Consider the following 53,096-nt stretch of genomic DNA (forward strand, 5'->3'; position numbering starts at 1 on the left):
AACCCGGCATGGATGCCGGGTTAGCCGCCCCCGGCCATGGATGGCCGATGGCGGCGGGCCCACGGAGCAGGACCGGAACGAGGGCACCCTGAGCCTAGGCGAAGGGCCGAACGACAGGGGCAAGAGCGCTTTGGTTACTTTCGCCTGGGCCGGCATTCCGGCTTTTCCAAAGTGACCCGCTGTAAGAGCGAAACCACCAGCCGCCGTTACCGCAGAAACGGATATGTACCCCAGACCCCGATCACCTCTGCGAATGTCCCTCCATTCAGCGTCTGCGCATATCCCCCCCGGTTAACAAAACATAACGTGGCGTCGATTGTCAGACCTTTCCAAACCCCGATAGGATAAGCCCAGCTTCCGAAGGGGCTCTGGATTGCGGGTTTCAGGACTATGCTCTGGAATAGGGCAGTCCCGGTGAGCACCCCCTTACGGCGCCCTGAAAGGTTGAATGACCTAACAATAATAATGGGGGAAGGTCTATGAGTGAGCCTGTCATGGGTGTGAGTATTTGCCGCCCGCCGGCGTTACGCAGGTTCGCGTTGCTGGCTACAGCGCTCTCGCTGTTGGGTTGTGCCGTGTTGTCGGCTCCTGTGCTGGCCGCTGCCGCACCGACCGCCGACGTGGTCTATTCCATTGAATCCGCCAAGGCCAGCAAAGGCCTGATGCTCGATGTCGTGCATGCCGGCAAACGCCTGGTGGCGGTCGGCGATCGCGGGCACATTCTTTATTCCGATGACCAGGGCGCGACCTGGACCCAAGCCAAGGTGCCGAGCCGGCAATTGCTGACAGCGGTATTTTTTGTCGATGACAAGCACGGTTGGGCCGTCGGCCATGACACGCAGATCCTCGCCAGTGAAGACGGCGGTGTCACCTGGAGCAAACAATTCGAAGACCTGCGACGCGAATCGCCGCTGCTCGACGTCTGGTTCAAGGACGTCAACAGCGGCTTTGCCGTGGGCGCCTACGGTGCCTTGCTGGAAACCACCGACGGTGGCAAAAACTGGGAAGACGTCAGCGATCGCCTGGCCAACGAAGATCAGTACCACCTCAACGCCATCGCCGCGGTCAAGGATTCCGGCATTTTCATCGTCGGCGAGCAGGGCAGCATGTTCCGTTCCGCCGATGAAGGGCAGACCTGGGAAAAGCTTGAAGGCCCCTACGAGGGCTCGCTGTTCGGTGTGATCGGCACCGCGCAACCGGCCACGCTGCTGGTCTACGGCTTGCGGGGCAATCTCTACCGCTCCACGGATTTCGGCACCACGTGGGAGCAGGTCGAACTCAAGGCTGCACGCGGTGCGCTGGAATTCGGCCTGTCCGGCGCCACGTTGCTCGACGACGGTTCCATCGTGATCGTCGGCAATGGCGGCAGTGTCATTCGCAGCAGCGACGACGGCGAGACCTTCAGCGTGTTCAACCGTCCCGATCGCATTTCCGTCTCGTCGGTCACGGCGGCGGGTAACGGCAATCTGATTCTGGCAGGCCAGGGCGGCGTTCGCGTCACCTCGCCAACGGGCGCAGAGAATGGAAAAAACGGGTCGTCCAAATGAGCCGGGCAAATAATAAGAAGGCGGGTCTATGACATCCTTAACCACTCCTCATCAGGACAAGGCGACGTTTCTTGAGCGCCTGATCTTCAACAACCGCCCGGCGGTGATTGTCATCTGCCTGCTGGTCAGTATTTTCCTGTTCTGGCAGGCGACGCTGATCCGGCCGTCCACCAGTTTCGAAAAAATGATCCCGCTCGAGCATCCGTTCATTGAAAAAATGATGGAGCACCGCAACGATCTGGCGAACCTGGGCAACACCGTACGGATTTCCGTTGAAGCCACCGACGGCGACATCTTCTCCAAGGAGTACATGGAGACCCTGCGCCAGATCAACGACGAGGTGTTCTACATCTCCGGTGTCGACCGTTCCGGCCTCAAGTCGCTGTGGAGCCCGAGCGTGCGCTGGACCGAGGTGACGGAGGAGGGCTTCGCCGGTGGTGAAGTGATTCCCCAGAGCTATAACGGCTCCCAGCAGAGCCTCGACCTGCTGCGCAACAACGTGCTCAAGTCCGGGCAAGTCGGGCGGCTGGTGGCCAACGACTTCAAGTCGAGCATCGTCGACATCCCGCTGCTGGAGTCCTACCCGGACCCGCAAGACCAGGGCAAGTTGCTGGCACTGGACTACCGCAAGTTCTCGCACGAACTTGAAGACAAGATCCGCAACAAGTTCGAAGTCCAGAACCCTAACGTGAAGATCCACATTGTCGGGTTCGCCAAGAAAGTCGGCGACCTGATCGATGGGCTGGTCATGGTAGTGATGTTCTTCGGCGTCGCCTTCGTCATCACCCTGATCCTGTTGTACTGGTTCACCAACTGCATGCGCAGCACCGTGGCGGTACTGAGCACGACGCTGGTGGCGGTGGTCTGGCAGCTCGGTTTGATGCACTTCTTCGGCTTCGGGCTTGATCCGTACTCGATGCTGGTGCCGTTCCTGATCTTCGCCATCGGGATTTCCCATGGCGTGCAGAAAATCAACGGTATCGCCTTGCAGTCCAGCGAGGCGGACAACGCGCTGACTGCGGCGCGGCGAACATTCCGTCAGTTGTTCCTGCCGGGGATGATCGCGATCCTCGCGGATGCGGTGGGCTTTATCACGCTGTTGATCATCGACATCGGCGTGATTCGTGAACTGGCCATCGGCGCGTCCATCGGCGTGGCGGTGATCGTGTTCACCAACCTGATCCTGCTGCCGGTAGCTATTTCCTACGTGGGTATCAGCAAACGCGCCGTCGACCGCAGCAAGAAAGACGCGCACCGCGAGCATCCCTTCTGGCGCCTGCTGGCGAACTTTGCCAGCCCTAAAGTCGCACCGGTCTCCATTCTCCTGGCGCTGATCGCCTTCGGCGGTGGCCTTTGGTACAGCCAGAACCTGAAAATCGGCGATCTCGACCAGGGCGCGCCGGAACTGCGTCCGGACTCGCGTTACAACAAGGACAACAGCTTCATCATCAACAACTATTCCACCAGTTCCGACGTGCTGGTTGTAATGGTCAAGACCAAGCCCGAAGGTTGCTCGCGCTATGAAGCCATGGCACCGATCGACGAGCTGATGTGGAAGATGCAGAACACCGAGGGCGTGCAGTCGGCGATCTCGCTGGTGACCGTGTCCAAGCAAATGATCAAGGGCATGAACGAGGGCAACCTGAAATGGGAAACCCTGTCGCGCAACCCGGACGTGTTGAACAACTCCATCGCCCGTGCTGATGGTCTGTACAACAACAATTGCTCCCTGGCGCCGGTGCTGGTGTTCCTCAACGATCACAAGGCCGAAACCCTGGATCGCGCGGTTCATGCGGTGCAGGACTTTGCCAAGGACAACAACAAGGAAGGCCTGGAGTTCCTCCTGGCCGCCGGTAACGCCGGGATCGAAGCGGCCACCAACGAGGTGATCAAGCGCTCCGAGCTGACGATTCTGGTGCTGGTGTACATCTGCGTCGCGACCATGTGCATGATCACCTTCCGTTCCTGGGCGGCGACCTTGTGCATCGTGCTGCCGCTGGTGCTGACCTCGGTGCTGGGCAACGCGCTGATGGCGTTCATGGGCATCGGTGTGAAAGTGGCGACCTTGCCGGTGGTGGCGCTCGGGGTGGGGATCGGCGTGGATTACGGGATCTACATCTACAGCCGTCTGGAAAGCTTCCTGCGTGCCGGTCTGCCGTTGCAAGAGGCGTACTACCAGACGCTGAAATCCACCGGCAAGGCTGTGCTGTTCACCGGTCTGTGCCTGGCGATCGGTGTGTGCACCTGGATTTTCTCGGCGATCAAGTTCCAGGCCGACATGGGCCTGATGCTGACCTTCATGCTGCTCTGGAACATGTTTGGCGCGTTGTGGCTGCTGCCAGCGCTGGCACGGTTCCTGATCAAGCCGGAAAAACTGGCAGGGCAGAAGGGCAACTCGCTGTTTGCTCACTAGGCGTCAGCCTGACCCAAAAAGCCGCAACTCAGGTTGCGGCTTTTTTTATGGGGGACCGAGCACTCAGCGTGGTTGTAGCGTCAGGAATGCACTGTTGGCCAGTTCCTTGCTGATGATCCCGCGGTGGATATCGATTTTCTGTCTCGGATCTGTAGCCTTGGCCATCGCCGATTCGTAGGTTTCGAAGCGTTGTTCCCTGGTTTTCAGATGGGCCTGGGTATAGTGCGTCTTGGCATCATCGAAGCGCTCATAGTGAAAATGCGCGTACCCCCAGGGTTGATCGTCTTTGTTCAACAGGACGTACTCCTGCATGAAGTCTTTACGTCCGGTTTTCAGTTGTACGCGATTACCGATCATGCGTGGGTAAACCTCCTTGCACCGTAACAGAAACTCCACACCCTCACTGCTGGGGGGCTGGGCCAGTGTCATGCGGATGCGCAGTTCCGATGCCTTGCTGTCGAGGGCTCGCGCGTGATCGCGTAAATCGCTGATTAACGAGGCATCTTGCTCCCGGTTTGGCGAGGGTGCCTCATGGTGTTCCAGACCCTCGGCATACCCGGTCAGCTTTTGTGCTTCGCGTTGCAATTGCTCTTCAATTTCCTTGGGTGAGCTTGCGCGTTGCGCGTAACCCTCGATTTTCCTTACCTGCTTGTCGACATTGGCGATGGCCTTGCGGGCATCCCCTTTGAGCTGTGCGTAGGAGTGCGCGGAGGCCTTGGGTGCGGGCTGCCTGACCTCGATCATTTCTACCCAGACATTCGGTTCATGTTCATGGAACGAAGCCAGTGGTGCATCTTCGAGTGGACCGCTGATATCAACAATGTCTGCGCCCTGGTTAGCCACGCGGGGGCGAATATCGCCGATCAGAGTGCCCTTGGCGGTTTTGATGACCCGCTTGCGACTGGCCCATGAAGAGGGGCGCTGGATCGGGGGCTTGCTGGTTCCGGGTGAAGACGGGCCGGGCTCGGAGACCGAAGGTTGCGGGAGATTTTGAAGGTCGTCGGCCAGACGTCGCTCGGCATCGAGGCGCAGTTCACCGATGATCTCTCGCAGGCGATTGAAGGCCGCTGGCTGTAATTCTTCGGCATTGAAGATGCCGATACTTTCAAGCCCGTCCAGTGCTTTGCGGTAGTGATCGACCAGGTTGTCCAGAACGGCGATCCGATCGCTGCTGTTATATGTGCGAGACGTTTGCAGTTCGGAATGAGAGCGAGACAGCAACATCAGGGGATCGAGCGCGCGTTCGAGTGGGGCCATGGTGGCGCTACCCAGTTCCTTCAGGCTGAGAATACGCAAGATGCTCAGTTGGTAGGACTTGACTCGCAAAGCGGTCAATTCATTCTCAGAGCGATTGTCGGTCAACCGTTTCCAGTCCTCCAAGCCCAAGCGAGACAAGTGTTTAAGCTCCGTAAGTCGGCTCTCTGTTTCTTCGTAGAACCTGATCATGGTTTCGTTGACTTCGGAGGTCCTGCGCATGAATTCGAAGTATCGATCCAGTACGACGTTGCCCTTGTCCTTGATTGCTTCGCGCAAGTGTTCGATACCGCGGGTCAAGTCCGCGTAAGTTCGATGGGTGGCTTCCCGTTCCCTGTCGGCGATGACAACACGTTTGCGCGCGTTGTTGATGAGATTCTCCAGCAGGCTACGCTGCAGGTTTGAATCGGGATCAGTTTTGCTCAGAGCGCTTTTTTCGCGGATTTCGGCAAGCGCCGTGACATAGGTTTCGCTCTGTTTGTCCAGCTCGTCTGCGAACCGTTGGCGAAAAGTGGCGCGATCGTGCTCGCTGCTGGCGGGGTCGTTTGTTTTCAGCTCCATCAGCTTTTCCGCGATATCAACGCGTTTTTGCACCTGCGTCTGTTGCTGCAAAAATTCCTGGTGGTTCAGTTCCAGCAGGCTGATGCGTTGCTGTTTGCTCTCGCGCAGGGCATCCCGCCTGGCGTTACGTCCTCCGCCGAGCAGTTTCAGCCCTTGATCCAGCGTCCACCGGCCATACCCATCGGTTTTGAGCTTGATTCCCGGATGGTCGGGATGCTCGGGATGCACCAGGTAGACCTCACCGAAACCGGGCACGATACTCACGCGAAACAGCAGGCCGGCGACCGTGACGTGCCATTTGTCGTCGATCCGGTACAGACCCTTGAACGGACCGGTTGCAGCAGGCTCTGGCAGGGACGCCGGCCATGCAACCTTGACCGCCAGCAGCCTGTTGAACAGCCGCGCCGAGGTCGAGTCCCGAGCGGTCGACAGGTTGAAATCCAGCAACGTATCGCCACTGCCTGGCGGTTCGGAGGGCAGTCCGGGTGTTTCTTGAGTGATGCTTGTCTCGGAATTCAGCAAGTCCAGTGGCAACAGACGGCGCAGCGGATCGAGGGGCACCGGAGCGTCTTCGCCCATGCGCTCTGGCGCCAGTGCAGGCCGTTCACCTTGAGTTCGTGCGACATGCAAAAGGAGCAGGCCGATGTTCAAGAGCACATCGACCCAGGCCAGATTCCGGGTAGTTGGGTCATCACTGTCCAGTGCGGGCAGGTCGTTGATCAGGCTATGGGTGATTTGCAGCATCCAGCCCACCAGCATTGCCGGGCCGCGCAACAGTGGCAGTACCAGGTTGTTAAAGACCAGCCAGCCACCCTCAAGGATGATCGCCCAACGGCTTTCGGCATTGGACACCGATTGCCTGTCAGCCAGATCGGCCAGCGCCCGGGCGTTGCTGGCGAACAGGCTGGCCGGCAATCGACCTTCCTCCATAGCACTGAGCCACCGGGCCGCAGCTTCGTCGCCTGCCAGAATCGCCGGTTTCGGCTTGTCGGGCGGCGAGAACTCGTCGCCGATGTGAAAGTGGTTGATATGCGGTTCGTTGAAACCGTTGTTGTCGTAAACCGGACGTGCGCGGTCCGGGAGCCAGGTCAGCACGCTGGTTTGCAGCGCGCCCTGTTGCGCGACCGCTTTGAGCAAGTCGCTGCGTGCGGCGTATTGCTGCAGTGACGGGGTGTACAAAGGGCGATAGAGGATATGCGGGCCAGTGGCCTGCAAGTCTTTGGGCTCGATGATGAACATGTTGGCGGCCACATCACAGTCGGCGCCGTCCTTGCGTTGGAACGCCAGGGGCCGGATGACCACGGCCTGTTCATCGACGACCCGTTCGGCAGCGGTGCGATTCATCAACGCATCGACATAGCGATACCCCAGATGGGTGAACCCGTGCTCACCCTTGATCGAATGCTCGAGGGCCAGCAGGGGGAGATGAACCGACAGTTCCAGCGTGAACAATCGTTCCCGCTCCCGTGCGTCGTCGGTCTCGCCGAGCAGCAAGGTTTCGATCAGTTCGGGATAGTGCTGGCCGACATTGACCCGGCTTACCAGGTCCAGCAGATAGGCGTCGGTAGTCCACTCCTGAATCAGTTGGTCTCCCGTGTGACGGACAGTCATGCGGCCCTTGGGTTTTGCGGCGAGATTGTTGATTGCCAGCTCGGTCAGGGTCATTTTGACGGTTTCGATGTAGCCGCTGCCGAGGTCACCGACGGGTACATGAAAGGTCAGTTCCAGCTCGTCGGAGTTGTAACCGGGCGCCAGCGGATAATCTTCCTGCATCTGCTTGTGCAAGGCTTTTCGGGCAAACGTACGAAGGTCGTCGATGCCATCGTTGAAGGTGCGCCCCTGAGTCTGTTGCTTGACGCTGGCCATGGCCAGGACGTGCTTGCGATAGGCCATGCGGTCAGTGGGTGTCGCTGCTTGCAACCACTCGGGAATCGATGCCTGTATCGGTTGAAAAACGGCATCGACCGGTTGGCTGTCGATGAACAGCGTGGCGACTTCGGTGATCGCATCAACGTGTTTCGCCAACTCGCCCAAGCCCCGGCTGGCGGGCAGTTTGAGTGCAGCCAGATCTTCCAGCTGCCGGTTCAGGAGCAGGGCAGCCTGAATGTCAAAGATGTTGCCGTCCGGCTCAAATCGCTTCCAGGTGATGACATCGGCTTTGTATGCCTGTTGAAACCGTGCGCCCCAAGCCAGGCCGAAAGCTTCCAGGGAAGAGAAGGGCTCGATTTTTCCGGTCACGCTGCACAACAAATGGGTTTCACCACAAGTCACCAGGAGCTCGGAGGCCAGCAGCGTAATCGACACGTCACCTTTGGTCAGGGTGGTTTGCAGGGTGCAGGCTTGTATTGGGCCTTTTGACCGGGGCTGCTGGAGACGCTGCAGGTTATCCGGGTAGCTGGCCAGTTCCGTGAGAACCCCGGCCTGCACCGGGTTGCTTTTCGACAGGCGGGTCGCGGATGTCTGCAGGACACCGGCCAGCAAGTCTCCCAGCCATTGCCAGCGGCTGACGCCGGTCTCGTTCTTCTGGTTCCAGTAAAGGGTCAGCGATTCCTGAAGCCCGATGTGCAGCAAGTCGGGCAGCTCAAGGATGACCCCCGCAATCACCTGGAGATCAGGCAGGCTCGATGTGGTTTTGCCGACAGTCAGTTGCGCGGGCGCACGGTTGGTCAGAAAGCAGGCACGACTGAACTGCTCGCTGAAATCGACAGGTGTGCCGCTGGCCAGATAATCCAGTACCAAGTCCAGCAGCAACGCGAGGCGCCAGGCCCCGTTGGGAATCGGCTGCGCGATTTTGGTTCGCTCAGGGTCGAAGTCCAGTTGCGGGTATTTTTCCAGTACGCCGTCCTTGAGCAGGCGAGCGGTTTCCGAGCGCAGGGTGGGGCGGGAGCTGAAGCGGGCGCTGACGGCGTGCGCGATGATATCGGTCATGTCCGCCGTGGCAGGGGGGGATGCAGGTATCGGCATGATGCAATCCTTTGCATGGGTTGAGTTACGCAAAGTAAGGCGAGGCCGGAATGGATGTGCGGTAACGGGATACCGCAGATCCGACAATTCGATGATCTAAGTGATGACTACGTGGTGGCAATGAGCCCAGGGGAATTGTGGTGGTTATGCGGGATCGGTGCCGAGCACCACATTCAGCGCATTACGCGCATCGTCCAGTTGCACCAACGTCGCATGCCGCGCACCCAGCGCATCGCGATTCTCGATCGCCGTGAGAATCGCCTTGTGCCGAGGCAGCGCCAGTTCATGCAGGTTCGGCCGTTGATTGGAGTGCTTCAGGGCTTCGGCAATCGCCACCGACAACATGTTGCACAGGTTCGCCAGCAAGTCGTTGTGGGTCGCGTCGGCGATGCGGCTGTGGAAATCCAGGTCCGGCTGCAACAAGGCTTCAGGCGTCGGCGCGGCTTCCATGCGCTGGTAGGCTTCACCGATTGAGGCAATGTCTTCGTCAGTGGCGAACTGCGCGGCCAGGGCTGCCGCGGCCGGTTCGATGATGCTGCGTACGCTGGTCAGCAGGCTGAAGAACTCATTCTGCGGGCTGCTTTGCATCAGCCAGTGCAACACGTCCGGGTCGAGCATGTGCCATTCCCGGCGCGGCTTGACCACGGTGCCGACCCGCGGACGGGAATACACCAGGCCCTTGGCAACCAGTACTCGGGTCGCTTCGCGCAGGACTGGCCGGCTGACCGCGTATTCCTCACACAGCAGGGCTTCGGCGGGCAGTTTGTCGTCCGGTTTGAAACGTCCCGAGACAATCTGCATGCCCAGTTCCTGAACGATGCGCGAGTGCATGCTTTTGCGGTCGGAGGGTTTGCGGTAATCCATGGGGAACGGCGCGATCCTGAGCAATGGGGTGCCGCGCATGATAGCAGGCGCCCTTGAAAAGATCGCAGCCTTCGGCAGCTCCTACATTGACCGAGTACATCCGCAATTTAACGGTGCATGCGATCCCTGTAGGAGCTGCCGAAGGCTGCGATTTTTTGACTTTAATGAGAGTGACGCGGCACCTCGGCCCCACGACAACCGACGAGGAAGTCGAAGTCGCAACCCTGATCCGCCTGCAACACATGGTCGATGTACAGCTGGCGATAGCCGCCCACCAGCAACTGTTGTGGCGGTTGCAGATCGGCCATGCGTGCGGCCAGTTCAGCATCCGGAATGTCCAGATGCAAACGTCCACTGGCGCAATCGAGCTCGATCCAGTCGCCTTCCTTCACTGCCGCCAAAGGCCCGCCGGCGGCGGCTTCCGGTGCCACATGCAAGACCACGGTACCGTACGCCGTGCCGCTCATGCGTGCGTCGGAAATCCGCACCATATCCGTTACACCCTGGGCCAGCAGCTTGGCCGGCAAGCCCATGTTGCCGACTTCGGCCATGCCCGGATAACCCTTAGGCCCGCAGTTTTTCATCACCAGAATGGAGTTGGCGTCCACTTCCAGTTCCGGATCGTTGATCCGCGCCTTGTACATGTCGAAGTTCTCGAACACCACCGCGCGCCCACGATGTTGCATCAGCTCGGCACTCGCTGCGGAGGGTTTGAGCACCGCACCCAGTGGCGCCAGGTTGCCGCGCAACACGCAGATGCCGCCGTCGGCGCGGATCGGGTTGTCGAGAGTACGGATTACTTCATCCTGGCCGTAGATCGGCGCGTCCTTGGTGTTCTCGCCGAGGGTTTTGCCGTTGACGGTGAGGGCGTTCGGGTTTGGAATCAGGTTCGCTTCGCCGAGGCGACGCAGCACCGCAGGCAAGCCGCCAGCATAGTAGAACTCTTCCATCAGGAAGCGACCGGACGGTTGCAGGTCGACAATGGTCGGCATGCCGCGACCGATGCGGGTCCAGTCATCCAGGTCCAGTTCGACACCGATGCGCCCGGCGATGGCTTTCAAATGGATCACCGCGTTGGTCGAGCCGCCGATGGCAGCGTTCACCCGGATGGCGTTTTCGAAGGCTTCCTTGGTGAGGATTTTCGACAGCTTCAAATCTTCGCGAACCATTTCCACCGCACGCATACCCGACATGTGCGCCAACACATAACGGCGCGCATCAACCGCCGGAATCGCCGCGTTGTGGGGCAGGGACGTGCCCAGTGCTTCGGCCATGCAGGCCATGGTCGAGGCGGTGCCCATGGTGTTGCAGGTACCGGCGGAACGGGACATGCCGCCCTCGGCCGCGAGGAAATCATCAAGGGTGATAGTGCCAGCCTTGACCTGTTCGCTGAGCTGCCACACCACCGTGCCCGAACCAATGTCCTGGCCCTTGTGCTTGCCGTTGAGCATCGGCCCGCCGGTGACGACGATCGCCGGCACGTCGCAACTGGCCGCGCCCATCAGCAGCGCCGGAGTGGTTTTGTCGCAACCGGTGAGCAGCACCACGCCATCGATCGGGTTGCCGCGAATGGCTTCCTCGACGTCCATGCTCGCCAGGTTACGGGTGAGCATGGCGGTGGGGCGCAGGTTCGACTCGCCGTTGGAGAACACCGGGAATTCCACAGGAAAGCCACCGGCTTCGATCACCCCGCGTTTGACGTGCTCCGCGATCTGGCGGAAATGCGCGTTGCACGGGGTCAGTTCCGACCAGGTGTTGCAAATGCCGATGATCGGCTTGCCGTGGAACTGATGGTCGGCGATGCCCTGATTCTTCATCCAGCTGCGGTACATGAAGCCGTTCTTGTCGGCAGTGCCAAACCATTGGGCGGAGCGCAGGGTGGGTTTCTTATCAGTCATGATCGGTTCTCTTATTGTATGACTATATTGTTCGAGCTGTGGCGTAACATAAGCGCAATTTCGGCTGTTTGGAAGTGTTGTTGGTTAAATAGTAATACTATATAGTCGTTTTCAACGGAGGGATGGCCCTGATGGTTTTCCGCGAGAGGCGTCCCCCGAGGTTCTATAACAACAACAATCGGAGACCGAACTCATGAGCCAGGAATTGCGGCTTATCCGTCGCATCACGTTGAAACTGATTCCCTTCCTGATCCTGCTGTACCTGATCGCCTATGTGGATCGCTCCGCCGTGGGGTTCGCCAAGCTGCACATGGGCGCTGACGTCGGCATCGGTGACGCGGCTTACGGATTTGGCGCCGGGCTTTTCTTCATTGGCTACTTTCTGCTGGAGATCCCCAGCAACCTGATGCTCGACCGCTTCGGCGCCCGACGCTGGTTCGCGCGGATCATGGTCACCTGGGGGGCCATCACCATCGGCATGGCGTTCGTCCAGGGACCGAACAGCTTCTATGTGATGCGCTTTCTGCTCGGCGCGGCCGAAGCCGGGTTCTTTCCGGGCGTGCTGTACTACATCACCCAATGGTTCCCGATTCGCCATCGCGGCAAGATCCTCGGGCTGTTCATCCTTTCCCAACCCATCGCAATGATGATCACCGGCTCGGTGTCCGGCGGCTTGCTCGGCATGGACGGCGTCCTTGGCTTGCACGGCTGGCAGTGGCTGTTCATCGTCATAGGTACGCCAGCGATCCTGCTGACCTGGCCGGTGCTGCGCTACTTGCCGGACGGCCCGGACCAAGTGAAATGGCTGGATCAATCCGAGAAAGACTGGCTGACCGGGGAACTGAAAAAAGACCTCGCCGAATATGGCCAGACCTGGCACGGCAATCCGCTGCATGCACTGAAGGACAAACGGGTGTTGCTGCTGGCGCTGTTCTATCTGCCGGTGACCCTGAGCATCTATGGCCTCGGTTTGTGGCTGCCGACGCTGATCAAGCAGTTCGGTGGCACGGACCTGGTGACCGGGTTCGTGTCATCGGTGCCGTACATCTTCGGGATCATCGGTTTGCTGATCATTCCGCGCAGTTCCGACCGTCTCAATGATCGCTACGGTCATCTGGCGGTGCTGTATGTGTTGGGTGCCATCGGCCTGTTCCTCAGCGCCTGGCTGTCGGTGCCGGTGCTGCAACTGGCGGCGCTGTGCCTGGTGGCGTTCGCGCTGTTTTCCTGCACCGCGGTGTTCTGGACCTTGCCGGGGCGATTCTTCGCCGGCGCCAGTGCGGCGGCGGGGATCGCCTTGATCAATTCAGTGGGCAACCTCGGCGGCTACATCGGTCCGTTCGTGATCGGTGCGCTGAAGGAATACACCGGCAACCTGGCGTCGGGGCTGTATTTCCTGTCCTGCGTGATGGTGCTCGGCCTGGTCCTGACCGGCGTGGTGTATCGCCTGCTGGAACGCAAGCACGTGCTGCCGGCCGACCAGTTCGCCGCCAGCGCTCGCGGTGCTACCCGCACCTGACGGGAAACTGGCCAACAAGTTCTGCATTAACAGGAGAAGGTTCATGCGTTTAGTTCAGTTCGAATTGAGTAATGGCGAACGCCGCGTCGGCGTGGTCGAAGACGATCTGGTGCGCGAAGTGCGGGATGCGCACACGGTGCGGGATCTGGCGCTGGCGGCGATCGAGGCGGGGGTCAATCTTGAGCAACAGGTTCAAACCCTGGGGCTGGGCATCAGCCACAACTATGCCGAGCTGCTGGCCAAGCTGCGCATCCTGCCGCCGCTGGATCACCCGGACCCTGCGCATATGCTGGTCAGCGGCACTGGCCTGACCCATTTGGGCAGCGCCTCGGCTCGGGACAAAATGCATCAGCAGGCCGGCGATGAAGCGGCGATGACCGATACCATGCGCATCTTCAAGTGGGGCGTGGAGGGCGGTAAACCTGCAGCCGGCTGGGCCGGTGTACAACCGGAATGGTTCTACAAGGGCGATGGCAGCATCGTCGTGCGACCGGGCAAGCCTTTCCCGCTACCGCCCTTTGCTGAAGATGCCGGGGAAGAGCCCGAGCTCAGCGGCCTCTATGTCATCGGCCACAACGGCAAACCGTATCGCCTCGGTTTTGCGGTGGGTAACGAGTTCTCCGATCACGTGATGGAACGCAAGAATTACCTTTACCTGGCCCATTCGAAACTGCGCAGTTGCAGCTATGGCCCAGAGCTTCGGGTCGGCGAATTGCCGCAACACCTGGCGGGCACCAGCCGGATCCTGCGTGACGGCGAAGTGCTCTGGCAGAACGAGTTCCTCAGTGGCGAAGCCAACATGTGCCACAGCCTGGAAAACCTCGAGTATCACCATTTCAAGTACAGCCAGTTCCTGCGCCCCGGCGATGTGCACATTCACTTCTTCGGCACCGCGACCCTGTCCTTCGCCGACGGCATCCGTACCCGGCCGGGCGATGTGTTCGAGATCAGCCAGGCCGAGTTCGGCGCCCCCTTGATCAACGGCATCGCACCGGTTGAAGCGGCATTCGAACCCGGCACCGTCGGCACACTTTAAGGAGACACCCATGACCCGGATTCTTGGTCACAACTACATTGGCGGTGAGCGCAGCGCTGCCGGCACCGTCAAACTGCAGAGCGTCGATGCCAGCACTGGCGAGGCCTTGCCCCACGATTTCTTCCAGGCCACTGCTGCAGAAGTCGACGCCGCCGCGAAGGCTGCCGCCGCCGCTTACCCGGCCTATCGCAGCCTGAGCGCCGAGCGCCGTGCGCAATTTCTGGACACGATTGCCGATGAACTGGACGCTCTGGGCGATGAGTTCGTGGCCGTGGTCTGTCGCGAAACCGCGTTGCCGGCGGCGCGGATTCAAGGCGAGCGTGGGCGCACCAGCGGCCAGATGCGTCTGTTCGCCAAGGTACTGCGGCGCGGTGATTTCTATGGCGCGCGGATCGATCTGGCGCTACCGGAACGCCAGCCACTGCCGCGTCCGGACCTGCGCCAATACCGCATTGGTCTGGGGCCGGTGGCGGTGTTTGGCGCGAGTAACTTTCCGTTGGCGTTTTCCACGGCGGGCGGCGACACCGCTTCAGCTTTGGCCGCTGGCTGCCCGGTGGTGTTCAAGGCCCACAGCGGTCACATGGCAACCGCTGAATGGGTGGCCGACGCGGTGATTCGCGCCGCTGAAAAAACCGCCATGCCGGCCGGCGTGTTCAACATGATCTACGGTGGTGGAGTAGGGGAAGCGCTGGTCAAGCACCCGGCGATTCAGGCGGTCGGTTTTACCGGTTCACTGAAAGGCGGTCGGGCGCTGTGCGACATGGCCGCGGCACGGGCGCAGCCGATTCCGGTGTTCGCCGAGATGTCGAGCATCAACCCGGTGATCGTGTTGCCGCAGGCGCTGGAAGTTCGTGCTGAAAGCATTGCCCGTGACCTTACGGCTTCGGTGGTGCAGGGCTGCGGGCAGTTCTGTACCAATCCGGGGCTGGTGATCGGCATTCGTTCGCCGCAGTTCAGTGCGTTCGTGCAACAGGTGGCCGGGCTGATCGGCGATCAGCCGGCGCAAACCATGCTCAACGCCGGCACCTTGAGCAGCTATGGCAAAGGCCTGCACAAGCTTCTTTCGCATCCGCAGATCGAGCACCTGGCCGGCAACCCGCAACAAGGCAATCAGGCGCAGCCGCAACTGTTCAAGGCAGATGTGAGCCTGTTGCTCGATGGCGATGAAGTTCTGCAAGAAGAAGTGTTCGGCCCGACCACGGTGTTTGTTGAAGTGGCGGATCAGGCGCAACTCAGTGCTGCGCTGAACGGCCTGCACGGGCAACTGACGGCAACGATTATCGGTGAGCCGGCGGACTTCGAACGCTTCGGCGAGCTGACGCCCTTGTTGGAGCAGAAGGTCGGGCGGATCTTGCTCAACGGTTATCCGACCGGTGTGGAAGTCTGCGATTCGATGGTCCATGGCGGACCGTATCCGGCGACTTCCGATGCGCGCGGCACTTCGGTGGGCACCCTGGCCATCGACCGTTTCCTGCGCCCGGTGTGCTTCCAGAACTACCCCGACAGCCTGCTGCCGGACGCGTTGAAGAATGGCAATCCGCTGCGGATTCAGCGGCTGGTTGATGGCAAGCCATCGCGCGACGCCCTCTAACCGCCAAGCACAACCCTTACTGTGGCGAGGGGGCTTGCCCCCGTTTGAGTGCGCAGCACTCACAGAGTCTTTGGTACATCAGAAATTTTGGGGCTGCTGCGCAGCCCAACGGGGGCAAGCCCCCTCGCCACAGTCCGCTCCCACATTGAGCTATCATTGCGTCTTTCCCATTCATAGATTGACTGCCATGACTGCCGTAAACGACACCTTGCTCAACGCCCTCGAACACTGCGACATGCTGGAGATCGACGGGCTGCACGCTTTCGACTTCTCTCTCGATGAAGACGATAACCTGCACATCGAATGCATGGACGGTCGGGCGCTCAAGCGCTGGGAGTTCAGCATGGCGCAGATCAAGGCGGCGACTTTCGATCCCGATTTGAAGAGCTGGATCATCACCGGTGATTCCGGTGAACACCGGCTGGTGCCTATGGAAGCGTTTGGTGGTCAGGATGACGAGGACGAAACGAATGAGGATGCGTAACTTCTGGCCACTGTTGATCGCCGGCAGCGTCGGCGCGATGGGCGTGCAGGCGGCGCCGGTCGACAGCTACGAGTTGCTGGTGGGGTCGTACACCGCCGGCCAGAGCCAGGGGATTTATCGCCTGAACTTCGACAGCCGCACCGGGCAGATCGACGCCAAGCCGCTGCAAGTGGTGAAGAGCGCCAACCCGTCCTGGCTGACCGTGTCCAAGGATCAACATCGCCTGTTCGCGGTCAACGAAAACGGCCCGGGGCAGGCCGATCCGGTAGGGCGCGTCAGCAGTTACGCAATCGATCCGAAAACCCATGAACTGAGCCTGATCAACCAGGTGCAAACCCTGGGCAACGAGCCGACGCATTCGAGCATCAGCGGTGATGCCAGTCACCTGTTTGTCAGCAACTACTCAGTGGCTGAAGATCCGGGCGGCACCCTGGCGGTGTTACCGGTGGGCAGCGATGGCACGCTAAAACCGGTGGTGCAGATGAGCAGTCATCCAGCCAGCCGGGTCAACCCCGAGCGGCAGATGTCAGCGCACGTGCATTCGGTGGTTTCTTCGCCGGACGGCCACTACGTGTTTTCCAACGACCTGGGCGCGGACAAGATCTTTGTCTATCGCTTCGATCCCAAGGCCAATCCGGAACGGCCGTTGACCGCTGCCAAACCGGCGTCCGTCCAGTTGCCACCCGGCAGCGGGCCGCGACATTTGCTGTTCAGCGCCGATGGCAAGCACGCCTGGCTGACCATGGAGATGAGCGCGCAGGTGGCGGTGTTCGACTACAAGGACGGCACGCTCGAGCAAACGCAGTTGGTCGATCTGGCGGCGGGGCTGCCCACATCGGGCAAGGCTGCGGCTGCGCTTCACGCCTCGGCCGATGGCAAGTTCCTTTACGTCAGCAACCGTGGCACCGCCAATCAGTTGCTGGTGTTCGCCATCGACCCGGCAACCGGCCACCTCAAGGAGCTTCAGCGTCGCTCGGTGGACGGCGATCACCCGCGCGAGTTCAGTCTCGACCCGAGCGGCAAATTCGTGCTGATTGCCAACCAGAAGAGCAACCAGATTGTCGTCATCGAGCGTGACGCCAAGACCGGTCTGTTGGGCAAAACCGTGCAAAAACTGCCGATGGATGCCCCGAGCGATCTCAAGTTCCTGCTGCGTCAATAGGCCGCAGGCCCCGGTTGATGGGGCCTGCAACCTTCTATTAATGAGACTGATATCGGCTAATGCTACAAAGCATTTCAAGGCGCCGACCCTCGGGAGTTAAGTTTGCTTCACGGCCCAACCGGGCAAGCAAGCCAACTGAATCGAGGAATACCGCCATGAACTTCAATCTCTTCTCTGTCATCGCCGCTTCCGCTATTTCCGCCACTGTTGCACTGCCTGCCAGCGCTAACGTTGAAATCAGCGACAAAAAATCCCACACCCAAAGCTACACCCAGAAATACCTCCAACAGAGCGCCAACTTCTACGCCGCGCTGGATCACAAAACCCAACACTGAAATGTCAGCCCTGCACCCTTTATGCAGGAGCGAAGTCACTTGCCGATCGGCCCACAGGCGTCGAAAAGCCCCGAAGTGATGTCGCTCCTGCATAACGCATTTACGACAGCATCATATTGCTATCAATGTAATGCTTGATATCACATGGCCATGTGTTTAAATTTGACGCTGATTTTTTGACTCCTTCCCTAAAAGGATCGACAGCATGGCGATGCGTCTGGCAGTGGTTCTCCTGTTTCTCTATTCCACCCCGATTCTGTCGGCTGCCCAGCCCGTTCCCAACGAGCCGGACGCGGCCCGTGAGCGCTTGATGAGTTTTATCGAGGACTGAAACACGCTGGGTTCAAGATCAATAAAACTGATAGCTACTATGCATAAAGGTCGTTAGTTATCTTCTGTTTTTTGATCGATTCTGTGGGCACTGAAACATGCCCACGGAGAACACCATGGCCAGCACCATCCTCACTTCTGCCAAACACGGCGCTTACCTGGCCATTGGTCTTTACGTGGCCATGGTGTTGGTCGTCAGCCTTTCGGCTCAATCGCAACACAGCCTTCAAGCACCGATTCAGATCGCTTATCCCGGCATCCAGTTCGAACACCGTGCTCAACACGCAGTGGTTGATGACGCCGACTTGGCGGGAGTGGCCGGGGCATGAAAGGACGTAGACTCTGGGTCATCGCCTTCCTGGCGTTCATGACCAACGGCGCTTCGTTGTTGGGGATCGGGCAGGGCTCGGCGGGGTCGGTGGCGCGGGCCATCGAATGCAACCACAACATCGCCCACAACATCCAGACCGCCAAAGCGCTGGAGTTGCTGGTGGGTAATCCGCCGAGCAAATCCAATGGCGAATTTTTCGGGCCATTCCAGGTGGATTGCTCGGCATTGGGGATGTGCTCGGTGCTGACCTGATTCCCCGGTCTATTGTGGCGAGGGAGCTTGCTCCCGCTGGGCTGCGCAGCAGCCCCAAACCCGTCACCTCATTGTTTCAGACAACCTTCATCAGCCGATTTACGACTGCTGCGCAGCCGAGCGGGAGCAAGCTCCCTCGCCACAAGTGTGCGGTGCTATTTCTGCATCACACCAGTGAACAGTTCTGACTCCAGAAAGCGCTGCAACCAGCCCTGCAATCGCACATAAGGCGTCTGCCCGAACCACTCGCGATCCACATGGGCGAATTGCCTCACGAACGGCATCAAGGCGACATCCGCCAGGCTCGGGTGCGCGGCCAGCAAGTAGTCGCGCCCCTCCAGCAACTGATCCAGCTTGCGCAAGAACACCTCGCCCTCGGCGCGATAAAACGTCATCGGCTGCTCGGGATAACGCTCGGCGTATTTGTAGCGATTGAGGTGCACCTTGAACACCGAATCGTTTTCTTCGATCAGCCCGGCGATGTATTGCTGCCCGACAGGGGCATCCTTGAGCAGCCAGTCCTGCGGATCGTTCTGCGCCAGCGCCCAGCGCATGATTTCCAGGCTTTCATCGATCACCCGGCCATCCACGCTCAGCACCGGCACCGTGCCTTTGCTCGACAGCGCGAGCATTTCGGCCGGTTTGGCCTTGAGGCTGACCTCGACGATGTTCACCGCAACCCCCGAATAGCGCAGGGCCATACGAGCGCGCATAGCGTAGGGGCAGCGGCGGAACGAATACAGCGTGATCATTTCACCTCCAGGGTACTCAGGCCGTTGCCCTGGCGGTGGACCTGAATCTGCACCGGAATCCGTTCATGCATTTCCTGTACGTGGGAAATCACCGCGACCTTGCGTCCCTGCGCTTGCAGGCCGTCGAGGGCGTCCATGGCCAGTTGCAGGGATTCGGGGTCGAGGCTACCGAAGCCTTCGTCGATGAACAGCGATTCGATTTTCAGCGTGCTCGATGCCATCGATGCCAAACCGAGCGCCAGCGCCAGCGACACCAGGAACGTCTCGCCACCGGACAGCGAATGCACCGAGCGCAGTTCATCGCCCATCTCGGTGTCCATCACCAATAACCCGAGCATGCTGCCGCCCCGTTTCAGGCGATAGCGCCGCACCAGTTGCCGCAACTGGACGTTGGCGTGATGCACCAGCAGGTCGAGGTTGTAGGCCTGGGCGATTTTGCGGAAGGTGTCGCCGGTGGCCGAACCGATCAGCGCACTCAAGCGAGCCCAGCGCTGGTACTCGGCGTAGGCGTCGGCGATCTGCTGCGCCAGCGCCTGATTGGCGTTCTGTCGACGCTGATCTTCGGTTTGTTCGGCGCGCAATTCGGCGCAGCGATGCTCGCTGGCGGCGAACAGGTTTTGCAGTTCGGTTAGCGCCGTGGCCAGTTGTTCGGCGTCCAGGTTGCCGTTGTGCTGCGCCTGATGATCGAGCAAGCGCTGATCCCGCTCCTGCAACAGCACCTTGGCTTGCGCAATGTCTTGTTCGCTTTGCTGCAATCGTTGACGCAGCTCGCTGAGCTGTTGGTCGTTGACGCCGAGCAGCGCTTCCAGCCCACCGTCGTCCAGTTCTGGATGCTGCGCGCGCCAGTCGGCGATCTTGCTGCTCAGCTCGCGGTCTTCGTTTTCCAGGGCTTGCGCACGTTCCTGCTGTGCCTTGAGTTCGGCGGCCAGTTGCACCAGCCCCGTGCGCACGCTTTGCAGTTCCTGATTGGCCGTCGCTTCGGCATTGCGTGCCTGCTCGACGGCCTGATCCAGTTGCTGCTGCCATTGTTCGGCGCTGGCGTGTTCACCCAGCAGTTGCGTCAGTTTTTCCTGGCAAGCCTGTTGTTGCCCGGCCAACGCGCTGAACTGCTGCTGCGCGGCGTCCAGTTGCTGGGTGCGGGTCTGCTGGCGGTCCTGTTCTTTGTCCAGCGTCTGCTGGCGTTGTTGTTGCTCGCCGAGTTCATCGCGCTGCTGCTCGAGTTGTTGCAGGCGCTGGGCGATCTGCCGGTCGAGCTGCATGAAGGTCGCGGCAGGTTCGTTGCGCAAAGCTTCCAGCGTCTCGGCTGGCAGCAGGCTGCTGAATGCGGTCAGTTCTTCGTCCAGGCGTTGGCGATCGCTGCTCAACTCCCGTTGCTGGTTGAGCAGGTGTTGTGTCGCCTGTTGGTTCGCCGCTTCGGCGCTGCGCAGTTGTTGCGCCAGTCGCGCGGCATCCTGTTGCAGGGTGAGCAGGGCGGTTTGCCGCTGTTCGTCCTGGGTGATGCTCTGGTTCAGCTGGCTGCTTTGTTGGCTCAGCCAGGCATCGCGTTTGTCTGCGTCCTGGGCCAACAGTTGAGCAGACAGAGGGTGCGCTTCCAGGCTCGGTGCCAGGCTCTGTTGTTGAGTGGCGAGTTGTTCTTGCTGTTGCAGCAATTCCTTTTGTTGAGCAATCAAGCCGCCAACTTCTGCGCGCAGCTCGGTGAGTTTTTCCTTGAGCAGGTCGACGGCTTTCTGGGCGTTGGCCTGTTCGCTTTCATCGTGCCGACCGAGGCTTTGCAGCAAGGCTTCGGGCTGATGATAAGGATGGTCCAGGCTGCCACAAACCGGGCACGGCTGATCGTCCAGCAGTTGCGCACGCAGTTCTTCGACGCTGGCACTGCGCGCCAGGCGCTGACGTTCCAGCAGTTCGCGGGTGACGGTCAGGATCTGTTCGGCGACGGTCAGTTCGGCCTTGGTTTTCACGCCGTCCTGGGTCAGACGATCACGCTCTTGCTGAGCGGCGAGTTGGCGCTGCTGCAACTCGGCGCCGCGTTTGTCCAGTTCCTGCTGGCTGGCCCACAGCCGCGTCAGCTCTTCAATGGCCCGCAGTTGCTTGCGGTTGTCCTGTAGCAGGCTGCCGAGGATCTGAATTTGTTCGGCCACCGCTTCAGGTTCGGCGCCAGCCTCTTTGTACAGCAGCTCAAGGTTCTGGCGCTGGGTGGCCAGATCCTCGGCGGCGCGGGTGGCGCTTTGCTCCAGGGCGGCCAGTTCAGCCTGGCCCTTGTTCAAGCGATTGCCGATCAGCATCAGTTGCTGCAGACGATCGCGGTAGGCGTTCCAGGCATCGCTCAGCGGCGCCAGATGAGTGCTCTGCTCAAGCTCACCGGCAATTTGCTGCAACCGTTCTGCGACTTGTTTCTGCTGGTCAAGCAAGCCCTGAATCGTGCTTTGGCCTTGCGTGCAGGCCAGTTCCGCCTGCTGCTTGAGGTCGGCACTGAGGCTGGCGTCCTTGACCAGGCGGGCGAGGGTGCTTTGCTCTTCGAAAGCCTGACGCAGCAGTGGCGCGCTGTTGCTGTGTTGGCTCTGCGCTTCAACCAGCGCCGTTTGCGCCGCGCTCAGACCGTGTTCGAGCTGAGCCCGACGCGCGTTCAGTTCGGTTTGCTGTTGGGTATGCTGCTGAATCTGCGCCGCCAGCGGTGTGAGCTGGGTGGTCAATTCGGTCTTTCGCGCGAACTGGTGCCGTTGCGGGGCCAGTTGCTCCAGACGGGTCAGCTTCAAGCGCTCGCTGGCCAGGCTGTCCCAGTGTTGTTGGGCGGATTGCAGTTGCTCGGTGGCGCTCTGTTGCGCGTCCTGCAACTGGCGCAGGTCCTTGAGCCAGGTGTGTTGCAACTCCAATTGCTTGAGCTGCGCCTGCTGGGTCTTGAGTTGTTGCTGCGCGTCGTTGAAGCGCTCATCGAGCTCGGCTCGGGCTTCAGGCGACAGTGGGGTGACCCCGGTGGCCTGGTCCTGCAATAGCTTGTGGGCTTCTCGGGCTTCTTTGGTCTTGTCGAAGGCGCGGCGACCGAGGCGGGTGTAGAGCGCAGTGTCGGTGAGCTTTTCCAGCAGTTCGCTGCGGTCGTTGTCGTCCGCCTTGAGGAACGCACTGAACTCGCTCTGCGCCAACAACACGGCGCGGGTGAACTGTTCGAAGTTCAGGCCCAGTACGGACTCGATCTGACTCTTGAATTCAAGTTTCTGGCTGGCGAGCAGTTGATCCTGATCGATGTCGCGCAGGCTCTGGCGACTGGCTTGCAGCTTGCCACCAGCCTTTTCCCTGGCGCGATTGGCTTCCCAGCGCGCGCGATAACGGCGGCCATCGATGCCAACAAAATCCACTTCGGCAAAGCCTTCACCGGTGCCGCGACGCAACAGCGTACGCGGATCGCCAGTGCTGATTTCACCATCGGCGTCCGGGGTTTTGGCGGAAGCTTGAGCGTTGTTCAGCCGCGGCACGGCGCCAAACAGCGCCAGGCACAGCGCATCGAGCAGCGTGCTTTTGCCGGCGCCGGTCGGCCCGGTAATCGCAAACAGGCCGGCACTGGCCAAGGGTTCGGCGGTGAAGTCGATTTCAAATGGCCCGGCCAGGGAGGCAAGGTTTTTCAGGCGGATCGCGAGGATTTTCATGGCTGTTCGCTCTCCATCTGCACGTCTTGCAGCAGCTCGGCGAAGTCCTTGAGCGTTTGCTCGTCGACCTCGCTGCCGTAGTTGTCCTGCCAGGCGCGGCTGAACAGTTCCTGCGGCGTCAGTTGGTCCAGTTCGATCAAGGTGGCGCCGTCCTCGACGCCGTCGCGGCTGCCGTTGCCGGCGTATTCGGCGGCAATCCGCACCAGCCGTACCGCTTTGCCTTGCAGGGCTGTTTCCACTTCATGGCGCAGGTCCGGTTGCGGTTCATCGAGGCGCACCCGCACTTCCAGCCACGGCTGGCGCTGGATGTCGGCGAGCAGGTCGATGTTGGGCAGGTCGGCCAGTTGCAGCAGGATTTCCGCCAGCGGCGCGGGGCCGAGGCGTTGCAGGTTCACTGGTCGGGGAATGAGTTTCGGTTCGACGCTGAGCAGGGTTTCGCCATCCAGTTTGATGTCGAGAATCTGATGCTGATAACCGATCTCGGAGAATGACAGCGGGATCGGCGAGCCGCTGTAGCGGATGCGTTCTTCGCCGTTGACCTTCTGCGGCTTGTGCAAATGCCCGAGAGCGACATAGCTGATGCTCGGCCCGAACAGGCTGGCGGGCAGGGCTTCGGCGTTGCCGATGATCAGGCTGCGCTCGGAGTCCTCGGACACCGAACCGCCGGCCATGTGCGCATGGCTGATGGCGATCAGCGCCTGACCCGGCTTGCGCTTGGCGTTCGCCGCTTCAATCAGCCATTCGTGAACCTGGCCGATGCCGCGCAAATAGTTGTCACCCAGCTGCGCGCCGGTCACTTCGGCGGGGCGCAGGAACGGCAGCGCCAGGCACCAGGCAGCGATTGCGCCGCTGGCATCCGGCAACGGCAGCAACAGGCGTTCGGCATCCAGTTGGCCGTCATCCAGCCACAGCACGCGCCCGAGCGCGTGAGTGCGCAAGCGGCGCATCAACGGCGCGGGCAGTTCGATGCGCGAGCCGGAGTCGTGGTTGCCGGCGATCATCACGATGGTCAGCAACGGCTGCTGCTCGTGGGCGCTGACGATGAAATCGTAGAGGCGCTCCTGGGCTTTGACCGGCGGGTTGACCGTGTCGAAGATATCGCCGGCAATCAGCAGCACATCAGGCTGGTCCAGCTTCAGCTGACGCAGCAGCCAGTCGAGAAAGCAGGCATGCTCGAAATCGCGCTCCTGGCCGTGCAGGTTCTGCCCAAGGTGCCAGTCGGAGGTGTGGAACAGACGCAAGGCGTACTCCGCAACAAAATAAGGTGATGGCCGCAAGAAGAATGATGGCGGCTAAAGAGGGGAGAGTTTACTGGCAAACACATGGGATGTGGTCAGGCACTGATTTTGTGGCGAGGGGGCTTGCCCCCGTTCGGCTGCGAAGCAGTCGTGAATCCAGGCGACTCGGTGGCACTGAAGCATTGTAAGGGGCGCTTCGCACCCCAACGGGGGCAAGCCCCCTCGCCACAAAAGCCCCTTCATCCCATTGGTCGGGACTATTTAGGATAAAGCGGCGGCAACCCGCTGTCGCCGACCACGCCTTGAACCCCTTCGGCCGTCGGGATCGCCCGGATGGCGCGCCAGAGTTCTTCGCCTTGCCAGTACTGGCCGGTTTCGCTGTAGAGCGCGCCGTTCAGGCCGTCGAGGGCATCGGACAGCGGCACGAAGCGGGCGGCCATGTCGGCCAGGGTTTCCGGTTGTTGCCGGGCCCAGGCGTCGAGGGCCTGGCGGGTGGCGTGGGTATCGTTGGCCTGGCAGGTGCGTTTGAGGTCGTCGAGCAGCGTGCGTGGGCTCGGGCCGGTCTGCGCTGCCCGCAGGACTGCCGGTTGCGAGCGGGCGCGCCACCAGAGGCCGAAGCCCAGCAGGGTGGTACAGGCCAGAATTGCCGTGCTGAGTTTCCACCACCAAAGGGCTTCGTTGCTGGCGCCGGACATCACCAGCGGGCTGCTCGCCGGGGCGTCGACGATCAGGCTCGGATTGCTCGCCACTTGCAGCGTGCGGGCCGGCAGGCTGCTGTGTTCCAGATGATCCTCGAAGGTGTTCCACCAGACTACTTCAACGCTCGGCAAGTCGATGTCGCCGGTGCGGATCGGAACCAGGGCTTCACGGTCCTCGCGACTGCCGACCAAGCCACGCTCCCCGCTCTGGTTGCTCAGCACCGGTTGATCCGGGTAGCGCCGCAGGCCGTTGATCTCGGTGGCGGGCAATGGTGGCAGTTGAGAACTGGCGAGGCCTTCGGCGCTCAAGGTCAGGCTGCGGGTCAGCGAGTCGCCGACCTGCGCATGATCCGGTTCCGGGCTCCAGCTTTCACTCAGGCTCAGGCTGCGGGCCGGCAGCCAGGGAGCATCGGCTGGATAACTGCCGGGCTTGGCCTTGACCGTCAGCGGAATCTCGGTGGAACTGACGCGCATCAATTTGCCCGGTTTTGGCCCCTGGGGCGATCCGTCCTGGGACGGTTGGGCATCGACCAGTGTGGCACTGAATACCTGCGCCGGAATGGTCAATACACCGCTGTGCTGTGGGTAGATCGCGTAGCGCATTTCGATCACGCCGTGGCGCAAACCGTTGATCGCTTTCTCGTAGGTGCGCGACTCGCCCAGTTGTTCGATGCGCGCATCGGGAATCTGCAACGGGGTCAGGCTGCTGTCGTCGTACAGCGACACCGAATGATAAATGCGCAAGGTCAGGATCGCCTGAGCCTGCACATAGACGCTGTTCTGGTCGAGGCTGGTTTCGATGAACACCGGCGCTAGCGTGTTGCTGCTGTCCTGGGTTTCGCTTTCGATCACCTGCACGGTAATCGGTTGGCTCTGCGCCTCGCCCAGTTGCAGTGACGGAATCACCACACTGCCGTTCTGCCGGGGCAGCAGGGTGATGATCCAGCGGGTGGTCGCTTGAGTGTTGCCGTTGAGGGTGTTCGGTTGGTTGACTTGACGGGTACCGCGCACCTCGAACTGCGGCTCCAGCGGAGTCAGGTCGGGTTTGCCGAACTGGGTCACGTCGCTGGATTCCAGAGTCAGTTCGACCGTCTCCCCGGAATTCAGGCGACTGCGATCGACACTGGCGACCAGTCCCGCAGCCTGGGCCTGAGCGGTCCAGAAAAGCAGTGCAAGCAAGAAGGCGGTGAAGCGGGTCATCGAGTTTTTCCCTGATCCTGATGTTGTTGCTGTTCGTACCAGAATTTGCGCCTGAGCAGTTCGCCGGGATCATCCGGGATCTTGCGCAGCCATTGCTCCAACGCCTGTTGCTGTTCGCCTTCGAGCATGTCGCTGGCGGGGCGCCGTGGTGGCGTGGTGCTTTGTTCATCCCCCAATTCGCTGCCCGGAACTTCATTGGCGCCCGGTTGCGGTGGTGCCGTGGGCGGCTGCTCGGCGTCCGGCGTGGCCTGTTGGGCATCGGTTTTCGGCTCGCCATCGCTCGGCTGGGTGGCGCTGCCCGGTGGCGGTTCCTGAGGCATGGTTTCGGTTTCGCCCTCGGCGGTTTTGTCCGGCTCGACGGGCGATGTAGCGGTTTTCTGCTTGAGCAGCGTTTCCACCAGAGCCTTGTTGGTCAGCGCCGGGCGCAGGTCTGGCTGAAGTTCCAGCGCTTGCTCATAAGCGTCCAGCGCTGCTTCCAGTTCGCCGCTCTTGGCCAGCGCGTTACCCCGATTGTAGTGGGCGTGGGCGTCGTTGCCTTGGGCAAACCGCTGGGCGGCGCCACTGTAGTCGCCGGCTTCATAGAGCGCCACACCTTGCCATTGCGGGTCTTCGAAATGCTGCGCGGCTTCGGCAGGGCGCTTTTGTTTGAGCAAGTGCAAACCCTGCTGATCGGGCCGCAGCCACAGGTCTTCGAAATCGAAGGCGTAACTCGGTTGCGGCAGCAGGAACAGCAGCGGCAAGCAGAACAGCCAGCCGCGACGCCCGGCACAGGCGGCCAGCAACAACAATGGCAGCAGCAGCCAGTAGCCTTGATCGGCCCAGGTGTCGAGGCGCAACGTCTGGCCGTCGTTACGCAGGTCCCGTGGGCCGTCGAGCAGGCCGAGGTCGCGCAGGTCGGCATCGTCCAGGCGTGCCTGGGCGTAACGTCCACCCAGGCCATTGGCAAAGGCTTTCAGGCTGGGGCCGTCCAGATGCGGCACCAGAATCGCGCCCTGATCGTCCTTGAGGAAACTGCCGTCGTCCTGCGCGACCGGCGCACCTTCGGCGGTACCGATGCCGAGCATCAGAAATTGTGTGGACTTGGCGTCCAGCGCCTGACGAATCCCTTGGCGTTCGTGTTCCGTCAGCGACGAACCGATCAGCAGGATCCGTCCCTGGCCGAGGGCACCCCGATCCAGCAGCGTCAGGGCCTTGGCCACCGCCAGATCGGCGCGATGACCGGCCTGGGGCATCAGTGACGGCTTGAGTGCATCCAAAAGATTGCGGCTGGTCGACAGGTCGTCCGACAGTGGCACCAGCGTGTGGGCGCTGCCGGCGTAGACGACGATGGCGGTCTGCGCGTCGCTGCGGTTTTGCAGCAGATCCAGCAGTTTGCGCCGGGCCTGTTCCAGCCGGTTTGGCGCAACGTCGGTGGCGAGCATTTCCGGGGTCAACTCAAGCAACACCACCAGCGGGTCAGCGGGTTTCTGGCCGGTTTGTTCGACGCGTTGCCAGCTCGGCCCCAGCAGAGCCAGCACGGTCAGCACCCAGGCCAGGCCCAGGGCGACCCACGGCAGTTTGCTCTCGCGACCGCTGCCACCACTGAGCAACGCGGCATGGAAGGCCGGTGGCAGAATCATTTGCCAGCGACCCGCGCGCTTCTGCCGGTGCCAGAGTTGCCAGAGCAACCAGCCCAGCAACGGCAGCAATAGCAGCCACCAAGGGCGGAACCAGTATGGCCAGAGAGCGATCATCGGCGCCTCCGCAGACGCAGGCGTTTGAGGCGCTGACGCCAGTCGGGCAGTTGCGTATGCAGAAACCGCTCTTTGGTAAACAGCTTCTTGGTGAATAGACGTTGCAACGGGTTATCCGGCCAGCGCTCACGGATCACCAGCAGCATGCTCAACAGCAGCGCCATCGCCAGCGGCCAGTGATACAACGCCTGGGCCGGACGGGCCTGCGTAGGTTGCTGGGCCACCGGTTCCAGTTTGTCGAGGGTGGTCTTGATCGCCTGCAATTCCTGGCCGTCGCGGGCGCGGAAATACTGGCCTCCGGTGGCTTGGGCAATGGCTTTCAAGGCCGGCTCGTCGAGGTCCAGGCTCGGGTTGATTCCCAGGAAGCCCAGGGTGCCGCTTTGTTCCGGGTCGGCGCCAATGCCGATCGGGTAGATTTTTACGCCTTCATTCGCCGCCAGGCGTGCGGCGGTCAGCGGATCGATTTCGCCGCCATTGTTGGCACCGTCGGTGACCAGAATCAGTACGCGGCTTTGTGCCGGGCGTTGGCGCAGGCGTTTGAGGGCCAGGCCGATGGCGTCGCCGATGGCGGTGTTCTTGCCGGCGATGCCGATTCGCGCTTCGTCGAGCCAGACACGCACGGTATGGCGGTCGAAGGTCAGCGGTGCTTGCAGATAGGCCTGGCTGCCGAACAGGATCAACCCGACCCGGTCGCCATCGCGACTTTCGAGAAAATCACCGAGCAAATGCTGCACCAGTGACAGTCGGCTGACGTCTTCGTCCTGCCACTGCATGTCGGGGAAGTCCATCGAGCCGGAGACGTCCACCGCCACCAGCAAATCGCGGCCACTGGCGGCAATCGGTAGCGGTTCGCCGAGCCATTGCGGGCGCGCTGCGGCGATCAGCAGCAACAGCCACATCAGAATGAACGGGGCTTGCTGGCGCCAGGTCGGCAGGTTGGCACGGGCGCGGCGGCGAGCGAGGCCTTCGAGGTCGCTGAGGAAGCTGACCTTGAGCGCCGGTTCGCCACTGTCGGCCACCGGCAACAGCACCCGCATCAGCCATGGCAGCGGCAGCAGGGCGAAAATCCACGGCCAGGCGAACTCAAACATGTTTGCGAATCCAGGTGTCGACGGCTTGAGTCAGGCCAGCGATGGCCTTGTCGTCGAGTTTGCATTCGGGCTTGTAGGCACCTTCCACCAGCACCATCCAGCGAGTGAGGCCGGCAGCCGGGCAGCGGTTATCAAGGAACGCCAGCCATTGGCGCCCGTTGAGGGTGTGGCTCTGGCTATAGGGGTAGTGGTTGCGGCACAGGCGTTTGAGCAAGCCATTGAGTTGCTGCAGCCAGGCACCGGCCGGGGCGCCGTCGTAGGGTTTGGGCATCAACGCGAGTTCGGCCAGGGCGGCGAGGCGCACCGGGTCCAGCGGTTGTTCGGCACGGACGATCGGGCGCTTGTCCGGAATGAAGCGTCGCAACTGCCATACGCCGAAACCGATCAGCGGCAGCAACAACAGCAGCAGCCACCAGCCCGGTGCCGGCGGCCAGAAACCGATCGGTGGCGGGGAAATCAACGGTTGCAGTTGATCGAGGCTGCTCATCGACCTTTCCCCGGACGTTGTGGGTTCAGGTATTCGCGCAATTGCTCAACCATCTCGCTTTGGGTGCTCAACGGCATCAGCAACACCCGCAGCTTCTGCGCCAGCAGCTCCCAGCGGGCGATGCGTGCTTCCGCTTGGGCGCGATAGGCCTGGCGCAGGTCGAAATTCAAGGTGTCGAGTTCCAGTTGCGCGCCGTGTTCGGCAAAACGAAGCAGGCCGGCGGCGGGCAGGGCGTGATCCAGCGGGTCGGACACCGGCAGCAGCAACAGGTCGCAATGGCGCGACAACAGGCTCAGCTGTTGTTCGGCACTGTCGGACAGGGCGCGTTCGTCGCAGATCACGATCACCAGGCTGCCGGGGCGCAGCACTTCCCGGGCGCGGCGCAGGGCAATGCCGAAGGCGTCGCGGTCCGGCTCGCGTTCGGTGTGCAGCGACTGATTGACCCGCACCAGCCGGTTGAGCAGTTGCAGCAGGCTCTGCTTACTGCGTCGCGGCTTGATTTCGTAATGCTCGTTGTCGCCGAACACCAGCCCGCCGACCCGGTCGTTATGCCCCAGCGCGGCCCAGCCAATCAGGCTCGCGGCCTGGGCGGCCAGCACCGACTTGAACATCAACCCGGAGCCGAAAAACAGCCGACGGCTCTGTTCAACCATGATGAAAATCGGTCGTTCGCGCTCCTCATGGAACAGCTTGGTGTGCGGTTCCTGGGTCCGGGCGGTGACGCGCCAGTCGATGCTGCGCACATCATCGCCGGCCTGATAGACCCGCACTTGATCGAAGTCCACCCCGCGCCCGCGCAGTTTGGAGTGGTGCAGGCCGATCAGCGGGCTGCGCTGGCTCGGCGTGGAAAACAGCTGTACTTCGCGCACGCGATGGCGCATCTCGATCAGCTCGGCGAGGCTGATGCGGATGCCCGGCTCGGGCGGCAGAAGGGTGTTCATCGGGGTCAAGCGACGGCTACGACGTCGAGAATCCGCTGGACCACCCGGTCCTGGTCGATGCCAGCGGCTTCGGCTTCAAAGGAAAGAATGATGCGGTGACGCAACACATCGAACAGCACCGCTTGAATGTCTTCGGGGCTGACGAAGTCGCGACCGGCCAGCCAGGCGTGGGCCCGGGCGCAACGGTCGAGGGCGATGGAGCCGCGTGGACTGGCGCCGTAGGCGATCCATTCGGCCATTTCCGGGTCGAACTTGGCCGGGATCCGCGTGGCCATGACCAGTTGTACCAGGTATTCCTCCACGGCGTCGGCCATGTACAAGCCGAGGATTTCCTTGCGCGCGGCGAAGATCGCCTGCTGGCTGACCCGGCGTTCAGGTTTGGTTTCGCCGTGCAGTGCTTCGCCACGGGCCTGTTGCAGAATCCGTCGTTCGACGGTGGCGTCGGGGAAGCCGATTTTCACGTGCATCAGGAACCGGTCGAGCTGGGCTTCGGGCAACGGGTAGGTGCCTTCCTGCTCGATGGGGTTTTGCGTGGCCATGACCAGAAACAGCGGCGACAGCTCGTAGGTGCTGCGCCCGACGCTGACCTGGCGTTCGCCCATGGCTTCGAGCAGGGCCGACTGGACCTTGGCCGGGGCACGGTTGATTTCGTCCGCCAGCACCAGGTTATGGAAGATCGGGCCTTGCTGGAACACGAAGCTGCCGGTTTCCGGGCGATAGATTTCCGTGCCGGTGATGTCGGCCGGCAGCAGGTCGGGGGTGAACTGGATGCGATGGAACTGTGCTTCGATGCCTTCGGCGAGTTCTTTGATGGCCTTGGTCTTGGCCAGCCCCGGGGCGCCCTCGACCAGCATGTGACCGTCGGCGAGCAAGGCGATGAGCAAGCGCTCAATGAGTTTTTCCTGGCCGAGAATCTGCGTTGAAAGAAAGGTTCGCAGCGCGAGCAGCGCTTCACGATGTTCCATCGATGACTGTTCCTGGAAAGGGTGACCGAAGACGTTCGAATAACGCCAGGGCTGGGGGCGTTACTTTAATCCATCGCGGGGGGCGCCGACTAACGGCATTTTGTAGAAATGTGTGGGGTATCAGGGAAGATCAAAAGATCGCAGCCTTCGGCGGCGCCCACAGGCGCGTAGGAGCTGCCGAAGGCTGCGATCTTTTAGCGACCTATCAGGCCAACTCGCTTATATAGGTACCAATCCCCTTGAGGATGTTCTGCAAGGTTTCTTCCACCTCCGCCAGGTCGCTGGCATCGGTACTGTGCAGGATTTCCAGCGAATCGTTGCCATCCAGCGCATCGGCGTCCACGGCGGCGATTTCGATCAGCAGGCGGTCAGGGCTGAGGGTGACTTTCACGCCATCCAGGGCCGAAGGCTTGTCGTGGAAGATGATCTCCAGCTCGTCCTCGTCCGGAAAGCGGCTCATCAGGAACATTTCGCCCTCGGCACTGTTGCAGCAGAGCATGGCCAGATTGTCTTCTTCGTCATCGCACGGGTTGACGATCAAAAGGTCGGTTGTCATTTGCATGGGGAAAATCCTGGCTCGGCGAGCGTTGTGAACACAACAAACGACAATTCTGCCAGCCCTCGGGAATTTCTGCTTGGCTGAGTGTCAGAGGATGTGTCGTGAACATCCGATGCATCTCGAGTCATTTCTGGGACGAAGGTGCCGTAAATCCGGGCATAAAACGCCCATTTTTCTGCACGGCTGCTAGTGTTGTTCGAGGCGCATGCCGCGAGTTACGTGCCGATGACCGAATATGTCGCAGCGCTGCAAGCACGGCCCTTGCCGCACTGGTTAAGCTGCGCAACGGATGAGCACCCGTAAAGGCATTGTCAATGGCTCAATGGTAGCCCCGACAGTCGTTTTTGCAGATGCCCATTCAATGGAAGGTGAATGTGACCTGAGTGTCTCGTCCAGCTTCACCCAACTGTCGTCCTGTTTCCTCTGCCCGAGAATCAGGAACAGGGTGACGGATTGCCCCGAAAGGGGTTTTGCACGCGACGCTTCCATCAATAACAAGCCCAAGCGGAGTACCACAGATGGCGTTCTTCACCGCAGCCAGCAAAGCCGACTTCCAGCACCAACTGCAAGCGGCACTGGCGCAGCACATCAGTGAACAGGCACTGCCACAAGTGGCGCTGTTCGCCGAACAATTTTTCGGCATTATTTCCCTCGACGAGCTGACTCAGCGTCGGCTGTCCGACCTCGCCGGTTGCACCCTTTCTGCATGGCGCCTGCTTGAGCGCTTTGATCACGCTCAATCGCAAGTGCGTGTCTACAACCCCGATTACGAACGCCACGGCTGGCAGTCGACCCACACCGCGGTCGAAGTGCTGCACCACGATCTGCCATTCCTGGTGGATTCGGTGCGTACCGAGCTGAACCGTCGCGGCTACAGCATTCATACCCTGCAAACCACTGTGCTGAGCGTGCGTCGCGGCAGCAAGGGCGAGCTACTGGAAATCCTGCCGAAGGGCACCCAGGGCGAAGGCATTCTGCAAGAATCGCTGATGTACCTGGAAATCGACCGTTGCGCCAACACGGCCGAATTGAATGTCCTGACCAAAGAGCTGGAGCAGGTTCTCGGTGAAGTCCGCGTTGCGGTCGCCGATTTCGAACCGATGAAAGCCAAGGTCCAGGAGCTGATCGAAGGCATCGACAATAGCCAGTTCGCCATCGACGCCGAAGAAAAATCCGAAATCAAGAGCTTCCTGGAATGGCTGGTGGGCAACCACTTCACCTTCCTGGGCTACGAAGAGTTCGTGGTGGGCGAGGATCAGAACGGCGGTCACATCGACTATGACCAGAGCTCGTTCCTCGGCCTGACCAAGCTGCTGCGCGCCGGCCTGACCGTCGATGACCTGCGCATCGAAGACTACGCCGTCAACTACCTGCGTGAACCGACGCCGCTGTCGTTCGCCAAGGCTGCGCATCCAAGCCGTGTGCACCGTCCGGCGTACCCGGACTACGTGTCGATCCGCCAGATCGATGCCAATGGCAACGTCATCAAGGAATGCCGCTTCATGGGCCTGTACACCTCGTCGGTGTATGGCGAAAGCGTGCGGGTCATTCCTTACATCCGTCGCAAGGTCGAGATCATCGAGCAGCGTTCGGGCTTCCAGGCCAAGGCTCACTTGGGCAAGGAACTGGCCCAGGTGCTTGAAGTGTTGCCTCGCGATGACCTGTTCCAGACGCCGGTGGACGAGTTGTTCGCCACCGTGATGTCGATCGTGCAGATCCAGGAACGCAACAAGATCCGCGTATTCCTGCGCAAAGACCCGTACGGCCGTTTCTGCTACTGCCTGGCCTACGTGCCGCGTGACATCTACTCCACCGAAGTGCGCCAGAAGATCCAGCAAGTGCTGATGGATCGCCTGAAAGCCACCGACTGCGAGTTCTGGACCTTCTTCTCCGAGTCCGTGCTGGCCCGTGTGCAGCTGATTCTGCGGGTCGATCCGAAGAACCGTCTGGACATCGACCCGGTTCTGCTGGAAAAAGAAGTGGTACAAGCCTGCCGCAGCTGGCAGGACGACTACGCGAGCCTGGTGGTCGAAAGCTTCGGCGAAGCCCAGGGCACCAACGTGCTGGCCGACTTCCCGAAAGGCTTCCCGGCCGGTTACCGCGAGCGTTTCGCCGCCCACTCTGCAGTGGTCGACATGCAGCACCTGCTGAGCCTGAGCGAAAAAAATCCGCTGGTGATGAGCTTCTATCAGCCGCTGGCCCAGGTTTCCGGTCAGCGCATGCTGCACTGCAAGCTGTATCACGCCGATACCCCGCTGGCACTGTCCGACGTGCTGCCGATCCTGGAAAACCTCGGCCTGCGCGTGCTGGGTGAATTCCCGTATCGCCTGCGCCACAACAGCGGCCGCGAGTTCTGGATTCACGACTTCGCGTTCACGGCTGCCGAAGGCCTGGAACTCGACATCCAGCAACTCAACGACACCTTGCAGGACGCTTTCGTCCACATCGTGCGTGGCGATGCCGAGAACGATGCCTTCAACCGTCTGGTGCTGACCGCCGGCCTGCCATGGCGCGACGTGGCGCTGCTGCGTGCCTATGCCCGTTATATGAAGCAGATCCGTCTGGGCTTCGACCTGGGTTACATCGCCAGCACCCTGAACAACCACACCGACATCGCTCGCGAGTTGACCCGGTTGTTCAAGACCCGTTTCTACCTGGCGCGCAAGCTGGCCAGTGACGATCTGGAAGACAAGCAACAACGCCTGGAACACGCGATTCTGAGCGCACTGGACGATGTTCAGGTGCTCAACGAAGACCGCATCCTGCGTCGTTACCTGGACCTGATCAAGGCGACCCTGCGGACCAACTTCTACCAGACCGATGCACACGGTCAGAACAAGTCCTACTTCAGCTTCAAGTTCAACCCGCACCAGATTCCAGAGCTGCCGAAGCCGGTTCCGAAGTTCGAAATCTTCGTTTACTCGCCGCGCGTCGAAGGCGTGCACCTGCGCTTCGGCAACGTGGCTCGCGGCGGTCTGCGCTGGTCCGACCGTGAAGAAGACTTCCGTACCGAAGTCCTGGGCCTGGTAAAAGCCCAGCAAGTGAAGAACTCGGTCATCGTACCGGTAGGTGCGAAGGGCGGCTTCCTGCCGCGTCGCCTGCCACTGGGCGGCAGCCGTGACGAGATCGCGGCCGAGGGCATCGCCTGCTACCGCATCTTCATCTCGGGCCTGTTGGACATCACCGACAACCTGAAAGACGGCGCGCTGGTACCGCCGGCCAACGTCGTGCGTCATGACGACGATGACCCGTACCTGGTGGTAGCAGCGGACAAGGGCACTGCGACCTTCTCCGACATCGCCAACGGTATCGCCATCGACTACGGCTTCTGGCTCGGCGACGCGTTCGCATCTGGCGGTTCCGCCGGTTACGACCACAAGAAAATGGGTATCACCGCCAAGGGCGCGTGGGTCGGCGTACAACGCCACTTCCGCGAACGCGGCATCAACGTCCAGGAAGACAGCATCACCGTGGTGGGCGTCGGCGACATGGCCGGTGACGTGTTCGGTAACGGCTTGCTGATGTCCGACAAGCTGCAACTGGTCGCAGCCTTCAACCACCTGCACATCTTCATCGACCCGAACCCGGAGCCTGCCAGCAGCTTCGCCGAGCGTCAGCGCCTGTTCGACCTGCCGCGTTCGGCCTGGTCGGATTACGACACCAGCATCATGTCCGAAGGCGGCGGGATCTTCTCCCGTAGCGCGAAGAGCATTGCCATCTCCGAGCAGATGAAAGAGCGCTTCGACATTCAGGCCGACAAGCTGACCCCGACCGAACTGCTCAATGCCTTGCTCAAGGCACCGGTAGACCTGTTGTGGAACGGCGGTATCGGCACGTACGTCAAAGCCAGCAGCGAAAGCCACGCCGATGTCGGCGACAAGGCCAACGATGCACTGCGCGTGAACGGTAACGAACTGCGCTGCAAGGTTGTGGGCGAGGGCGGTAACCTCGGTATGACTCAGCTGGGTCGCGTCGAGTTCGGCCTCAATGGCGGCGGTTCCAACACCGACTTCATTGACAACGCCGGTGGCGTGGACTGCTCCGACCACGAAGTGAACATCAAGATCCTGCTGAACGAAGTGGTTCAGGCCGGCGACATGACCGACAAGCAACGTAACCAGTTGCTGGCGAGCATGACCGACGAAGTCGGTGGCCTGGTGTTGGGCAACAACTACAAGCAGACCCAGGCATTGTCGCTGGCGGCCCGTCGTGCCTTGCCACGGATCGCTGAATACAAGCGCCTGATGAACGATCTGGAAGCCCGTGGCAAGCTGGATCGCGCCATCGAGTTCCTGCCGTCGGAAGATGCGATCAACGAGCGCGTCGCGGCAGGCCATGGCCTGACCCGTGCCGAGCTGTCGGTGCTGATCTCCTACAGCAAGATCGACCTCAAGGAGCAGTTGCTGGGCTCCCTGGTGCCGGACGACGACTACCTGACCCGCGACATGGAAACCGCTTTCCCGCCGACGCTGGTCAGCAAGTTCTCTTCCGCCATGCGCCGTCACCGTCTGAAGCGCGAAATCGTCAGCACCCAGATCGCCAACGATCTGGTCAACCACATGGGCATCACCTTCGTTCAACGGCTCAAAGAGTCGACCGGCATGAGCCCGGCGAACGTGGCCGGTGCTTATGTGATCGTGCGTGACATTTTCCACCTCCCGCACTGGTTCCGTCAGATCGAGTCCCTGGACTACCTGGTCTCCGCTGATGTGCAACTGGAGCTGATGGACGAGCTGATGCGTCTGGGCCGTCGCGCTACGCGCTGGTTCCTGCGTGCCCGCCGCAACGAGCAGAACGCCGCCCGTGACGTCGCGCATTTCGGTCCGCACCTGAAGGAGTTGGGCCTCAAGCTTGACGAACTGCTCAGTGGCGAGATTCGCGACACCTGGCAGGCTCGCTATCAGGCGTACGTCGAAGCCGGTGTGCCGGAGTTGCTGGCACGCATGGTGGCTGGCACCACGCACCTGTACACCCTGCTGCCGATCATCGAAGCCTCCGACGTGACCGGCCAGGATCCAGCAGATGTGGCCAAGGCCTACTTCGCCGTGGGCAGTGCGCTGGACATCACCTGGTACCTGCAACAGATCAGCGCCCTGCCGGTTGAAAACAACTGGCAAGCCCTGGCCCGTGAAGCGTTCCGCGATGACGTCGACTGGCAACAACGTGCGATCACCATCTCGGTCCTGCAACAGGGCGACGGCACCCAGGACGTGGAAACACGCCTGGAGCTGTGGATGGAGCAGAACGAAGGCATGATCGAACGCTGGCGCGCCATGCTGGTGGAAATCCGTGCCGCCAGCGGCACTGACTACGCCATGTACGCGGTGGCCAACCGTGAATTGCTGGATGTGGCGTTGAGCGGTCAAGCGGTGGTGCCTGCGGCTGTCACTAGCAGCGCAGACGCCGAGCTGGAGCCGGCGGCCTGATAAGCGCTGAATGAAAAAGCCCCGCTCTCGAAAGAGGCGGGGCTTTTTTATGCCTGAAGATTTTGTGGTGGCTGATGGCCTCAGCTATCAGTTTTCCAAAGGAATCAGCACTTTCTCATCCGGGGCCAACACCATGAACACCAACAGCTTGGCGGGTTGGGTAGCGCTGGCGTTTTTCGACACCAGATGTTCAGACCCGGCCGGTTCGTACCAGAATTCGCCAGCCTTGTAGGTGGTCGCTTTTTCGCCTTTGACTTGAGAAGTGATCTCCCCCGACAGCACGTAGGCCATGGCCGTACCCTGGTGTTTATGGGCAATGGAAGATTGGCCCGGCTGGTAATCGACTTCGATCATCAAGGCTTTTTTGCCGGGTGCGTTTTTCAGCATCTGGTCTTGCAGGATGGTGACATTTTCCGAAGGGGCGGCAGTTTCGTGGGCGAATACCGAGGCTGAAACGGTTAGCGTCAGGGCGGCGAAAGAGGCAGCAAAAAAGCGAAGCGCATTCATGGTTGATTACCTGTGGTGGTGAGTCGTCAGGGACCACAGTAAGCGGCGCTATCGGCTAATCAAACGGCCAATTTTCCGGAAGATCAGGGGACCAATCACCGAGGCTACATTACCCGTAGCAGCTGTCGAGCCTGCGAGGCTGCGTTCGGCTGCGAAGCAGTCGTGAGTCCGGCTGACACGGTCTGCCTGACGTACCGCAAGCTCTGGTTTGACGACTGCTTCGCAGCCGAACGCAGCCTCGCAAGCTCGACAGCTGCTACAAGCGAACGCAAGCTGCTATCGGGGTTGCGATCTTTTGATCTTGTTTCAAACGATAGGAAAGCTGTTGAAGTCGACGGCATTGGCCAACCGGCTGTCGATCAGGCCGATAAAACCTTGCACTTCGGGGCGGTTGAAGTGCGCTTGCATCGCCGCTTCCGATTGCCAGTGGGCGCTGACCGTCCAGCGGGTGTCGTCCTCGGGGCAGCGGTCGACCATATAGCCGTCACACCCCGGAAGTTCGCGCAGGGTGTCGACAATCTTTTGCAGTTGTTTGCCCAGTTCGTCCGAGCGACCGGCGGCAGCTCGTATCTTTACGGTGTTGAACACTTGGTTGGACATTACTCACACTCCTGAATCAGGCCGGACGAATCCTGCTCATTGAGGGATAACGCCCATGCAGGATAGGCCTGCCCCCTTGGGCCGCCAATAGCCAATCACCGGATAAAACCGCAGACCAATCCCTCAACCAACCTGCTGCAAAATGTCCCGCAAACGGTCCAGGGCGATGTCGATGTCCAGGGTTTCGATCGCCCCGAACCCCAGGAAAAGCCCGGCCCGTGGCGTTTGCTGGTAAAAAAAGTCGTCCAGGGTATAGAGCCCCACTTCGACTTTTTTCGCGAGTTCGATCACCAATGGAATATCGACCGGCACCTTGCACAGTACCGCCATGTGAAACCCGGCTGTGGTCGGCACCGCTTCGAACCATGGCGAAAGGTCGCCCGCCATCCGCGCCAGGATCCGTTCGCGGCGCCCGGCGTAAATCGTATGGCAACGCCGGATGTGCTTGAGCAGACAGCCCTCGGCGATAAACTTGGCCAGCGCCCATTGGGGCAGGGTGGAGGTGTGCCGGTCGGTGAGCTGCTTGGCGCTGATCACCGCTTCGAGAATCGCCGGCGGCAAAATCGCGTACCCCAGCCGCAACTCCGGCAACAGGGTCTTCGAGAAGGTGCCGACGTAGGCGACGATGCCGCGTTCATCCAGGCTTTGCAGCGAGTCGGTGGGCCGGCCTTCATAGCGGAACTCGCTGTCGTAATCGTCCTCGATGATGATCGCCCCCAGTTCGTGGGCCCGCTCCAGCAGCGCCACCCGACGCTCGTGGCTCATGGGCATGCCCAAGGGGAACTGGTGCGAGGGGGTGACATAAATCAGTCGCGTGCCGTCGGGAATGTGCTCGACCTGGATGCCTTGCGCATCGACTGGCACGCCGACCACTGTTGCGCCATGAGTCCCGAACAACAGGCGCGCCGGCGGGTAACCGGGGTCTTCCATGGCCACGAGGCTGCCCGGTTGGGTCAACACTCGGGAAATCAGGTCCAGCGCTTGCTGCGCGCCATTGCACACCACCACGTCTTCGTCCTGACAATTGACCCCGCGGGAAAATGCGATGTGCTGTGCGATTGCATTGCGCAACGCCGGCAGGCCTTCGGGCTGGCTGTAGAAACCCTTGGAACCGGCGATCTGACGCAAGGCATGGGAGGTACAACGGCGCCAGTCGTCCTGCGGAAACTGGCCCTTGCTGGTTGCACCACCGATAAAGTCGTAGCGCAGCGAGCCTTCCAGCGTCGGGTGGCGCAAGAACGTCGGCAACTTGCGCCAGCTCTCGATGACATCGAAGCTGGCCAATTCCGAATGGCTCTGTTTACGGACGACTTTTGCCGCCCGGGCATTGACGTAGGTGCCTTTGCCGATCACCCCGGTGAGGAAGTTTTCGTAGGTCAGTTGCGCATAGGTGTCGGAAATGGTCTTGCGCGAAATCCCCAGTTGTTCGGCCAGCAAACGGCTGGGCGGCAGCTGCGTGCCGGCTGCCAGGCGCCCGGATTCAATGGCGCTGCGCAGTTGCCGGTACAGCTGGCCTGCCAGATCCTTGCGGCCGTTGATGACAACGTGAAGTTCCATACCGGCGGGGCTCCTGGGCGATTGTGAGGCGACTGTGCGTCGCGCCAGATTACCTGCATGAGTGACTGCACAGAAGTTGTGTGGGCGAAAAACCGGCAATTGGTCTTCTGTCGGGCGGTCCATGGCTTTTTCGCTGAATTGGCTCTGTAACGCTCGTGCATCAGCGCCTAACGTGGAGATACCGATTCGCGCCACGAGGCCGCCGCCATGACCGTTCGCCTGGATTACTACAGCGCATCGCCCAAGGCGATGAAAGCCATGATCGCCATGGAGGCCTTGACCCGTGATCTGAGCATCGAACCGGCGTTGCTGAACCTGATCAAGATCCGCGCCTCGCAGCTCAATGGCTGCGCCTTCTGCACGGACATGCACTCGGTGGATGCACGTCGTATCGGCGAGACCGATCGGCGGCTGTATGCAATCGTGGTCTGGCGCGACAGCGGCTTTTTCAGCCCTCGGGAGCGGGCGGCCCTGGCCTGGACCGAAGCGGTGACCCTGCTTGCGCAAAGCCACGTGCCGGACGATGTTTATGCACTGGCCCGGGAGCAGTTCGGTGAAGGGGAACTGGTCGACCTGACGATGGCCATCAGCGCCATCAACAGCTGGAATCGCCTGGCGGTGAGCTTTCGGCAAACGCCCAGCAGTTGATTATTGGTTTGGTTTTTACCCGTTTGTCACATCAGATTCATGAACGATCAGCAGGATGAAACGGTCAAGGACAGATCGACAGGGAGTCATCGATGTCATTCATGGAATCCGCCGGGCGTCAGGGCGTGGCCGAGTACCGTTCGCCCGTAGAACACAGCAACGCCTCTCACGCTCGGATAGCCGGAATCGATCCGGTGTTACTGCTGGCCTTCAGGGTCAGCGCCCGCTGTGGCTGTTTCATGCAAGCGGCCCGCAGTCTCAACATCAAGTCGACCCAGTTGCGTAAACAATTGGCGCAACTTGAAGCACAACTGCAGCGCTCGCTGTTCTGCCATTCGGGCAATGGCTTTGCCCTCAGTCGTGACGGGTTGCAGCTTCAGGCGCAGTTGATGGCCTTGGCCCGTGAGCGCGATTTGCCAGTGATCGAACAGCCGTTGATTCGCCTGGCCGTGGCCGAGTCGATCCTGCACGACATCCTCGGTCGCGACCTGGTCTCGCTGCTGCGACGCAACGCCAGCGTGCGCCTGGACATCATCTCCCTCGACAGCGAACTGTCCCTGCGGGCGATCAGCGCCGATGTGGTGGTGTGGCTGGCGGGCACAGATTCGCCGTTACCAGGCCCCAGTTTCGCCATCACCGAGCCCCGGCGTCTGGCACGGCTGGACTACCTGCCGCACATCGCCAAACGCTATTCGCGGGTCGCGGCCCGCCCGGACAGCCTGGGCGACCTGGCCGATTTCATGCTGGTGCAATGGCAACACGACCGCCAGGTCGGCGCCTTCGGGCCGTGGAACAGTCTGGTGGAGCAGCGTCTGGCGGGAGTGGTGCAGTTGCATTCCTATGAGCTGATGCTGGAGATGATCCGCTGCAGCGCCTGCATCGGTTTGCTGCCGCACTACATGAGCCAATTCGATAGGGGGCTGGTGGCATTGCCAGGGCTCTTCAGCCAACCGATGGAGCGCCAGGTGTGGATGGCGATCAATGCCGACTCCCGAAATGAAGCTGCGGTGCAGGCGATCGTCGAGCTGATCCACAATACCTTTAATGAGCGAAGGGAGTGGTTCGAGTAGCTCGACTGATCTTCTGGCAAGAACACTTTTGTGGCGAGGGAGCTTGCTCCCGCTGGGGCGCGTAGCACCCCCAAAACCATTCAAACCGGTGCATCAGACAAACCGGGTTCTCAGAATGGGGGCTGCTTCGCAACCCAACGGGAGCAAGCTCCCTCGCCACAGAGGTTTGCACCGTTATAGAGTAAGCGGCCACGTACGCATCAAGGACGAAACATTCATGCCCGCCGACTCCGTCATTACCCTCGAACGCTTCAACGAATCCCACATCGAGGGCGTCACCGCCCTCTACAACGACCCGGCTGTGGCCCGTCAGGTGCTGCAGATGCCGTTTCAGTCCACCGAGGTCTGGCGCCAACGCCTGATGGCCGACAACGAACGGGCGGTGAAACTGGTGGCGCTGCACCAGGGAACGGTCATCGGCAACATCGGTCTGGAACAGTTTTCGCGAGTTCGCCGCAGCCACGCCGGCAGCTTCGGCATGGGTGTCGCCGTGGCTTGGCAAGGCAAGGGTGTCGGTTCGAAGCTGCTGGCGGCGGCGCTCGATGTCGCCGACAACTGGATGAACCTGCAACGGGTCGAACTCTCGGTGTACGCCGACAACGAAGCGGCCATCGGCCTGTACCGAAAATTCGGCTTCGAGACCGAAGGCCTGTTCCGCGACTATGCCGTGCGTGACGGTCGCTTGGTCGATACCCTGAGCATGGCGCGCTTGCGTCGCACGCCCAAGGAAGGTTGAGTCAGTCGCCCAACGCAAACGCCACCGCCGCCTGCGCGTGCAGTTCGGTGGTGTCGAGCAAGGGCAGGGCGCTATGTTCGGGTTTGATCAGCAGGCCGATTTCGGTGCAGCCGAGGATGATCGCCTGGGCGCCGCGTTCGGTCAGCGATTCGATTACCCGTCGATAGACCTGGCGCGACGCCTCGCTGATTATCCCGACGCACAACTCGTCATAGATGATCCGGTGCACCGCCTGACGCTCCTCGATCTCCGGCACCAGCACCGTCAGGCCCCAGTCCGTCAGGCGCGCCTTGAGAAAATCCTGCTCCATGGTGAACGCAGTACCGAGCAAACCCACCCGCAGCGCACCGACGTCCAGTGCCGCCTGACCGGCGGGGTCGGCAATGTGCAGGAACGGAATGTCGATCGCCGCCTGAATCTGCCCGGCCACCTTGTGCATGGTGTTGGTACACAGCACCACGCAGTCGGCGCCGCCAGCCTCCAGACGTCGCGCGGCATCCACCAGAATCGCCGCCGCATCGTCCCAGCGCCCGGCATGCTGGGCCTGTTCGACAGGGCCGAAGTCGACGCTGTACATTAGCAATTTCGCCGAACGCAACGGCCCGAGGCGGTCGCGTACCTGTTGGTTGATGAGGCGGTAATACTCAGCGCTGGACTCCCAGCTCATGCCGCCGATAAGGCCGATGGTGCGCATGTCGTGCTCCTGTGAATGGCAAACCCTTGGGGAGAGTGTCCAGTGGATCCTTGTTCCGATCTATCAGGAAATTTCACATGCCGGGTGTGCTGAGCGAGAACCTGTTGGGCGGCAGACTCTGCCTGCAACTATTGCCCCGTGCGGCGTACAGCGCGCGGGATCCGGCACAGTCACAAACCCTCGGGGTGACGCTGGAGCGTCAGCAAGGCGTGCACGCGATCGATTCTGACCGGCGGACGGATTTCGATACCTGGCCGGGCGTATTGGCGTACACGCCGGTCGGCGTGGAGGTGTTTTCCGAATCGGCCACCGGTGGCGAGTATCTGTTGATGCGGCTGGATGAGCCGTTCGCCAGCGAACTGTTACCGGTCGCCGCTCACCGCATGCAATCTTGCGGCAATCGGCGTGCGCTGACCCTGGCGCGAGATATACGGCGTCAGCTGCTCGCCACGCAGCCTGACCTGCTGGCGCTTGAGCAATGTGCCGTCGCGCTGGTTGGCGTCGCGGGTTCGATAACCGATACAACGCGGCGTGCCACGCCCAAGGTGTTCACCCGAGTCATCGAGCAGATCGCCGAGCAGTTCCAGCAACCTCTGACGCTGGAACAACTGGCTGCCACCTATGGGCACAACGAACTGCGCTTTCTGCGCGATTTCACCCAGGCTATTGGCCTGACGCCTCACGCCTACCTCATTGAAGTGCGGCTTCAGGCCGCACGCAGGCTGATCGAGCGCACGGCTCTGCCCTTGGCCAGCATCGCTCTGGATGCCGGCTTCGCCCATCAGTCCCACATGGGCAGTGCCTTTCGCAAATACCTGGCCATGACCCCCAGCCAGTACCGCTCGCGCTTTTAGTCGTACGCCGGCAGCGCGCATCTGCCATGCTCAAAGTCCGCAGCACCGCTTCAACCAAAGGAACACCGCAATGGACGACGTACAGCAACTGGGCGAGATGCTTCGCCACTACGCAGAAAGCGAAGCGCACAAGAAGCAACTGTTTGAGGCGCAATCGGCCGTGTGGGCGACGCGCATCGGGGAGTTGTTCGATCAGATCCAGCAGTGGCTGGCACCGGTCCTGGCGCCGAACCTGCTGGAAGTGAGCCGCGAGGCGTATGTCGCATCCGGGCCGAGCGTGCCGGTCGAGACGTCGACGTTCAAGACCGAGAAACTGAGCATCGTTATCGCCGGCAAACCGGTGGAGTTTGTACCGGATGTGATGGGCGTTGGTGGGCAGATTTCCCTTGCCGTGATGGGGTTGACCGCCGCGCGCTATGGCAGTATTTCGCTGGTGTGCCTGCCACCGTCCAGCGCCTGGCAATGGCGCAAGACCAATGGGCTGAAAGACCCGGACACGTTTGCCTTCGATGCGAATTTCCTGGCACAGCAGCTGCAGAGCCTGATTCCCCGGGAACGCAACTAATGTCCATGTGATCGACACTCAACCCTGTGGGAGCGGGCTTTTGTGGCGAGGGGGCTTGTCGGACCGCCGCACCGCCCCGTTGGGCCGCGCAGCGGACCCAGAACCTGCGAGCGCTGCGCACTCGAACGGGGCGGTGCGGCGGTCCGACAAGCCCCCTCGCCACAAGCCCGCTCCCACAGTGAATTGGGTGTACCTCAGATTTCGAGGTTGCCCCAGCCCGGTTTCAGCTCTTCCGGCGCTACCGCTTTCACGGTCTTGCCGGTCGCCAGTTCAACCCGCCGCGCCACCTCGGGATCATCGGCAAACGGAATCAGGCTGGCATCGTCCAGGCTCTCGGTCGTCTGGTGTTTCAAGCAGTATTCGATCGCCAGCCAAAGCCCCAGCACGCCCAATATATTCAATGCCATTTCGATCATGTAAGGCTCCTTGCCTCAGGCATACTGCGCTTCAAGTTCTGCCATCTTCACATCCGCAACCCGCACCGTACGCCACACGTTATAAGCCATCAGCAGCATGCCGCTGAGGAAGAACACCCCCCCGACAAACCGCACGATGAAGCCCGGATGGCTAGCCTGCAACGCCTCGACGAACGAGTAGGTCAACGTGCCGTCGTCGTTGATCGCGCGCCACATCAAGCCCTGGGTGATGCCGTTGACCCACATCGAGGCGATGTACAGCACGGTGCCGATGGTCGCCAGCCAGAAGTGCAGGTTAATCAGCGGCACGCTGTGCATTTGCGTACGGCCGAAGACTTTCGGAACCATGTGATAGATGGCGCCGAAGGTGATCATCGCCACCCAACCGAGGGCGCCGGCGTGCACGTGGCCGATGGTCCAGTCGGTGTAGTGGGAGAGGGCATTGACCGTCTTGATCGCCATCATCGGCCCTTCGAAAGTCGACATGCCGTAGAAGGCCAGGGACAGCACGAGGAAGCGCAGGATCGGGTCGGTGCGCAACTTATGCCAGGCCCCCGACAGCGTCATCATGCCGTTGATCATCCCGCCCCAGCTCGGCGCCAGCAGAATCAGCGACATCGCCATGCCCAGCGACTGCGCCCAGTCCGGCAGTGCGGTGTAGTGCAGGTGGTGCGGGCCAGCCCAGATATACAGAGTGATCAGCGCCCAGAAGTGCACGATCGACAAACGATAGGAATACACCGGTCGACCCACCTGTTTCGGCACGAAGTAATACATCATCCCGAGAAACCCGGTGGTGAGGAAAAAGCCTACGGCGTTGTGCCCGTACCACCACTGCACCATGGCGTCGGTGGCCCCGGAGTACACCGGATACGACTTGAACCAGTCCACCGGAATCGACAGGTGATTGACCACATGCAACATGGCGATCACCACGATGAACGCACCGAAAAACCAGTTACCGACGTAGATATGTTTGGTCTTGCGGCGCACCACAGTGGTGAAGAACACGATGGCATAGGCGAGCCAGACCACCGTCATCCACACCGCGCCGGAGAACTCGATCTCGGCGTATTCCTTGGTGGTGGTATAGCCCAGCGGCAGGCTGATCAGCATCACCACGATCACCGATTGCCAGCCCCAGAAGGTGAATGCAGCGAGTTTGTCCGAGAACAGCCGCACCTGGCAGGTGCGCTGCACGGCGTAGTAACTGGCGGCGAATTGCGCGCTGCCGGCAAAGCCGAAAATCACCAGGCTGGTGTGCAGCGGACGCAAGCGGCCGAAGGTGGTCCACGGCAGGTCGAGGTTCATCTCGGGCCATACCAGTTGCGAGGCGATCCATACCCCCATTGCCATCCCGACGACGCCCCATACCACGGTTGCCACGACGAATTGGCGGACGACCTTGTAGTTATAGGCCAGTCCGATTGTTGCTGTGCTCATGGTCAGTTCTTCCACGGTTGCAAAGTCTTGCCAGGCCACCCGGTCTGGCATGCGATGAACTGTAGAAACCCTGCCGGAAACAAAACAGTCTCAGGAAACTTTCATTTATACGGATCAGATGCGGGGCACGCCTGCGGCCATCAGTCGCGTCCTGATACGGTTTTTTAGTGTTTAGCTGAATCTGTAACACGCTGCGCTGCTGCCGCATAGTTGCACCCCAAGAACGAGCCGCAGAGTTCGATCCACCGCAACTCCTGTGGGAGCTCCTGTGGCGAGGGGGCTCCCACAGGTTCTGCGCAAAATTCCTGATGAGGTGGCAGCCACATGTATCAATACGATGACTATGACCGGGCCCTGGTGTTCGAGCGAGTTGCGCAGTTTCGCGATCAGGTCGAACGTTTCATGGCCGGCGAATTGAGCGAAGAAGAGTTCCTGCCCCTGCGTTTGCAGAATGGCCTGTATATGCAAAAACACGCCTACATGCTGCGCGTGGCGATTCCTTATGGCACCCTGAGCGCCAGGCAAATGCGCACTCTGGCGAGCATTGCCCGGGACTACGATCGTGGTTACGGCCACTTCACCACCCGGCAGAACATGCAGTTCAACTGGATCGAACTCGCCCAGGTCCCGGACATCCTCGAACGCCTGGCCGAGGTGGAAATGCATGCAATCCAGACCTCCGGCAACTGCGTGCGCAACATCACCACCGAAGCCTTTGCCGGTGTCGCCGCGGACGAGCTGATGGACCCGCGTCCGCTGGCGGAGATCCTGCGGCAATGGTCGACCATCAACCCGGAATTCCTGTTCCTGCCGCGCAAGTTCAAGATCGCCATCTGCTCGGCGAAACAGGACCGCGCGGCAATCATGATGCATGACATCGGCCTTTATCTTTATCGCGACGACAGTGGGCAAATGCTCCTGCGAGTGATTGTTGGCGGCGGGTTGGGGCGCACGCCGATCCTCGGTTTGCAGATTCGCGAAGGCTTGCCGTGGCAGCACTTGCTGTCTTATGTCGAGGCGGTGCTGCGGGTCTACAACCGTCACGGGCGGCGCGATAACAAGTACAAGGCGCGGATCAAGATTCTGGTCAAGGCCCTGGGTATTGAAGCTTTCGCCAAGGAAGTGGAGGAGGAGTGGCAGCACCTCAAGGATGGTCCGGCGCAGTTGACCGACGTCGAGTATGAGCGTGTTGCCAGCGCCTTTGTGCCACCCGATTACCGTTCACTGGCCGGCACCGACCTGGACTTCGGCACGCGCCTGGCCGAGCACTCGGCGTTCGCCCGTTGGGTGGCGCGCAACGTTCAGCCGCACAAGGTGCCGGGTTACGCCAGTGTGGTGTTGTCGACCAAGCCGGGCATCGCCTCGCCGCCGGGGGATGTCACCGCCGAGCAAATGGACGCGGTGGCGCAATGGTCCGAGCAGTTCGGTTTCGGCGAAATCCGCATCGCCCATGAACAGAACATCGTCCTGCCGGATGTGCCCAAGACCGATCTTTATGCGCTGTGGTGCCGGGCCTGCGAGCAAGGCCTGGGGAGTGCCAACATCGGCTTGCTGACCGACATCATCGCTTGCCCCGGTGGCGACTTCTGCGCCCTGGCCAACGCCAAATCGATCCCCATCGCGCAAGCGATCCAGGCGCGTTTCGAAGATCTGGATTACTTGCATGACCTGGGCGACATCAGCCTGAACATCTCCGGCTGCATGAACGCCTGCGGACACCACCACATCGGCAACATCGGCATTCTTGGCGTCGACAAGAACGGCAGCGAGTGGTACCAGATCACCCTCGGCGGCGCCCAGGGCAAGGACAGCGCGTTGGGCAAAGTCATCGGCCCGTCCTTCAGCGCCGCCGAAGTGCCCGATGTGATTGAACGGATCATCGGCACGTTCGTGCGCTACCGCGAGAGCGAGGAGCTGTTCGTCGATACGCTGGCGCGCATCGGTCTGGAGCCATTCAAGGAGCGCGTCTACCCGAAAGTGCTGGAGGTGTCGGCATGAACAATCTGTTGCGTTTGCGAGAGGGCGGTGCCGAGTGGGTGCGCGATGACCCGTGGCAGTTGATTCGTGAAACGACCGGTGAACTGCCGGCCGGGCCGCTGATCCTGCCATTACCCCAGTGGCTGGCCCTTAACGCCGACACCACGACTGCACTCGAAGGTGTCTGGCTCGGTCCTGACGACGAAGTGACAAACCTGACCCCGTGGTTTCCCGACCTGCCGCTGATTGCCCTGGACTTCCCGAGTTTTCGCGACGGACGCGCTTACAGCCAGGCCTATTTGTTGCGTACCCGTTTCGGCTGGCAAGGTGAACTGCGCGCGATTGGCGATGTGCTGCGCGATCAACTCAGCCACATGCGCCAATGCGGTTTCGACAGCTTTGCCGTGCGCGAAGACAAGTCTGCCGAAGATGCGCTGAAGGGACTGGCGGGGATGAGCGTGTTGTATGGGCGTTCGGTAATCGAGCCGCGGCCGTTGTTTCGGCGGCGGTAGGGCATCGAGATCTTTTGCTTGGGCCAGTGATGGCATTTTGATAGAGTCCGCGTCTCATAAGGAGTTGGTGAAGAAAGGAGTCTGGTTTGGGCGCGGGCAAGAAGATTTTAGGGTTGATAGCGCTGTTGCTGATGGCGGCCCTGTGGGGCAGTTATTTTTACGTGTTCAAAGAGAACCGTAACGGCCAGCTCGGGGATGCGTTCGACAGCTACGCCTGGTGCGGCACGCCGCCGGCCAGCGATAGCGGCGGGCAGGGCAAGGATCAACTGTCGCTGCGCATCACCAACAACGTTCGCGGCGAGTTCATGCTCTCGGGGGCGGTTGTCGTTTCCGAGCGAACCTTTGATCGCTACGACCTGGGGCGCAACGAACTGCGGCTGCGCATGGAGCCGCTACAGTGGTCCTACGGCGTTGCGCCGATTTTCATGGAACAGGTCAGGATCAAACCCCTGAGCCGTAACCTGTCTTCAGTCAACAAAAGTGCCTACGCCGAACTTGAGTCCCGGCCCATCGACGTCCAGGGGCGTGCGACGGATTTTCCGTTCGACACCTACCGCTACGGTTACAAACCGGTGTTGTACTACCTCAAGGGAAACGAGCGTGTCGATCTGCGCTTCAAAAACGTCACCACCAGCATGCAGATGTCCAACACCTTTACGCCGATCCAGAAGTACAACCGTGTCGAGTACATCAACGAGAAAAATTCGCTGATCAGTGAGCAGGACTACAAGCCCTACGGCGCCAACGAATGCGCGTTCAGCGTCGAGCGCAAGGGCTCGTTCAAGGTGATTGTGTTGCTGTTGTTGCTGGTGATGTGCCTGCCGCTGCTGCACGTGTTCTATCGCGACGAGCCGGGTATCGACTTTCTCGCGACGCTGGTGAGTATTGGCGCGATCCGGGTGTTCCTGGTGGGGCCGTTGAACGATTTCCAGTTGTACACCATCGACTTCCTGTTCGGCGCGGTGATCATCCTGGTGGGCACGGTGTCGTTGATCAAGGCGATGCGGGCCAATAGTCGGCGGGAGTTGGCAGCGAAAAGCGGGTCTTCGTGGTGATTATCGCGACCGCGGCGAGAGCTGAAAATTGTGATTTTCGATACAAAAACGCCGGGTATTAGCTATACCTGTAACTCTCGTGGGCAATACCGTTGCCGTCCTTCTGACAGGAGTTAAAGCATGAAGCTTGCGTTAATGATGAGCACACTGTGCATCGCCTCTCTTGGGGTGGCGGGTTGCGCCAGCAAAGTCGTCGAGCCAGACCAGTACTCCGGCTTTCTCAAGGACTACAGCCAGCTCAAGGAAGCCAAGTCGCCATCGGGCGCCGTGGTGATGCGCTGGGTCGATCCCAAGCTCAACGTCAACAAATACACCAGTGCCTACATCGAGCCGACTCAGCTCTACCCCAAACCGCAACCGACAGCGAAAATCCCTCAGACCACGCTGAACGGCATCACCAGCTACTACGATCAGGCGCTCAAGCGCGAACTGGGTAAATCCCTGCCACTGGCCAGCGGCCCCGGCCCAGGCGTTATCGTGGTGCGTGCGGCGATCACCGCCGTCAGCAGCAAGACCGAAAGCCTCAAGCCGTATGAAGTGATCCCGATCGCCCTGGTGGCAGCGGCCGTCACCACCGCCAGCGGTGCTCGCGATCAGCAAACCGATCTGGCCACCGAAGCGGTGTTTCTCGATGGCGGCACCAACAAAGTCATCGCCCAGGTGGTGCGCAAGGGCACCGGCAAACCGCTGGAAAACGAAGCTCAGGTGATGAAAGCCGATGACGTGAAAAACGTGATCGATGGCTGGGCTTCGGACATGAATCAATCGTTTGTAAAATTCAAGTCCAAGTAACGCGGGTTCATTGTTCGCGCAAGATCGTTCCCAGGCATGGGAACGATCGATCCCCTTGGCTATTCCCCCGGGATGTCGGCCGGTATGACAGTGAGCGCAACCGGCGCCGCATGACTTTGCATTGTCTGGGCACCGACACCACAACTGGCGAAAAGCGCCATCAGGCTGAATCCCGCAACGCGAAGCAAACCTTTCATAGACGTTTCCTCATTTTCCGACGATGACATTCGGTCTGGCCTGCATGAAGGCTTTTTTTACTCTAGCAGGTGGTTGTCACGTCAACCGTCTAATCATGCTGCTCCGTTTCAGGGAGTCAGGTTTGCTTCATTGCTTCTTCGCCTGTGCCCGCACGCGCTCTTCCTGTTCGCGCAGTTCCGGGGTGAACTCTGCACCGAAATCTTCGGCCTCGAACACCTGGCGAATCTCGATCTCGGCCTCTGTACCCGGCATCGGATTCGGGCAACGCTTGACCCACTCGATCGCTTCCTCTTTCGACTTCACCTGCCATAGCCAGTAGCCGGCGATCAGCTCTTTGGTTTCGGCGAACGGGCCGTCGATCACTGTGCGTTTATCTCCCGAGAAGCGCACACGGGCACCTTTACTGCTGGGCTGCAGGCCATCGCAATCGATGAGGATGCCGGCCTTGGCCAGTTCCTCGTTGTAATTGCCCATTGCTGTCATCAGTTCTTCGCTGGGCATCACGCCGGCCTCGGAATCGGGGCTGGCTTTTACAATGATCATGAATCGCATGGTCTTGTCTCCGTTGAAGTTGAGTGATTCATTGCATAGTCGAATGGGCGTGACTTGAATCGACAATGCACCTAAACAAAAATTGTCCTTTTCGTTTTAGTCGATGTTGTAGAAAACAGATGTATTTTCGACATCCTCCTCGCGATCAAATATTCCTGTGAAAACCATCCAACGACCAACGGAAGGTGCCCTCCATGCCCATACTGGAACTCACTACACTGATCCCCGACCGCACTCCCGGGCAAGTCCTCGACTTCTGCCTGGAAGGCGCCAATTTCCCGAAGATCTTTCCGGAACGCGTCACGTCGCGGGGGGATATCGACCTGGATAACCTGCGCATCGAAGCCGGGCGCGAGTTTCGCTTCAGGCACTGGATGTTCAACCTGATCCCGTCGAACTGGACGGTGGTGATCCGGGAGGTCGGCGATACGCATTTCATCGATGAAATGCTCAAGGGGCCGTTGCGTGCCTTTCGTCATGAACATCGGGTGGCGGTGGGAGAGGGCGGTACGCTGTACACCGACCGCGTGACCTATGCGGCGATTGGCGGTGCTTTGACTGAAGGGCTGCTGGTGAATGCCTACATGCGGCGGATTTTCGCGGCGCGGCACCGCAATATGCTGCGGTTGCTCGGGTAGTGCACGTGCATTCAGCCCTGTGGAATTGCAGGTTTGCCTCTCCCGCCACTCATGACAATTTGTGTTTTTGCATAGGTCCCCGGCTCATTTCGTGGTTAACTTCGGCCTCGTCAAAATTCTCTACATCAACGTTCAGAAGGACTCCGTTCATGGCTCAAGTCACTCTCAAAGGCAACCCGGTTCAAGTCAACGGCCAATTGCCACAAGCCGGTTCCAAGGCGCCAGCCTTTTCCCTGGTTGCCGGCAATCTGTCCGACGTGACCCTGGCGAGCTTCGCCGGCAAGCGCAAAGTGTTGAACATCTTCCCAAGCATCGACACCCCGACCTGCGCCACTTCCGTGCGCAAGTTCAACGCCCAGGCCAACGATGTAGCCAACACCGTGGTGCTGTGCATCTCCGCTGACCTGCCGTTCGCTCAAGCCCGCTTCTGCGGCGCCGAAGGCCTGGAAAACGTACAGAACCTGTCGACCCTGCGCGGTGCCGAGTTCATCGAGAACTACGGCGTGGCGATTGCCGATGGTCCACTCAAAGGCCTGACCGCCCGTGCCGTCGTGGTTCTGGACGAAAACGACAAGGTTCTGCACAGCGAACTGGTCAAGGAAATCGCTGAAGAACCGAACTACGAAGCAGCACTTGCCGTTCTGAAATAAGCAAAAGTAAGCAAAGTTTTACAATTGTTAACGGCCTGGCTCTGTCCAGGCCGTTTTCATTTGTGCTTCAGTGTCTTAGCTAAACCTCCTGTTCCGTAAGCCAAAGGTAAATTGCCGGTAAAGGCGCTTTGCTTAATTCCCGCCAGTGCTTATCGTTCAGCCTCCCGTAGAAAAAAAGCGCACGCGCCCAATGGTTGATCATTCCATGCAATCCTCCGCTTCCCGCAATCCTCGTCGCTGGCTGTTCGGCCTGCTTTTCCTGTTGGTCATCGCCGGCCTGTGCTGGAAGTTCTGGCCCGCAGGCAGTAGCCCGAAGGAGGGCGCAGGGCAGAAAGCCGTTGCCGGGCATACGAACCGGGCGGGGGG

General features: G+C 60.7%; 44 protein-coding genes and 1 pseudogene. 24 read left to right on the forward strand and 21 right to left on the reverse strand.

Translation table 11 applies throughout. The annotated features are described in order from the left end of the window. The first annotated feature begins 479 nt into the window (after positions 1-479). Positions 480-1,547, forward strand: coding sequence for a WD40/YVTN/BNR-like repeat-containing protein (locus tag ACCC96_RS24100; protein ID WP_413697104.1), 1,068 nt, complete (start codon positions 480-482; stop codon positions 1,545-1,547). A 28-nt stretch (positions 1,548-1,575) separates the two neighbouring features. Next, entirely contained in the window at positions 1,576-3,960 is a 2,385-nt protein-coding gene (locus tag ACCC96_RS24105; protein ID WP_413697105.1) for an efflux RND transporter permease subunit, read from the forward strand. 63 nt (positions 3,961-4,023) lie between these two features. On the opposite strand, the gene ACCC96_RS24110 is transcribed toward ACCC96_RS24105, so the two are convergent. The 3 genes from ACCC96_RS24110 to ACCC96_RS24120 form a co-directional block, all read right to left on the reverse strand. Continuing rightward, positions 4,024-8,739 carry a dermonecrotic toxin domain-containing protein gene (locus ACCC96_RS24110; protein WP_413697106.1) on the reverse strand — a complete coding sequence of 1,572 codons (4,716 nt, stop codon included), beginning with the start codon at positions 8,737-8,739 and terminating at the stop codon, positions 4,024-4,026. Positions 8,740-8,883: 144 nt separating this feature from the next. Then, positions 8,884-9,603, reverse strand: coding sequence for a FadR/GntR family transcriptional regulator (locus ACCC96_RS24115; protein WP_413697131.1), 720 nt, complete (start codon positions 9,601-9,603; stop codon positions 8,884-8,886). A gap of 161 nt (positions 9,604-9,764) precedes the next feature. After that, complete coding sequence (locus tag ACCC96_RS24120; RefSeq protein ID WP_413697107.1) at positions 9,765-11,501, reverse strand: IlvD/Edd family dehydratase; 1,737 nt, start codon at positions 11,499-11,501, stop codon at positions 9,765-9,767. Between the two features lie 193 nt (positions 11,502-11,694). Between ACCC96_RS24120 and ACCC96_RS24125 the strand changes: the two genes are divergently transcribed. The 9 genes from ACCC96_RS24125 to ACCC96_RS24165 all read left to right on the forward strand — a co-directional run bounded on the left by ACCC96_RS24125 (position 11,695) and on the right by ACCC96_RS24165 (position 18,538). Next, the gene (locus ACCC96_RS24125; RefSeq protein WP_413697108.1) at positions 11,695-13,017 is read left to right on the forward strand and encodes an MFS transporter; all 1,323 of its coding nucleotides are present in this window, start codon (positions 11,695-11,697) and stop codon (positions 13,015-13,017) included. Positions 13,018-13,060: 43 nt separating this feature from the next. Continuing rightward, positions 13,061-14,053: an AraD1 family protein gene (gene araD1, locus ACCC96_RS24130; protein WP_413697109.1), complete on the forward strand. Its 993-nt coding sequence runs from the start codon at positions 13,061-13,063 to the stop codon at positions 14,051-14,053. A 10-nt stretch (positions 14,054-14,063) separates the two neighbouring features. Then, on the forward strand, positions 14,064-15,644 hold the full coding sequence (locus ACCC96_RS24135) for an aldehyde dehydrogenase (NADP(+)) (protein WP_413697110.1): 1,581 nt from the start codon (positions 14,064-14,066) through the stop codon (positions 15,642-15,644). 187 nt (positions 15,645-15,831) lie between these two features. Next, positions 15,832-16,128, forward strand: coding sequence for a DUF5629 family protein (locus tag ACCC96_RS24140; RefSeq protein ID WP_018926173.1), 297 nt, complete (start codon positions 15,832-15,834; stop codon positions 16,126-16,128). Then, a complete protein-coding gene (locus ACCC96_RS24145) occupies positions 16,115-17,290 on the forward strand; it encodes a lactonase family protein (RefSeq protein ID WP_413697111.1) in 1,176 nt (391 codons plus the stop codon). The genes ACCC96_RS24140 and ACCC96_RS24145 overlap by 14 nt, the downstream gene beginning before the upstream one ends. A gap of 155 nt (positions 17,291-17,445) precedes the next feature. Further along, on the forward strand, positions 17,446-17,625 hold the full coding sequence (locus tag ACCC96_RS24150; RefSeq protein ID WP_019650041.1) for a hypothetical protein: 180 nt from the start codon (positions 17,446-17,448) through the stop codon (positions 17,623-17,625). Positions 17,626-17,830: 205 nt separating this feature from the next. Next, positions 17,831-17,956, forward strand: a complete 126-nt coding sequence (locus tag ACCC96_RS24155; protein ID WP_007901166.1) for a hypothetical protein — start codon at positions 17,831-17,833, stop codon at positions 17,954-17,956. 115 nt (positions 17,957-18,071) lie between these two features. Continuing rightward, positions 18,072-18,284, forward strand: coding sequence for a hypothetical protein (locus ACCC96_RS24160; RefSeq protein ID WP_019579305.1), 213 nt, complete (start codon positions 18,072-18,074; stop codon positions 18,282-18,284). Next, positions 18,281-18,538 (forward strand): hypothetical protein, encoded by a 258-nt coding sequence (locus tag ACCC96_RS24165; protein ID WP_413697112.1) that lies wholly within the window; start codon positions 18,281-18,283, stop codon positions 18,536-18,538. Before ACCC96_RS24160 ends, ACCC96_RS24165 begins: the two co-directional genes overlap by 4 nt. A 155-nt stretch (positions 18,539-18,693) precedes the next feature. Here the strand turns inward: ACCC96_RS24165 and ACCC96_RS24170 are convergent, their stop codons facing one another. From ACCC96_RS24170 to ACCC96_RS24215, 10 genes are all read right to left on the reverse strand, one after another. After that, positions 18,694-19,290 carry a glutathione S-transferase gene (locus ACCC96_RS24170; RefSeq protein ID WP_413697113.1) on the reverse strand — a complete coding sequence of 199 codons (597 nt, stop codon included), beginning with the start codon at positions 19,288-19,290 and terminating at the stop codon, positions 18,694-18,696. Next, positions 19,287-22,928, reverse strand: coding sequence for an AAA family ATPase (locus tag ACCC96_RS24175; protein ID WP_413697114.1), 3,642 nt, complete (start codon positions 22,926-22,928; stop codon positions 19,287-19,289). The genes ACCC96_RS24170 and ACCC96_RS24175 overlap by 4 nt, the downstream gene beginning before the upstream one ends. After that, positions 22,925-24,169 (reverse strand): exonuclease SbcCD subunit D C-terminal domain-containing protein, encoded by a 1,245-nt coding sequence (locus tag ACCC96_RS24180; protein WP_413697115.1) that lies wholly within the window; start codon positions 24,167-24,169, stop codon positions 22,925-22,927. Before ACCC96_RS24180 ends, ACCC96_RS24175 begins: the two co-directional genes overlap by 4 nt. 254 nt (positions 24,170-24,423) lie before the next feature. Further along, complete coding sequence (locus tag ACCC96_RS24185; RefSeq protein WP_413697116.1) at positions 24,424-26,064, reverse strand: BatD family protein; 1,641 nt, start codon at positions 26,062-26,064, stop codon at positions 24,424-24,426. Beyond that, complete coding sequence (locus tag ACCC96_RS24190) at positions 26,061-27,797, reverse strand: tetratricopeptide repeat protein (RefSeq protein WP_413697117.1); 1,737 nt, start codon at positions 27,795-27,797, stop codon at positions 26,061-26,063. The genes ACCC96_RS24185 and ACCC96_RS24190 overlap by 4 nt, the downstream gene beginning before the upstream one ends. Continuing rightward, positions 27,794-28,888: a vWA domain-containing protein gene (locus tag ACCC96_RS24195; protein ID WP_064618194.1), complete on the reverse strand. Its 1,095-nt coding sequence runs from the start codon at positions 28,886-28,888 to the stop codon at positions 27,794-27,796. The genes ACCC96_RS24190 and ACCC96_RS24195 overlap by 4 nt, the downstream gene beginning before the upstream one ends. Continuing rightward, positions 28,881-29,375, reverse strand: a complete 495-nt coding sequence (locus ACCC96_RS24200) for a DUF4381 domain-containing protein (RefSeq protein WP_007941296.1) — start codon at positions 29,373-29,375, stop codon at positions 28,881-28,883. Before ACCC96_RS24200 ends, ACCC96_RS24195 begins: the two co-directional genes overlap by 8 nt. Beyond that, positions 29,372-30,316 carry a DUF58 domain-containing protein gene (locus tag ACCC96_RS24205; protein ID WP_019579297.1) on the reverse strand — a complete coding sequence of 315 codons (945 nt, stop codon included), beginning with the start codon at positions 30,314-30,316 and terminating at the stop codon, positions 29,372-29,374. The genes ACCC96_RS24200 and ACCC96_RS24205 overlap by 4 nt, the downstream gene beginning before the upstream one ends. Before the next feature lie 5 nt (positions 30,317-30,321). Then, complete coding sequence (locus tag ACCC96_RS24210) at positions 30,322-31,281, reverse strand: AAA family ATPase (protein ID WP_007941298.1); 960 nt, start codon at positions 31,279-31,281, stop codon at positions 30,322-30,324. A gap of 205 nt (positions 31,282-31,486) precedes the next feature. After that, positions 31,487-31,843, reverse strand: a complete 357-nt coding sequence (locus ACCC96_RS24215; protein WP_413697118.1) for a hypothetical protein — start codon at positions 31,841-31,843, stop codon at positions 31,487-31,489. Between the two features lie 515 nt (positions 31,844-32,358). On the opposite strand from ACCC96_RS24215, the gene ACCC96_RS24220 reads away from it, so the two are divergent. After that, complete coding sequence (locus tag ACCC96_RS24220; protein ID WP_413697119.1) at positions 32,359-37,266, forward strand: NAD-glutamate dehydrogenase; 4,908 nt, start codon at positions 32,359-32,361, stop codon at positions 37,264-37,266. Between the two features lie 87 nt (positions 37,267-37,353). Here ACCC96_RS24220 and ACCC96_RS24225 read toward each other — a convergent pair whose 3' ends face one another. The 3 genes from ACCC96_RS24225 to ACCC96_RS24235 form a co-directional block, all read right to left on the reverse strand. Next, positions 37,354-37,773, reverse strand: coding sequence for a cupin domain-containing protein (locus ACCC96_RS24225; protein ID WP_258668633.1), 420 nt, complete (start codon positions 37,771-37,773; stop codon positions 37,354-37,356). A 306-nt stretch (positions 37,774-38,079) separates the two neighbouring features. After that, a complete protein-coding gene (locus ACCC96_RS24230) occupies positions 38,080-38,373 on the reverse strand; it encodes an antibiotic biosynthesis monooxygenase family protein (protein ID WP_019650029.1) in 294 nt (97 codons plus the stop codon). 123 nt (positions 38,374-38,496) lie between these two features. Next, complete coding sequence (locus tag ACCC96_RS24235; protein ID WP_413697120.1) at positions 38,497-39,930, reverse strand: PLP-dependent aminotransferase family protein; 1,434 nt, start codon at positions 39,928-39,930, stop codon at positions 38,497-38,499. Between the two features lie 207 nt (positions 39,931-40,137). Between ACCC96_RS24235 and ACCC96_RS24240 the strand changes: the two genes are divergently transcribed. The 3 genes from ACCC96_RS24240 (at position 40,138) to ACCC96_RS24250 (ending at position 42,384) form a co-directional block, all read left to right on the forward strand. Beyond that, positions 40,138-40,578 carry a carboxymuconolactone decarboxylase family protein gene (locus tag ACCC96_RS24240; protein ID WP_019579292.1) on the forward strand — a complete coding sequence of 147 codons (441 nt, stop codon included), beginning with the start codon at positions 40,138-40,140 and terminating at the stop codon, positions 40,576-40,578. A gap of 92 nt (positions 40,579-40,670) precedes the next feature. Beyond that, complete coding sequence (locus ACCC96_RS24245) at positions 40,671-41,648, forward strand: LysR substrate-binding domain-containing protein (protein WP_413697121.1); 978 nt, start codon at positions 40,671-40,673, stop codon at positions 41,646-41,648. A 217-nt stretch (positions 41,649-41,865) separates the two neighbouring features. After that, a complete protein-coding gene (locus tag ACCC96_RS24250; protein WP_018926154.1) occupies positions 41,866-42,384 on the forward strand; it encodes a GNAT family N-acetyltransferase in 519 nt (172 codons plus the stop codon). A gap of 1 nt (position 42,385) precedes the next feature. Here ACCC96_RS24250 and ACCC96_RS24255 read toward each other — a convergent pair whose 3' ends face one another. Continuing rightward, positions 42,386-43,078: an aspartate/glutamate racemase family protein gene (locus tag ACCC96_RS24255; RefSeq protein ID WP_413697122.1), complete on the reverse strand. Its 693-nt coding sequence runs from the start codon at positions 43,076-43,078 to the stop codon at positions 42,386-42,388. Positions 43,079-43,155: 77 nt separating this feature from the next. On the opposite strand from ACCC96_RS24255, the gene ACCC96_RS24260 reads away from it, so the two are divergent. Then, positions 43,156-43,932 (forward strand): helix-turn-helix domain-containing protein, encoded by a 777-nt coding sequence (locus ACCC96_RS24260; protein ID WP_413697123.1) that lies wholly within the window; start codon positions 43,156-43,158, stop codon positions 43,930-43,932. 70 nt (positions 43,933-44,002) lie between these two features. Continuing rightward, complete coding sequence (locus tag ACCC96_RS24265) at positions 44,003-44,497, forward strand: hypothetical protein (RefSeq protein ID WP_413697124.1); 495 nt, start codon at positions 44,003-44,005, stop codon at positions 44,495-44,497. Positions 44,498-44,691: 194 nt separating this feature from the next. Here ACCC96_RS24265 and ACCC96_RS24270 read toward each other — a convergent pair whose 3' ends face one another. Both ACCC96_RS24270 and ccoN read right to left on the reverse strand, forming a co-directional pair. After that, positions 44,692-44,913, reverse strand: a complete 222-nt coding sequence (locus tag ACCC96_RS24270) for a cbb3-type cytochrome c oxidase subunit 3 (RefSeq protein ID WP_413697125.1) — start codon at positions 44,911-44,913, stop codon at positions 44,692-44,694. Positions 44,914-44,928: 15 nt separating this feature from the next. Beyond that, positions 44,929-46,356 (reverse strand): cytochrome-c oxidase, cbb3-type subunit I, encoded by a 1,428-nt coding sequence (gene ccoN / locus ACCC96_RS24275; protein WP_026286424.1) that lies wholly within the window; start codon positions 46,354-46,356, stop codon positions 44,929-44,931. A gap of 324 nt (positions 46,357-46,680) precedes the next feature. Here ccoN and ACCC96_RS24280 point away from each other — a divergent pair, with 324 nt between their 5' ends. The 4 genes from ACCC96_RS24280 (at position 46,681) to ACCC96_RS24295 (ending at position 50,692) form a co-directional block, all read left to right on the forward strand. Next, a complete protein-coding gene (locus ACCC96_RS24280; RefSeq protein WP_413697126.1) occupies positions 46,681-48,354 on the forward strand; it encodes a nitrite/sulfite reductase in 1,674 nt (557 codons plus the stop codon). Further along, entirely contained in the window at positions 48,351-48,845 is a 495-nt protein-coding gene (locus ACCC96_RS24285) for a DUF934 domain-containing protein (protein WP_413697127.1), read from the forward strand. Before ACCC96_RS24280 ends, ACCC96_RS24285 begins: the two co-directional genes overlap by 4 nt. Positions 48,846-48,931: 86 nt before the next feature. After that, positions 48,932-49,900, forward strand: coding sequence for a hypothetical protein (locus ACCC96_RS24290; protein WP_413697128.1), 969 nt, complete (start codon positions 48,932-48,934; stop codon positions 49,898-49,900). Between the two features lie 120 nt (positions 49,901-50,020). Continuing rightward, positions 50,021-50,692, forward strand: a complete 672-nt coding sequence (locus tag ACCC96_RS24295) for a DUF3313 domain-containing protein (protein ID WP_019650018.1) — start codon at positions 50,021-50,023, stop codon at positions 50,690-50,692. 59 nt (positions 50,693-50,751) lie between these two features. Here ACCC96_RS24295 and ACCC96_RS24300 read toward each other — a convergent pair whose 3' ends face one another. Further along, on the reverse strand, positions 50,752-50,889 hold the full coding sequence (locus ACCC96_RS24300) for a hypothetical protein (RefSeq protein ID WP_018926144.1): 138 nt from the start codon (positions 50,887-50,889) through the stop codon (positions 50,752-50,754). A gap of 127 nt (positions 50,890-51,016) precedes the next feature. Further along, a complete protein-coding gene (locus ACCC96_RS24305; protein ID WP_192350688.1) occupies positions 51,017-51,442 on the reverse strand; it encodes a YciI family protein in 426 nt (141 codons plus the stop codon). A gap of 194 nt (positions 51,443-51,636) precedes the next feature. Here ACCC96_RS24305 and ACCC96_RS24310 point away from each other — a divergent pair, with 194 nt between their 5' ends. From ACCC96_RS24310 to ACCC96_RS24320, 3 genes and pseudogenes are all read left to right on the forward strand, one after another. Further along, positions 51,637-52,080 (forward strand): SRPBCC family protein, encoded by a 444-nt coding sequence (locus tag ACCC96_RS24310; RefSeq protein ID WP_413697129.1) that lies wholly within the window; start codon positions 51,637-51,639, stop codon positions 52,078-52,080. A gap of 149 nt (positions 52,081-52,229) precedes the next feature. Beyond that, positions 52,230-52,730, forward strand: a complete 501-nt coding sequence (gene tpx / locus ACCC96_RS24315) for a thiol peroxidase (protein WP_413697130.1) — start codon at positions 52,230-52,232, stop codon at positions 52,728-52,730. 190 nt (positions 52,731-52,920) lie between these two features. Further along, positions 52,921-53,096 (forward strand): annotated as a pseudogene (locus tag ACCC96_RS24320) (multidrug transporter subunit MdtA); the annotation flags it as partial.

Source organism: Pseudomonas sp. Pseusp11 (genome assembly GCF_047304405.1).
Taxonomy (GTDB): domain Bacteria; phylum Pseudomonadota; class Gammaproteobacteria; order Pseudomonadales; family Pseudomonadaceae; genus Aquipseudomonas.

Excerpts from the sequence above, each read along its gene's own strand:
- ACCC96_RS24190 (WP_413697117.1), bottom strand. The coding sequence starts at position 27,797 with ATGATCGCTCTCTGGCCATACTGGTTCCGCCCTTGGTGGCTGCTATTG.
- ACCC96_RS24305 (WP_192350688.1), bottom strand. The coding sequence starts at position 51,442 with ATGCGATTCATGATCATTGTAAAAGCCAGCCCCGATTCCGAGGCCGGC.
- ACCC96_RS24155 (WP_007901166.1), top strand. The coding sequence starts at position 17,831 with ATGGCGATGCGTCTGGCAGTGGTTCTCCTGTTTCTCTATTCCACCCCG.
- ACCC96_RS24235 (WP_413697120.1), bottom strand. The coding sequence starts at position 39,930 with ATGGAACTTCACGTTGTCATCAACGGCCGCAAGGATCTGGCAGGCCAG.
- ACCC96_RS24260 (WP_413697123.1), top strand. The coding sequence starts at position 43,156 with ATGCCGGGTGTGCTGAGCGAGAACCTGTTGGGCGGCAGACTCTGCCTG.
- ACCC96_RS24230 (WP_019650029.1), bottom strand. The coding sequence starts at position 38,373 with ATGTCCAACCAAGTGTTCAACACCGTAAAGATACGAGCTGCCGCCGGT.
- ACCC96_RS24195 (WP_064618194.1), bottom strand. The coding sequence starts at position 28,888 with ATGTTTGAGTTCGCCTGGCCGTGGATTTTCGCCCTGCTGCCGCTGCCA.
- ACCC96_RS24310 (WP_413697129.1), top strand. The coding sequence starts at position 51,637 with ATGCCCATACTGGAACTCACTACACTGATCCCCGACCGCACTCCCGGG.
- araD1 (WP_413697109.1), top strand. The coding sequence starts at position 13,061 with ATGCGTTTAGTTCAGTTCGAATTGAGTAATGGCGAACGCCGCGTCGGC.
- ACCC96_RS24255 (WP_413697122.1), bottom strand. The coding sequence starts at position 43,078 with ATGCGCACCATCGGCCTTATCGGCGGCATGAGCTGGGAGTCCAGCGCT.
- ACCC96_RS24280 (WP_413697126.1), top strand. The coding sequence starts at position 46,681 with ATGTATCAATACGATGACTATGACCGGGCCCTGGTGTTCGAGCGAGTT.
- ACCC96_RS24120 (WP_413697107.1), bottom strand. The coding sequence starts at position 11,501 with ATGACTGATAAGAAACCCACCCTGCGCTCCGCCCAATGGTTTGGCACT.
- ACCC96_RS24215 (WP_413697118.1), bottom strand. The coding sequence starts at position 31,843 with ATGCAAATGACAACCGACCTTTTGATCGTCAACCCGTGCGATGACGAA.
- ACCC96_RS24270 (WP_413697125.1), bottom strand. The coding sequence starts at position 44,913 with ATGATCGAAATGGCATTGAATATATTGGGCGTGCTGGGGCTTTGGCTG.
- ACCC96_RS24150 (WP_019650041.1), top strand. The coding sequence starts at position 17,446 with ATGAACTTCAATCTCTTCTCTGTCATCGCCGCTTCCGCTATTTCCGCC.
- ACCC96_RS24240 (WP_019579292.1), top strand. The coding sequence starts at position 40,138 with ATGACCGTTCGCCTGGATTACTACAGCGCATCGCCCAAGGCGATGAAA.
- ACCC96_RS24295 (WP_019650018.1), top strand. The coding sequence starts at position 50,021 with ATGAAGCTTGCGTTAATGATGAGCACACTGTGCATCGCCTCTCTTGGG.
- ACCC96_RS24245 (WP_413697121.1), top strand. The coding sequence starts at position 40,671 with ATGTCATTCATGGAATCCGCCGGGCGTCAGGGCGTGGCCGAGTACCGT.
- ACCC96_RS24225 (WP_258668633.1), bottom strand. The coding sequence starts at position 37,773 with ATGAATGCGCTTCGCTTTTTTGCTGCCTCTTTCGCCGCCCTGACGCTA.
- ACCC96_RS24220 (WP_413697119.1), top strand. The coding sequence starts at position 32,359 with ATGGCGTTCTTCACCGCAGCCAGCAAAGCCGACTTCCAGCACCAACTG.
- ACCC96_RS24165 (WP_413697112.1), top strand. The coding sequence starts at position 18,281 with ATGAAAGGACGTAGACTCTGGGTCATCGCCTTCCTGGCGTTCATGACC.
- ACCC96_RS24250 (WP_018926154.1), top strand. The coding sequence starts at position 41,866 with ATGCCCGCCGACTCCGTCATTACCCTCGAACGCTTCAACGAATCCCAC.
- ACCC96_RS24115 (WP_413697131.1), bottom strand. The coding sequence starts at position 9,603 with ATGGATTACCGCAAACCCTCCGACCGCAAAAGCATGCACTCGCGCATC.
- ACCC96_RS24125 (WP_413697108.1), top strand. The coding sequence starts at position 11,695 with ATGAGCCAGGAATTGCGGCTTATCCGTCGCATCACGTTGAAACTGATT.
- ACCC96_RS24140 (WP_018926173.1), top strand. The coding sequence starts at position 15,832 with ATGACTGCCGTAAACGACACCTTGCTCAACGCCCTCGAACACTGCGAC.
- ACCC96_RS24210 (WP_007941298.1), bottom strand. The coding sequence starts at position 31,281 with ATGGAACATCGTGAAGCGCTGCTCGCGCTGCGAACCTTTCTTTCAACG.
- ACCC96_RS24205 (WP_019579297.1), bottom strand. The coding sequence starts at position 30,316 with ATGAACACCCTTCTGCCGCCCGAGCCGGGCATCCGCATCAGCCTCGCC.
- ACCC96_RS24145 (WP_413697111.1), top strand. The coding sequence starts at position 16,115 with ATGAGGATGCGTAACTTCTGGCCACTGTTGATCGCCGGCAGCGTCGGC.
- ACCC96_RS24265 (WP_413697124.1), top strand. The coding sequence starts at position 44,003 with ATGGACGACGTACAGCAACTGGGCGAGATGCTTCGCCACTACGCAGAA.
- ACCC96_RS24285 (WP_413697127.1), top strand. The coding sequence starts at position 48,351 with ATGAACAATCTGTTGCGTTTGCGAGAGGGCGGTGCCGAGTGGGTGCGC.
- ACCC96_RS24110 (WP_413697106.1), bottom strand. The coding sequence starts at position 8,739 with ATGCCGATACCTGCATCCCCCCCTGCCACGGCGGACATGACCGATATC.
- ACCC96_RS24100 (WP_413697104.1), top strand. The coding sequence starts at position 480 with ATGAGTGAGCCTGTCATGGGTGTGAGTATTTGCCGCCCGCCGGCGTTA.
- ACCC96_RS24185 (WP_413697116.1), bottom strand. The coding sequence starts at position 26,064 with ATGACCCGCTTCACCGCCTTCTTGCTTGCACTGCTTTTCTGGACCGCT.
- ACCC96_RS24160 (WP_019579305.1), top strand. The coding sequence starts at position 18,072 with ATGGCCAGCACCATCCTCACTTCTGCCAAACACGGCGCTTACCTGGCC.
- ACCC96_RS24175 (WP_413697114.1), bottom strand. The coding sequence starts at position 22,928 with ATGAAAATCCTCGCGATCCGCCTGAAAAACCTTGCCTCCCTGGCCGGG.
- ACCC96_RS24200 (WP_007941296.1), bottom strand. The coding sequence starts at position 29,375 with ATGAGCAGCCTCGATCAACTGCAACCGTTGATTTCCCCGCCACCGATC.
- ACCC96_RS24105 (WP_413697105.1), top strand. The coding sequence starts at position 1,576 with ATGACATCCTTAACCACTCCTCATCAGGACAAGGCGACGTTTCTTGAG.
- ACCC96_RS24300 (WP_018926144.1), bottom strand. The coding sequence starts at position 50,889 with ATGAAAGGTTTGCTTCGCGTTGCGGGATTCAGCCTGATGGCGCTTTTC.
- ACCC96_RS24170 (WP_413697113.1), bottom strand. The coding sequence starts at position 19,290 with ATGATCACGCTGTATTCGTTCCGCCGCTGCCCCTACGCTATGCGCGCT.
- ccoN (WP_026286424.1), bottom strand. The coding sequence starts at position 46,356 with ATGAGCACAGCAACAATCGGACTGGCCTATAACTACAAGGTCGTCCGC.
- ACCC96_RS24135 (WP_413697110.1), top strand. The coding sequence starts at position 14,064 with ATGACCCGGATTCTTGGTCACAACTACATTGGCGGTGAGCGCAGCGCT.
- tpx (WP_413697130.1), top strand. The coding sequence starts at position 52,230 with ATGGCTCAAGTCACTCTCAAAGGCAACCCGGTTCAAGTCAACGGCCAA.